The sequence below is a fragment of the Pseudoclavibacter sp. 8L genome, from assembly GCF_902506465.1.
Lineage (GTDB): Bacteria > Actinomycetota > Actinomycetes > Actinomycetales > Microbacteriaceae > Pseudoclavibacter.
Map to the genome: position 1 here is coordinate 1 of NZ_LR733185.1, position 57671 is coordinate 57671.

The 57671-nt window shown below is 67.6% G+C and carries 53 protein-coding genes and 1 pseudogene (1 of these 54 running past the window's edge); 13 read left to right on the forward strand and 41 right to left on the reverse strand.

Translation table 11 applies throughout. The features are described 5' to 3' along the window. The 9 genes and pseudogenes from GV007_RS00005 to argC form a co-directional block, all read right to left on the reverse strand. Positions 1–503, reverse strand: a pseudogene (locus GV007_RS00005) (F0F1 ATP synthase subunit beta); the annotation flags it as partial. A 340-nt stretch (positions 504–843) separates the two neighbouring features. Then, positions 844–2148 carry a tyrosine--tRNA ligase gene (tyrS, locus tag GV007_RS00010; protein WP_160070473.1) on the reverse strand — a complete coding sequence of 435 codons (1305 nt, stop codon included), beginning with the start codon at positions 2146–2148 and terminating at the stop codon, positions 844–846. A 28-nt stretch (positions 2149–2176) separates the two neighbouring features. Beyond that, positions 2177–2818, reverse strand: a complete 642-nt coding sequence (locus tag GV007_RS00015; protein WP_160070474.1) for a DNA-3-methyladenine glycosylase — start codon at positions 2816–2818, stop codon at positions 2177–2179. 8 nt (positions 2819–2826) lie between these two features. Next, the gene (gene argH / locus GV007_RS00020; RefSeq protein WP_160070475.1) at positions 2827–4260 is read right to left on the reverse strand and encodes an argininosuccinate lyase; all 1434 of its coding nucleotides are present in this window, start codon (positions 4258–4260) and stop codon (positions 2827–2829) included. A gap of 2 nt (positions 4261–4262) precedes the next feature. Next, the gene (locus tag GV007_RS00025; protein WP_160070476.1) at positions 4263–5462 is read right to left on the reverse strand and encodes an argininosuccinate synthase; all 1200 of its coding nucleotides are present in this window, start codon (positions 5460–5462) and stop codon (positions 4263–4265) included. A gap of 55 nt (positions 5463–5517) precedes the next feature. Then, complete coding sequence (argF, locus tag GV007_RS00030; protein ID WP_160070477.1) at positions 5518–6447, reverse strand: ornithine carbamoyltransferase; 930 nt, start codon at positions 6445–6447, stop codon at positions 5518–5520. 70 nt (positions 6448–6517) lie between these two features. Beyond that, positions 6518–7408: an acetylglutamate kinase gene (argB, locus tag GV007_RS00035; protein ID WP_160070478.1), complete on the reverse strand. Its 891-nt coding sequence runs from the start codon at positions 7406–7408 to the stop codon at positions 6518–6520. Positions 7409–7495: 87 nt separating this feature from the next. Beyond that, positions 7496–8659 carry a bifunctional glutamate N-acetyltransferase/amino-acid acetyltransferase ArgJ gene (gene argJ, locus GV007_RS00040; protein ID WP_160070479.1) on the reverse strand — a complete coding sequence of 388 codons (1164 nt, stop codon included), beginning with the start codon at positions 8657–8659 and terminating at the stop codon, positions 7496–7498. Then, positions 8656–9705, reverse strand: coding sequence for an N-acetyl-gamma-glutamyl-phosphate reductase (gene argC, locus GV007_RS00045; RefSeq protein ID WP_160070480.1), 1050 nt, complete (start codon positions 9703–9705; stop codon positions 8656–8658). The genes argJ and argC overlap by 4 nt, the downstream gene beginning before the upstream one ends. Positions 9706–9950: 245 nt before the next feature. Here argC and GV007_RS00050 point away from each other — a divergent pair, with 245 nt between their 5' ends. Next, positions 9951–11222, forward strand: a complete 1272-nt coding sequence (locus GV007_RS00050) for a SufS family cysteine desulfurase (RefSeq protein ID WP_160071506.1) — start codon at positions 9951–9953, stop codon at positions 11220–11222. Then, a complete protein-coding gene (gene sufU / locus GV007_RS00055) occupies positions 11219–11674 on the forward strand; it encodes a Fe-S cluster assembly sulfur transfer protein SufU (RefSeq protein ID WP_104306374.1) in 456 nt (151 codons plus the stop codon). The genes GV007_RS00050 and sufU overlap by 4 nt, the downstream gene beginning before the upstream one ends. 99 nt (positions 11675–11773) lie before the next feature. On the opposite strand, the gene pheT is transcribed toward sufU, so the two are convergent. Together pheT and pheS are read right to left on the reverse strand one after the other, a co-directional pair. Continuing rightward, complete coding sequence (pheT, locus tag GV007_RS00060) at positions 11774–14341, reverse strand: phenylalanine--tRNA ligase subunit beta (RefSeq protein WP_160070481.1); 2568 nt, start codon at positions 14339–14341, stop codon at positions 11774–11776. A gap of 43 nt (positions 14342–14384) precedes the next feature. Next, positions 14385–15431, reverse strand: a complete 1047-nt coding sequence (gene pheS / locus GV007_RS00065) for a phenylalanine--tRNA ligase subunit alpha (RefSeq protein WP_236558217.1) — start codon at positions 15429–15431, stop codon at positions 14385–14387. A gap of 274 nt (positions 15432–15705) precedes the next feature. On the opposite strand from pheS, the gene GV007_RS00070 reads away from it, so the two are divergent. The 6 genes from GV007_RS00070 (at position 15706) to GV007_RS00095 (ending at position 22958) form a co-directional block, all read left to right on the forward strand. Continuing rightward, complete coding sequence (locus GV007_RS00070) at positions 15706–16455, forward strand: amino acid ABC transporter ATP-binding protein (protein ID WP_104240898.1); 750 nt, start codon at positions 15706–15708, stop codon at positions 16453–16455. Between the two features lie 67 nt (positions 16456–16522). Continuing rightward, complete coding sequence (locus GV007_RS00075; RefSeq protein ID WP_104240897.1) at positions 16523–17431, forward strand: glutamate ABC transporter substrate-binding protein; 909 nt, start codon at positions 16523–16525, stop codon at positions 17429–17431. Between the two features lie 91 nt (positions 17432–17522). Next, the gene (locus GV007_RS00080) at positions 17523–18176 is read left to right on the forward strand and encodes an amino acid ABC transporter permease (RefSeq protein ID WP_104240896.1); all 654 of its coding nucleotides are present in this window, start codon (positions 17523–17525) and stop codon (positions 18174–18176) included. Then, positions 18173–19174, forward strand: coding sequence for an amino acid ABC transporter permease (locus GV007_RS00085; RefSeq protein WP_160070483.1), 1002 nt, complete (start codon positions 18173–18175; stop codon positions 19172–19174). Before GV007_RS00080 ends, GV007_RS00085 begins: the two co-directional genes overlap by 4 nt. A gap of 164 nt (positions 19175–19338) precedes the next feature. After that, positions 19339–21099: an ABC transporter ATP-binding protein gene (locus GV007_RS00090; protein WP_160070484.1), complete on the forward strand. Its 1761-nt coding sequence runs from the start codon at positions 19339–19341 to the stop codon at positions 21097–21099. Continuing rightward, entirely contained in the window at positions 21096–22958 is a 1863-nt protein-coding gene (locus GV007_RS00095) for an ABC transporter ATP-binding protein (protein ID WP_160070485.1), read from the forward strand. Before GV007_RS00090 ends, GV007_RS00095 begins: the two co-directional genes overlap by 4 nt. Positions 22959–23133: 175 nt before the next feature. Here GV007_RS00095 and GV007_RS00100 read toward each other — a convergent pair whose 3' ends face one another. The 4 genes from GV007_RS00100 to infC all read right to left on the reverse strand — a co-directional run bounded on the left by GV007_RS00100 (position 23134) and on the right by infC (position 25402). Continuing rightward, positions 23134–23934 carry a TrmH family RNA methyltransferase gene (locus GV007_RS00100; RefSeq protein ID WP_160070486.1) on the reverse strand — a complete coding sequence of 267 codons (801 nt, stop codon included), beginning with the start codon at positions 23932–23934 and terminating at the stop codon, positions 23134–23136. 176 nt (positions 23935–24110) lie between these two features. Next, positions 24111–24497, reverse strand: coding sequence for a 50S ribosomal protein L20 (rplT, locus tag GV007_RS00105; RefSeq protein ID WP_068481110.1), 387 nt, complete (start codon positions 24495–24497; stop codon positions 24111–24113). 39 nt (positions 24498–24536) lie between these two features. Then, a complete protein-coding gene (gene rpmI, locus GV007_RS00110) occupies positions 24537–24731 on the reverse strand; it encodes a 50S ribosomal protein L35 (RefSeq protein ID WP_104240892.1) in 195 nt (64 codons plus the stop codon). Continuing rightward, positions 24731–25402 carry a translation initiation factor IF-3 gene (infC, locus tag GV007_RS00115; RefSeq protein ID WP_104240891.1) on the reverse strand — a complete coding sequence of 224 codons (672 nt, stop codon included), beginning with the start codon at positions 25400–25402 and terminating at the stop codon, positions 24731–24733. Before infC ends, rpmI begins: the two co-directional genes overlap by 1 nt. Positions 25403–25693: 291 nt before the next feature. Here infC and GV007_RS00120 point away from each other — a divergent pair, with 291 nt between their 5' ends. Further along, complete coding sequence (locus GV007_RS00120) at positions 25694–26068, forward strand: DUF1844 domain-containing protein (RefSeq protein ID WP_160070487.1); 375 nt, start codon at positions 25694–25696, stop codon at positions 26066–26068. A gap of 79 nt (positions 26069–26147) precedes the next feature. Here GV007_RS00120 and GV007_RS00125 read toward each other — a convergent pair whose 3' ends face one another. From GV007_RS00125 to GV007_RS00180, 12 genes are all read right to left on the reverse strand, one after another. Then, the gene (locus GV007_RS00125) at positions 26148–27674 is read right to left on the reverse strand and encodes a phytoene desaturase family protein (RefSeq protein ID WP_160070488.1); all 1527 of its coding nucleotides are present in this window, start codon (positions 27672–27674) and stop codon (positions 26148–26150) included. After that, a complete protein-coding gene (locus GV007_RS00130; protein ID WP_160070489.1) occupies positions 27671–28510 on the reverse strand; it encodes a carotenoid biosynthesis protein in 840 nt (279 codons plus the stop codon). The genes GV007_RS00125 and GV007_RS00130 overlap by 4 nt, the downstream gene beginning before the upstream one ends. An 85-nt stretch (positions 28511–28595) precedes the next feature. Further along, a complete protein-coding gene (locus GV007_RS00135) occupies positions 28596–29288 on the reverse strand; it encodes a monooxygenase (protein WP_160070490.1) in 693 nt (230 codons plus the stop codon). Further along, the gene (gene crtI, locus GV007_RS00140) at positions 29285–30853 is read right to left on the reverse strand and encodes a phytoene desaturase family protein (protein ID WP_160070491.1); all 1569 of its coding nucleotides are present in this window, start codon (positions 30851–30853) and stop codon (positions 29285–29287) included. Before crtI ends, GV007_RS00135 begins: the two co-directional genes overlap by 4 nt. Beyond that, positions 30850–31716, reverse strand: coding sequence for a phytoene/squalene synthase family protein (locus tag GV007_RS00145; RefSeq protein WP_160071507.1), 867 nt, complete (start codon positions 31714–31716; stop codon positions 30850–30852). The genes crtI and GV007_RS00145 overlap by 4 nt, the downstream gene beginning before the upstream one ends. Continuing rightward, the gene (locus GV007_RS00150) at positions 31716–32837 is read right to left on the reverse strand and encodes a polyprenyl synthetase family protein (protein ID WP_160070492.1); all 1122 of its coding nucleotides are present in this window, start codon (positions 32835–32837) and stop codon (positions 31716–31718) included. Before GV007_RS00150 ends, GV007_RS00145 begins: the two co-directional genes overlap by 1 nt. 108 nt (positions 32838–32945) lie before the next feature. After that, the gene (locus GV007_RS00155) at positions 32946–33791 is read right to left on the reverse strand and encodes an SseB family protein (RefSeq protein ID WP_160070493.1); all 846 of its coding nucleotides are present in this window, start codon (positions 33789–33791) and stop codon (positions 32946–32948) included. 17 nt (positions 33792–33808) lie between these two features. Next, complete coding sequence (gene priA / locus GV007_RS00160) at positions 33809–34552, reverse strand: bifunctional 1-(5-phosphoribosyl)-5-((5-phosphoribosylamino)methylideneamino)imidazole-4-carboxamide isomerase/phosphoribosylanthranilate isomerase PriA (protein ID WP_104298968.1); 744 nt, start codon at positions 34550–34552, stop codon at positions 33809–33811. A gap of 121 nt (positions 34553–34673) precedes the next feature. Then, complete coding sequence (gene hisH, locus GV007_RS00165) at positions 34674–35327, reverse strand: imidazole glycerol phosphate synthase subunit HisH (RefSeq protein ID WP_160070494.1); 654 nt, start codon at positions 35325–35327, stop codon at positions 34674–34676. Further along, the gene (gene hisB, locus GV007_RS00170) at positions 35324–35932 is read right to left on the reverse strand and encodes an imidazoleglycerol-phosphate dehydratase HisB (protein ID WP_160070495.1); all 609 of its coding nucleotides are present in this window, start codon (positions 35930–35932) and stop codon (positions 35324–35326) included. The genes hisH and hisB overlap by 4 nt, the downstream gene beginning before the upstream one ends. 9 nt (positions 35933–35941) lie before the next feature. Then, positions 35942–37030, reverse strand: a complete 1089-nt coding sequence (locus tag GV007_RS00175) for a histidinol-phosphate transaminase (RefSeq protein ID WP_160070496.1) — start codon at positions 37028–37030, stop codon at positions 35942–35944. A gap of 45 nt (positions 37031–37075) precedes the next feature. Next, positions 37076–37393: a LysM peptidoglycan-binding domain-containing protein gene (locus tag GV007_RS00180; protein WP_160070497.1), complete on the reverse strand. Its 318-nt coding sequence runs from the start codon at positions 37391–37393 to the stop codon at positions 37076–37078. Between the two features lie 225 nt (positions 37394–37618). Here GV007_RS00180 and lexA point away from each other — a divergent pair, with 225 nt between their 5' ends. Further along, positions 37619–38272 carry a transcriptional repressor LexA gene (gene lexA, locus GV007_RS00185; RefSeq protein WP_160070498.1) on the forward strand — a complete coding sequence of 218 codons (654 nt, stop codon included), beginning with the start codon at positions 37619–37621 and terminating at the stop codon, positions 38270–38272. 116 nt (positions 38273–38388) lie between these two features. Here the strand turns inward: lexA and hflX are convergent, their stop codons facing one another. After that, positions 38389–39915, reverse strand: coding sequence for a GTPase HflX (gene hflX / locus GV007_RS00190; protein ID WP_160070499.1), 1527 nt, complete (start codon positions 39913–39915; stop codon positions 38389–38391). 36 nt (positions 39916–39951) lie between these two features. On the opposite strand from hflX, the gene GV007_RS00195 reads away from it, so the two are divergent. Beyond that, positions 39952–40563, forward strand: a complete 612-nt coding sequence (locus GV007_RS00195) for a class I SAM-dependent methyltransferase (protein WP_160070500.1) — start codon at positions 39952–39954, stop codon at positions 40561–40563. Here the strand turns inward: GV007_RS00195 and dapF are convergent. The 3 genes from dapF to miaB are packed head-to-tail and all read right to left on the reverse strand — an operon-like array spanning position 40532 to position 43931. Then, positions 40532–41443 carry a diaminopimelate epimerase gene (gene dapF, locus GV007_RS00200; RefSeq protein WP_160070501.1) on the reverse strand — a complete coding sequence of 304 codons (912 nt, stop codon included), beginning with the start codon at positions 41441–41443 and terminating at the stop codon, positions 40532–40534. The two genes, GV007_RS00195 and dapF, sit on opposite strands and share 32 nt — an antisense overlap. A 50-nt stretch (positions 41444–41493) precedes the next feature. Then, positions 41494–42405 (reverse strand): tRNA (adenosine(37)-N6)-dimethylallyltransferase MiaA, encoded by a 912-nt coding sequence (gene miaA / locus GV007_RS00205; RefSeq protein WP_323741459.1) that lies wholly within the window; start codon positions 42403–42405, stop codon positions 41494–41496. 2 nt (positions 42406–42407) lie between these two features. Then, positions 42408–43931: a tRNA (N6-isopentenyl adenosine(37)-C2)-methylthiotransferase MiaB gene (gene miaB / locus GV007_RS00210; protein WP_160070502.1), complete on the reverse strand. Its 1524-nt coding sequence runs from the start codon at positions 43929–43931 to the stop codon at positions 42408–42410. A gap of 67 nt (positions 43932–43998) precedes the next feature. Here miaB and GV007_RS00215 point away from each other — a divergent pair, with 67 nt between their 5' ends. After that, a complete protein-coding gene (locus tag GV007_RS00215) occupies positions 43999–44940 on the forward strand; it encodes a hypothetical protein (RefSeq protein ID WP_160070503.1) in 942 nt (313 codons plus the stop codon). Here GV007_RS00215 and GV007_RS00220 read toward each other — a convergent pair. The 10 genes from GV007_RS00220 to lepA all read right to left on the reverse strand — a co-directional run bounded on the left by GV007_RS00220 (position 44902) and on the right by lepA (position 56583). Beyond that, entirely contained in the window at positions 44902–45534 is a 633-nt protein-coding gene (locus GV007_RS00220) for a regulatory protein RecX (RefSeq protein WP_160070504.1), read from the reverse strand. The genes GV007_RS00215 and GV007_RS00220 overlap by 39 nt on opposite strands. A 206-nt stretch (positions 45535–45740) precedes the next feature. Continuing rightward, complete coding sequence (gene recA, locus GV007_RS00225; protein WP_160070505.1) at positions 45741–46820, reverse strand: recombinase RecA; 1080 nt, start codon at positions 46818–46820, stop codon at positions 45741–45743. Between the two features lie 258 nt (positions 46821–47078). Beyond that, a complete protein-coding gene (locus GV007_RS00230) occupies positions 47079–47309 on the reverse strand; it encodes a DUF3046 domain-containing protein (protein ID WP_104240868.1) in 231 nt (76 codons plus the stop codon). 72 nt (positions 47310–47381) lie between these two features. Next, positions 47382–47693: a helix-turn-helix domain-containing protein gene (locus tag GV007_RS00235; RefSeq protein ID WP_104240867.1), complete on the reverse strand. Its 312-nt coding sequence runs from the start codon at positions 47691–47693 to the stop codon at positions 47382–47384. Between the two features lie 169 nt (positions 47694–47862). After that, positions 47863–48402 carry a CinA family protein gene (locus GV007_RS00240; protein ID WP_160070506.1) on the reverse strand — a complete coding sequence of 180 codons (540 nt, stop codon included), beginning with the start codon at positions 48400–48402 and terminating at the stop codon, positions 47863–47865. Further along, complete coding sequence (gene pgsA / locus GV007_RS00245) at positions 48399–49031, reverse strand: CDP-diacylglycerol--glycerol-3-phosphate 3-phosphatidyltransferase (RefSeq protein ID WP_104240865.1); 633 nt, start codon at positions 49029–49031, stop codon at positions 48399–48401. The genes GV007_RS00240 and pgsA overlap by 4 nt, the downstream gene beginning before the upstream one ends. Before the next feature lie 14 nt (positions 49032–49045). After that, a complete protein-coding gene (locus GV007_RS00250) occupies positions 49046–51901 on the reverse strand; it encodes an FtsK/SpoIIIE family DNA translocase (protein WP_160070507.1) in 2856 nt (951 codons plus the stop codon). Positions 51902–51986: 85 nt separating this feature from the next. Then, positions 51987–53660: a ribonuclease J gene (locus tag GV007_RS00255; protein ID WP_160070508.1), complete on the reverse strand. Its 1674-nt coding sequence runs from the start codon at positions 53658–53660 to the stop codon at positions 51987–51989. Between the two features lie 48 nt (positions 53661–53708). Then, complete coding sequence (dapA, locus tag GV007_RS00260) at positions 53709–54683, reverse strand: 4-hydroxy-tetrahydrodipicolinate synthase (protein WP_104240862.1); 975 nt, start codon at positions 54681–54683, stop codon at positions 53709–53711. A gap of 55 nt (positions 54684–54738) precedes the next feature. Further along, positions 54739–56583, reverse strand: a complete 1845-nt coding sequence (gene lepA, locus GV007_RS00265) for a translation elongation factor 4 (RefSeq protein ID WP_160070509.1) — start codon at positions 56581–56583, stop codon at positions 54739–54741. A gap of 109 nt (positions 56584–56692) precedes the next feature. On the opposite strand from lepA, the gene GV007_RS00270 reads away from it, so the two are divergent. Further along, positions 56693–57671 carry the 5' portion of an ABC-F family ATP-binding cassette domain-containing protein gene (locus GV007_RS00270; protein ID WP_160070510.1) on the forward strand. The gene runs 635 nt beyond the window's last position, so only the first 979 of its 1614 coding nucleotides appear in the window; the start codon lies at positions 56693–56695; the stop codon falls past the right edge of the window.

A 57671-nucleotide genomic window follows, 5' to 3' on the forward strand; every position in this document is an offset into this window, starting at 1 on the left:
GCCATCGTCAGGGCCGACAGGGCGACGCGAAGACGCGCTCCCGGCGGCTCGTCCATCTGGCCGAAGACGAGGGCGGTCTGTCCGAGGACGCCGGCCTCCTCCATCTCGGCGATGAGGTCGTTGCCCTCACGCGTGCGCTCGCCGACGCCGGCGAACACCGACACACCACCGTGGTCGCGAGCGACTCGGGCGATCATCTCCTGGATCAGCACGGTCTTGCCGACACCGGCACCACCGAACAGGCCAATCTTGCCGCCCAGCACGTAGGGCGTCAGGAGGTCGATGACCTTGATGCCGGTCTGGAACATCTCGGGCTTGGACTCGAGCTGGTCGAAGGCAGGAGCCTTGGCGTGGATGCCACGGCGCTCCTTGACCTCCCACTTCTCGCCCTCCTTGAGGTTCATGACGTCGCCGGTGGTGTTGAACACCTTGCCGAGCGTCTGGTCACCGACGGGGACCGAGATGGGCCCACCGGTGTTGGTGACGAGCGCTTCCCTCTTCAAGCCTCACGGCCATCTCTAAGGAGCAATCGCTTGCACTGCAAACCCCGGACAAGAAACACGGACCGTGAGCATGAAGCTCATCCTCCGCACAACCAACTGGAAGAACCAGTGGCCGACGATCTTGCTACCCGGTGAGGCAGGAGTTCCGAGTGTAGATCATGTTGCTCCAACTTGCAAGAACAAGTGGCAGATGCTGATCTTTCTTTCGGACCGTCCGGCCCGTGCGACCCGCTCTCGCGTTTCGCTCCGTTGGCCTGACGAGTGATTACTTTACGCAGGGCGGGGTCGGCGCACAACTCAGGGCGCATCCCGGGCGTGTCGATGCACGCCCGATCCCCCGTCAGGCCCGGAAAACCAGGCCAGCGAGGGTCTTCTTGCCCCGACGCAGGACCGCGACGCCGCCGGCCAGCGCAGCTGATGCGCTCACGACCGCCCCCTCGTCGGCAACACGCTCGTTGTTAAGCGAGACGCCGCCCTGGGCGATCCCGCGACGAGCGTCGCCGAGACTCTTTGCGAGCCCGGTGTCCACGAGTGCCTGAGCGACCGGTGTTCCGTCAGCAACCTCCGCGTTCGGGAGCTCGAGGATCGCCGAGCGAAGCGTGTCTCCATCGAGTGCGGTGAGCTCCCCCTGCCCGAAGAGCGCGGCCGAAGCAGCGATCACCGCGTCAGTCGCTTCCTGTCCATGCACCAGAGACGTCACCTTCGAGGCCAGCGTCTTCTGAGCGACACGCTTGAACGGCTCGTCTGCCACGAGCTTCTCGAGGTCTGCGATCTCAGCGCGGGTCAGGAACGTGAAGATCTTGATCCGGGCGATGACATCTGCATCGTCCGTGTTGAGCCAGAACTGGTAGAAGGCGTACGGGCTCGTGAGGTCGGCATCGATCCAGATCGCATTGCCCTCGCTCTTGCCGAACTTCGTCCCATCCGAGTTCGTGATGAGCGGTGTTCCGAGCGCATGGACACTCGCACCCTCGGTACGCCGAATGAGATCGACGCCGGAAGTCAGGTTCCCCCACTGATCGCTCCCACCCGTCTGCAGCACACAGCCGTAGTTCCGGTGCAGCTCCAGGAAGTCGATCGCCTGCAGAATCTGGTAGCTGAACTCCGTGTACGAGATGCCAGCCTCGGAGTTGAGGCGCGCAGAGACGGCATCCTTCTTGAGCATGGAGCCGACGCGGAAGTGCTTGCCGATCTCACGAAGGAAGTCGATCGCAGAGAGCGGCGCCGTCCAGTCGAGGTTGTTCACCATGCGCGCCGCGTTGTCACCCTCGAACGACAGGTAGCCGTCGATCTGTCCGCGCAGCCCCTCGACCCATTCCGCGACGGTCTCTCGCGAGTTGAGCGTCCGCTCGGCCGTGGGACGGGGGTCGCCGATGAGGCCCGTCGACCCGCCGACGAGGCCGAGCGGCTTGTGGCCCGCGAGCTGCAGTCGACGGAGGAGGATCAGCTGCACGAGGTGCCCGAGGTGGAGACTCGGGGCGGTCGGATCGAAACCGCAGTAATACGTGATCGGCCCCTCGTCCATCCTCGCCTTCAGCTCGGCAAGATCGGTCGAGACGTGGATGAACCCGCGCCACTCGAGTTCGTCGATGACATGCTCGAAGGTGGTGTCGTTCTGCTGGGTCGTCAGATCACGCGTAGTCACCGGGCAACCGTATCAAGCGCCTGCCGCGTCAACGCCGCCCCGCGCGGAGCGACTTGTGCGCGATATAGCGTGAAACGGACGGCTCGCCGTCGATCCAGAAGCGCCAGTCGAACGGCAGAGCACCACCGGGAGCGCCCACCCCGACGCGGAGCCCGCGCACCACCGCCCCTCTGCTGGAGCGTTCTGCCGGAACGATCGCGAACGGCGTCCCATCGAGCCGGGCACCGTCATCGCCGAAGGTCGCACCGAGGGCCGTGACCAGGTTCCCGGGGCCGCGAGCGAGCTCGTGGTCGCGCACGGGAACCCCGGAACGGCGCCCCGCACCGCGTCGGGCTCTCGCCAACTCGACGCCGTCGACCACTTCGCCGGCTCTCAGGAGCACGGCGGATGAGGTGCCGGACTCCCCGGCCACGACATTGATGCACGTATGGAGCCCGTAGATGCGATACGCGTAGAGGTGACCTGCTGGCCCGAACATCGTGGCGTTCCTCGCCGTCCGCCCCCGGAAGCCATGCGACCCGGGATCCCCTGAACCGGCATACGCCTCCACCTCGGTGAGGCGCACCGAGACCGTGCCGTCCGGCGTCGAACGCGAAAGGACCGCCCCCAGCAGCGCATCTGCTGCCGAGAGCGGTCCCTCGAGAAGGGCCGCGCGGAGATCGTCATCCACGCGAACGCCTACGGTGTGAGCTTTGCCAGCCGCTCGCGGAGCTCGACGATCTGCTCAGCGACGCGGACAGGTGCCGTGCCGCCGCGGCCATCGCGAGTCGCCACGGACCCGTCGACCGAGAGCACCTCGCGCACCTCCGGCGACAAGTGCTCAGACACGGCCGAGATCTCCTCGTCGGTCAAGCCATCCAGGTCGACGCCCTTGGACTCCGCTGCCTGCACCATCGAACCGGACACCTCGTGCGCGATGCGGAAGGGGACCTGCCGCTTCACCAGCCACTCGGCAACATCCGTCGCAAGCGAGAAGCCCTGTGGTGCGAGTTCGCGCATCCGCTCACCGTGGAAGGTGAGCGTCGCAACCATGCCAGTGAAGGCGGGGAGCACCAGCTCGAGAGTCTCGACGGAGTCGAAGATCGGCTCCTTGTCTTCCTGCAGGTCCCGGTTGTACGCAAGCGGGAGGGCCTTGAGCGTCGCGAGGAGGCCAGCCAGGTTGCCGATGAGGCGACCCGCCTTGCCGCGCGCAAGCTCCGCGATGTCGGGATTCTTCTTCTGCGGCATGATGCTTGACCCGGTCGAGTACGCGTCGTGCAGCGTGACGAAGCCGAACTCCTTCGTGTTCCAGAGGATGATCTCCTCCGAGAAGCGCGACAGGTCGATGCCGATCTGCGCCGCGATGAACGCGAACTCCGCGACCAGGTCACGACTCGCCGTGGCGTCGATCGAGTTCGGGGATGAGGATGCGAAGCCCAGCTCACGGGCGACGCGAACCGCATCCAGACCGAGGGTGGAACCCGCGAGGGCCCCTCCGCCATAGGGCGACTCGTCCAGGCGACGGTCGAAGTCGCGCAGGCGGTCCAGGTCTCGCAGAAGCGGCCACGCGTGAGCGAGCAGGTGATGCGAGAGCAGCACCGGCTGTGCGTGCTGCAGGTGCGTGCGCCCCGGCATGATGACCTGGATGTTCTGCTCCGCCTGCTGGGCGAGCACCTCGACGAGCGTCTCGACCTGCTCCGCGATGATCGCGCTGTGATCGCGAAGGTACATTCGCACGAACGTCGCGATCTGGTCGTTGCGGCTGCGACCAGCTCGCAGCTTGCCGCCCAATTCCGGACCAGCGATCTCGATCAGGCCGCGCTCCAAGGCGCCGTGCACGTCCTCGTCGTCGTCGGCCGCCACGAACTCGGCGGACACGACGCGACGTTCGAGCTCTGTCAGCGCGTCCAGCATGCCCTGGAGCTCGGCATCATCGAGGTACCCCGCTGCCGCGAGCGCACCAGCGTGCGCTCGCGAGCCAGCGATGTCGTACTTCGCGAGCTGCCAGTCGAAATGCGTCGACTTGGACAGCCGCGCGAGCTCCGGGGACGGCCCGTCGCTGAAGCGACCGCCCCAGAGAGCGCCCGGCGTGGTCACTCCCCCGGACTTCGAGGCGCCCTCGGATGCAGCCATGCTCAGAGTTCCGGCTTGTCGCGGCGAGCCGAGATCTTCGACGGAAGGCTCCACAGCTCGATGAATCCCTTGGCGTGCGACTGGTCGAACGTGTCGCCGGTGTCGTAGGTCGCGAGGCTGTAGTCGTAGAGCGACTCCTCCGAACGACGGCCAGTGACGACCGCGCGACCGCCGTGCAGCGTCATGCGCACCTCGCCGGAGACGTGCTCCTGCGTGTGGTTGATGAACGCATCCAGCGACCGCTTGAGACCGGAGAACCAGAGTCCGTCGTAGACCAGGTTCGACCACTCGGCCTCGATCCCGCGCTTGAAGCGAGCGACGTCGCGCTCGATCGTCAGGTCCTCGAGGTGCTCGTGCGCCTCGATGAGGGCCAGACCGGCCGGGGACTCGTAGATCTCACGGCTCTTGATGCCGACGAGGCGGTCCTCGACGACGTCGATGCGGCCGACACCCTGGTCGCCTGCGAGCTTGTTCATGAGCTCGACGACCTGGATGGGCGTCAGCGACTCCCCGTTGATCTTCACCGGAACGCCCTGCTCGAACGTCACCGTGACCTCGGTGGGCTCACGCGTCAGGTCAGGATCCTGCGTGTACGTGTAGAGATCCTCGATCGGCGGGTTCCACGGGTCCTCGAGGAACCCGGTCTCGACGGCGCGACCCCAGACGTTCTGGTCGATCGAGTACGGGCTCTTCTTCGACTGCTCGATGGGCAGGTTGTGCTCCTGCGCATACACGATGGCCTTGTCGCGAGTGAGCGCGAGGTCGCGCACGGGTGCGATCGAGGTGAGCTCAGGTGCCACGGCCGCGACCGCAGCCTCGAAGCGGACCTGGTCGTTGCCCTTGCCGGTGCAGCCGTGCGCGATCGAGTCCGCGCCGAGCTCGCGAGCGGTCTTCGCGAGGTGCTTCGCGATCAGCGGGCGGGAAAGCGCGGAGACGAGCGGGTAGCGCTTCTGGTAGAGGGCGTTCGCCTTGAGCGCCGGGACGATGTAGTCGCTCGCGAATTCCTCGCGCGCGTCGACGACAACCGATTCGACAGCGCCGCAGTCGAGCGCTCGCTGTCGCACCTGCTCCATGTCCTCACCGGCCTGGCCGACGTCGATCGCGAGAGCGACCACGTCCTTGCCGGTGGCATCCTTCAGCCATCCGATGCCGACGGAGGTATCGAGACCTCCGGAGTATGCGAGAACGACGCGTTCCGTCATCAATGCTCCTAGCGTTTGAGTCGTGTGTTCAGTCTATGCGGGGTGGATGCGCGGGTCAGGCCGCGGCCTTGGCGAGAAGCCAGACGAGCAGCGCCTTCTGGGCGTGGAGGCGGTTCTCCGCCTCATCCCAGATGACCGACTGCGGGCCGTCGATGACGGCTCCGTCGACCTCGTACCCGCGGTCTGCCGGCAGGCAGTGCAGGAAGATCGCACCGGAGGCGGCATTCGCCATCGTGGCCTCGGTGACTCGGTAGGCGCTGAGCGCGTCGATGCGGGACTGCTTCTCGTCCTCGCGGCCCATCGAGACCCAGGTGTCGGTCACGACGACGTCCGCCCCCGCGACCAGCGTGTCGATGTCGTCGCCGACCACGACGGAGCCACCCGTCTCGGCGGCGATGCGCTCGGCATCGGCGACGACGTCGGGGCGCGGCTGGAAGCCGACGGGGGCCGCGATGCGAACGTGCATGCCCGCCGTGGCGCAGGCGAGCAGGTAGGAATGCCCCATGTTGCTCTCACCGTCGCCGAGGAACACCAGGGTGCGGCCGGCAGGGTCGCCGAGGTGCTCGTTGACGGTGAGCAGGTCGGCGAGCAGCTGGCACGGGTGGAAGTCATCGCTCAGGGCGTTCACGACCGGCACGAGCGCTCCGTTGGCCATCTCCTCCAGGCCGCTCTGCGCGTACGTCCGCCAGACGATGGCTGCGACCTGGCGCTCGAGGACTCGGGCGGTGTCGGACGCCGTCTCCTTGCCGCCGAGCTGGCTGGAGGCGGTCGAGATGATGAGCGGCGAGCCACCGAGCTCGGAGATGCCGACGTGGAACGAGACACGCGTGCGCGTCGAGGTCTTGTCGAAGATCACTGCCACACTGCGAGGGCCCTCGAGCGGACGTGCTGAGAAGCGGTCGCGCTTGAGCACTGCAGCGAGCTCGAGCACCTCGCGCTGCTCGGCGGGAGTCAGGTCGTCGTCGCGGAGGAAGTGGCGAATCACGGTTTGGCCTTTCGGTGGGTGGAGCGGCGAAGTCGAATCATCGGGCGCTGAGCTTGCAGGTGCGCGTGCCTCACGCGGAGACCTTGGTGCCGAAGCCCTCGGTGGTGAAGATCTCCAGCAGCATCGAATGCGGGACACGGCCATCGATGATGGCCGCCTGGTCGACGCCACCCTCCACCGCCTCGATGCAGGCCTGCACCTTCGGGATCATGCCAGCAGAGAGCGTCGGCAGCAGGGCGCGCAGCTCGTCGAGCTTGATCTCCGAGATGAGCGAGTCGAGGTCGGGCCAGTCGCCGTAGAGTCCCGCGACGTCGGTCAGCATGATGAGCTTCGCCGCGCCGAGCGCCTGCGCGAGGGCGGAGGCAGCCCGGTCTGCGTTGATGTTGAGCGCCTTGCGGGGCGAGTCGATGTCGCTCGCGATCGAGGAGATGACGGGGATGCGACCGGCCGCGATGTCCGCTTTCACGACCGTTGGGTCGACGGTCTCGATCTCGCCGACGAAGCCGAGGTCGACGGTCTCGCCGTCGATGAGGAGCTTCTTTCGCCTCGCCTGGAACAGGCCAGCGTCTTCGCCGCTCGTCGCGACGGCGATCGGGGCCCGCTCATTGATCGCGGCCACGAGCTCCCTGGCGACCTGCCCGCCGAGCACCATGCGCACGACATCCATGGCCTCCTCGCTCGTCACGCGGTAGCCGTCCCTGAACTCGCTCTCGATGCGCAGCTTGCCGAGCATCCGCGAGATGTGAGGTCCACCGCCGTGCACGATGACCGGCTTGATGCCGGCGTAGCGGAGGAAGGCGATGTCCGACGCGAATGCCTCGAAGAGCTCGGCGTCGACCATGGCGTTGCCACCGAACTTGATGACGAGAACCCGCCCGGCGAACTCCTGCATCCAGGGAAGGGCCTCGATGAGGGTCTCGACCTTGGAGGTCGCCTTCTCGTACAGGTCAGAAGTGGTCATGCTGCCCCTTTCGGGCCGGTCAGAAGCCGTCGGGCTGGTCGGGCAGACGCTCGGCGGCTGCCCCGCCTCGCGGGAGTCGCTCGCTCGTCAGGACGAGTAGGCGCTGTTCTCATGCACGTAGTCGTGCGTCAGATCGTTGGTCAGGATGGTCGCTTCGCTCACGCCGGCGTGCAGGTCGATGAGCACGCTCGTGTCGCGAGGCGTCAGGTCGACCAGGTCCGCAGACTCGTGGGGTGTCCCCGCCCGGCAGACCATGACCCCGTTGATGGTGACGTCGAGCGCCTGGGGGTCGAACTCGGCGTCGGTCGTGCCGACGGCGGCGAGGACCCGGCCCCAGTTCGGGTCGTTGCCGAAGATGGCGGCCTTGAAGAGATTCGAGCGAGCGACCGCCCGGGACGCGTCGAGCGCGTCCTGCTCCGTCGCGGCCCCGATCGTCGTGATCGTCACGTCGTGGCTGGCGCCTTCCGCATCCTGCTGCAGCTGACGGGCGAGGTCGGCGCAGACCTCGGTGAGCACTGCCGTGAAGGCGGCCTCGTCAGGGGTGACGCCGCTGGCCCCAGAGGCCATGAGGGTCACCTGGTCGTTGGTGGACATGCAGCCGTCGGAGTCGACGCGATCGAAGGTGACCCGGGTCGCAGCGCGGAGTGCCCGATCCAGCGCCCCGGACTCGAGGTCGGCGTCGGTCGTGATGACGACGAGCATCGTCGCGAGTCCCGGAGCGAGCATGCCCGCTCCCTTGGCCATCGCGCCGATGACGTACCCGTCGCCGTCGCGGACCGAGCGCTTCGGCTTCGAGTCGGTCGTCATGATCGCCAGCGAGGCTTCATCCCCCGCCTCGACCGTCGCTGCCAGCGAATCGGCCGTGAGCTCGACCCCGCGCAGCACGCCGTCGCGGAAGCTCTGGTCGCCCACCCCGATGAGGCCGGTCGAGCAGACGAGCACGTCTCCCGCGCCGATGCCGAGCTTCGCGGCGACGGCCTCGGCCGTCTGGTGCGTGGTCTGGAACCCGAAGGACCCCGTGTAGCAGTTGGCGCCGCCCGAGTTCAGGACGATGGCCGAGATCGAGCCGCCCCTGATGGCCTCCTGGGACCAGAGGATCGGGTTCGCCTTGCACCGGTTGCTCGTGAAGACCGCCGCGCAGGCCGCGCTCGGCCCGTCGTTGACGACGAGCGCGACATCTCGACGCCCTTCGGACTTGATGCCTGCCGCGGCGCCTGCCGCGCGGAAACCTGCTGCTGCGGTCACACTCACGGTGCCACTCCGTCCAAAGGAAGACCGAGGGCCTCGTCGAGACCCAGGGCGATGTTCGCTGACTGCACCGCGGCGCCCGCGGTGCCCTTGCCGAGGTTGTCGATCGCCGCGACCGCAACGAAGCGGCCTGCGCGCTCGTCGATTCCGATGCCGATGGAGGCCCGGTTGGAGCCGGTCACGTCGCCCGTGCGCGGCCATTCGCCGTCGGGCAGGAGCTGCACGAACCGCTCGGCCCCATAGGACTCCTCGTAGGCGGCGCGGAGCTGCGCCGCGTCGACGCCAGCTTCGAGGCGCGCCGTCGTGGTCGCCAGGATGCCGCGCGCCATCGGCACCAGCACGGGCGTGAACGCGAGGCTGACCTCGGCGCCGGCCGCGCGGCGGAGATTCTGTCGCACCTCGGGGTTGTGCCGATGGCCGCCGGTCACTGCGTAGGGGTTCGCCGAGCCGATGAGCTCGGAGCCGAGCAGCGAGACGGCCGCCTTCTTGCCGGCACCAGAAGGGCCGACAGCGAGAACCGCCGTGAGGTCGAGGGGATGCACGAGCCCGCGGTGCATGGCGGGTGCGAGTGCGAGCGTGATCGCCGTGACATTGCAGCCGGGAACGGCGACCCGCGAGGCGCCGCCGAGGTGCGACCGCTGCTTGTCGGACGCGCCGGCGAGCTCGAGCTCCGGGAGCCCGTACGCCCACGTGCCGAAGAAGTCGCCGCCGTAGTACTCGGCCCAGTCTTCCTCACGCTCCAGACGGTGGTCGGCACCGCAGTCGATGACCAGCGTGTCGTCGCCGAGCTCGGCGGAGATCGCACCGGACGCACCGTGCGGCAGTGCCAGGAACACGACGTCGTGGCCCGACAGCACGTCGGCGGTCGTGGGCTCGAGGACCAGGTCCGCGTAGCTCGCCAGGTGAGGATGCACGCGAAGCAGCCGCTCACCCGCATTCGCGTGCGCGGTGACGGTGCGGACCTCGAGTTCGGGGTGCGAGGCGAGAATGCGCAGGAGTTCCCCACCCGCGTACCCGCTCGCCCCAGCTACTGCAACGGAGAAAGCCATGCCGTTCATCCTAGGCCGTGCCACCCCCGCGCGAGTCCGGCCGGCACGGGCAGACCAGCCCTCGAGCGACGCAGACGGGAATGCGGCGGGCAGCGAGCTCGTTGCACTCGTAGGCTTGACAGGCTGAGACCGTCGACACTCGAGCGTCTGCGGTGCGAGGCCAACGAGAGGACGACGTGACACTGAACACCGAAGACGCAGCTTCATCACCCCAGAGCAGCGCGGCGCCAGAGGGCGTCCACGCCCTGAGCGACGCCAGGGTGCTCGAGCTCCGACAGGATTTCCCCATCCTGGATCAAGAGGTGAACGGCACCCCCCTCGTCTACCTCGATTCCGGCGCGACCTCGCAGCGGCCGGCTCAGGTCCTCGACGCTGAGCGACGCTTCCTCGAGACCGAGAACGCCGCCGTGCACCGAGGAGCGCACACGCTAGCCGCGCTCTCGACCGTCGCGTTCGAGGACGCGCGTGAGACCGTCGCGGGCTTCGTCGGCGCAGCACCCGAGCAGATCTCCTGGACACTCAACGCAACCGACGCGATCAACCTGGTTACTGGCGGCATCCGGATCGCCAGCGCGGGCCGAGGCGGCCCCCGAGCGGAGCGGCTCGCCATCGGCGAGGGCGACGAGATCCTCATCACGGAGGCAGAGCACCACGCCAACCTCGTGCCCTGGCAGCAGCTCGCCCTGGACACGGGAGCGACGCTCGTCTACGTCCCGGTGAACGACCGGGGCACGTGGAGCGTCGAAGATGCCGCAGCTCTGCTCTCGAAGCGAACCAAGGTCTTCGCCTTCGCGCACGTCTCCAACGTGACCGGGCTCATCGCCGACGCGAAGCGCCTCACCGAGCTCGCACACGAGGCCGGCGCCATCGTGGTCCTCGATGCCTGCCAGTCGGTGCCGCACCTGCCGGTCAGCTTCCCGGCGCTCGGCGTCGACTTCGCGGCGTTCTCGGGCCACAAGATGCTCGGACCCAACGGCGTCGGAGTGCTGTACGGCCGCGCCGAGATGCTGGATGCCCTGCCACCTGCGCGCACGGGCGGATCGATGATCACCACCGTCACGATGGAAGCCAGCGACTTCATGGCTCCACCGACGCGCTTCGAAGCCGGCACGCAACCCGTCTCGCAGGTCGTCGCGCTCGCCGAAGCCGTCCGCTACCTCGAAGGGGTGGGCATGGAGTCGGTGGCCGCCCATGAGGCCGAGATGGGGCAGCTCCTCCTCGCTGGCCTCGCAGGCATCCCAGGCATCCGCACCATCGGAGACGAGGTGGGCACCCCACGCGCCGGGCTCGTGAGCTTCGAGGTGGAGGGGGTCCATTCTCACGACGTGACCCAGTTCCTCGACTCGAAGGGCATCGCGGTCCGCGGCGGGCACCACTGCGCGCAGCCGCTGCACCGCCGACTCGGGCTCACCGCATCGACCCGCGCGAGCAGCTACCTGTACACGACGCGAGAGGACGTCGACCGCCTGCTCTTCGCTGTCGGCCAGGTCCGTGCCTGGTTCGGGGTCGACGCATGAGCGCGCTCGACGGCCTCTACCAGCAGCTCATCCTCGAGCATTCGAAGAAGCGAACGGGCGATGGCCCACTGCCAGACGCCGACGCCGAGCACTTCGAGCGCAACCCGAGCTGCGGCGACGAGATCACGGTCCGGGTCAAGCTGGATGCTGACGGAACAGGCCTCTCCGAGCTCGCGTGGCAGGGCGACGGCTGCAGCATCTCGATGGCCTCCGCGTCCGTGCTCAGCGAGCTCGCCGTCGGCAAGTCGACGGCGCAGATCGAAGAACTCGTCGCCGCCTTCCGTTTGATGCTCCGGACTCGCGACGGCTCCGAGCCAGACGAGGATCTGCTCGAAGACGCCGTCGCCTTCCAGGGCGTCTCCAAGTTCGTGATGCGGGTCAAGTGCGCCATGCTCGCCTGGGTCGCCCTCGAGGCGAGCCTCAAGGAGGCTTCGGTCGCCCGCCAGAGCTGACCCCGGTCCGGGATCGGGTCGCCGTCGCCGCGCAGCCGACCCGCAGGACGCAGAATCGCCCGACCCCAATGGGGTCGGGCGATTCGCGTCAGGGTGAGCTCAGGCGCGCATCGTCGCGCCGAAGCGCTCGGAGGCCAACGCCGCGCCGGCTTCCTTCGCTTCGCTCGCCTCGGAGGCCGTCAGCGTCCGGTCCGTTGCTCGGAACCGGAGCGCGAACGTCAGGCTCTTCTGCCCGTCCTCGAGCCCGGTCCCCCGGTAGTCGTCGACGATCGTCAGCTTCTCGAGCAGCGCGCCGGAACCCTCGGTGACGGCGGCGGAGACCTCAGCGGCCGGGACCCCCTCAGCCACGACGAGGCTCAGGTCCTGTGTAGCCGCGGGGAACGTCGAGATCGGCGCTGGCAGCACCTCTCTCCGCGCGAGCTCGATGACCGCGTCGAGGTCGACCTCGAACGCAGCGACCACTCGAGGCAGGTCGGCAGCCTCAGCGATGTCCGGGTGCACCTCGCCGGCGTAGCCGACAACCACCTCGGCAGCCCCGTGGCTCAGGAAAAGTTCAGCGCAACGGCCAGGGTGGAAAGCCCTGTGGGTGCCCTGTCGCACCTGGATCTCGGCGCCGGTCGCCAGGCCGAGCTGGGCGACGAGCTCGAGTGCGTCCTCCCACGACGCCGCGGTCGGCGCGTGCCCCGGGCGCTTCGGCTCGCGGTGACCGAGCACGATGCCGGCGGCGTGCCTTGGCTGCGGCGGCAGCCCAGCCTCCAGCTCCGCGATGCGCTCAGCTGTCGGCCGCACTGCGACCGCGGGAACCTCGTCCACGCCGTAGACGACGCCGGACTCTGGCTTGAAGACGGTGCCCGTCTCGAAGATCGCGAGGTCGGTGAGACCACGTGAGACGTTGCGGTGCGCGATCGTCAGCAGACCGGGCAGCAGGCTCGTGCGGAGCCACGCGGCGCGCGGGTCGAGTGGGTTGGCGAGCTTCACGGCCGCCACCTCGCCCGCATCCGCCCGACCGAACGTGACCGTATCCGTCTCGGCGACGAACGGGTAGCTCTGCACCTCGACAGCCCCGGACGCGGCCAGCACGTCGGCAGCCGCGCGGCGAAGGCGCTGCTCACGGGTGAGCCCTCGACCCGGAGGCGCGACGGGAAGCCGCGACGGGATGCGCTCGAAGTCGCACAGGCGCCCGATCTCCTCAACAAGGGTGACCGGCTCGGTGAGATCCCCGCGCCAGCTCGGCACCGTCACACCGAGGAGCCCCTCGGCCTCTTCCCAGACCTCGCAGCCGACGGCACGGAGCGCGCCGATCGTCTCGTCGAGCGTGTAGTCAACGCCCATGATCTTCGAAGCGGCATCGACGGGCAGCGTCAGTGACTCCGGGGCCGGAATCTGCTCGTGCACGCTGCCGGCGCGCACCACCCGGCCGCCTGCATGCTCGATGAGCAGCTCCGCGACACGAGCAGCTGCCGGCTGAGCGACGCGGGGGTCGACACGGCGCTCGAAGCGACGCGAAGCCTCGCTCGGCAGCTTGTGCCGACGCGCGGTGCGCGCAATCGAGATCGGCGAGAACGACGCCGCCTCGATGTAGACGTTCTTCGTCTCGCCGCTGAGCTCGGTCTCCGCTCCACCCATGACGCCAGCGAGCCCGATCGGGCCGCGGTCGTCGGTGATGAGGATGTCCTCGGCGCTGAGCGTGCGCTCCTTGCCGTCGAGGGTCGTGAGCTGCTCGCCCTCGCGCGCACGGCGCACGTGGATAGGGCCGCGAAGCTTGTCGAGGTCGTAGCCGTGGATCGGCTGCCCGAGCTCGAGCATGACGTAGTTCGTGATGTCGATCGCGATGCCGAGCGGGCGGATCCCCGCGAGCCGGAGCCGCTGAGACATCCAGGTCGGGGTCGCCGCCGTCGCGTCGATGCCCTCGACCACGAGGCCGATGAAGACCGGGGCCATCGGCTGGTCGCGCACGGACGCGTCGTCGTCGATCGTGACCTCGACGCGCACGTCCTGAGCATCCGCGGCGATGCCCTCGGCGAGGAGAGCCTCGAGCTGAGGCCGAAGAGCGGGGTCGGTGAAGGCCACGCCGGTCGCGTTCGAGTACTCGCGGACGAGCCCGCGGATGGACATCGCGTACCCGCGATCGGGGGTGACATTGACCTCGACTGCCTGCTCGGTGAGGCCGAGCAGCTCGATGGCGTCGGTGCCGGGGGCCGCGCTCACGCCGAGCCGCGAGAGCACGATGATGCCGTCGTGGTCGTCGCCCATCCCGAGTTCCGACTGGGAGGCGATCATGCCGTCGGAGACGTGCCCGTAGGTCTTTCGCGCCGCGATCGCGAAGTCTCCGGGAAGGACTGCTCCGGGAAGCGTGACGACAACCGAATCGCCGACACCGAAGTTGTGTGCGCCGCAGACGATGCCACGCACGTCCGCGCCGCCGTCTGCGGCGAGCTGCCCTTCGGGCGCGACGCGCACCTGGCACCAGTTGATGGTCTTGCCGTTCGACTGCGGCTCCGGCTCGGCCGAGAGCACCTCGCCGACCACGATCGGGCCCTGCAGCTGCGTGCCGTGCACGGCTTCGTCTTCGAGCCCGACGCGCACGAAGGCGTCGAGCACCGACGCGGGAGAGGCCGAGGCCGGGATCTCCGCGTACTCACGGAGCCAGGAGAGTGGAGCGCGCATCAGATGTGACTTTCGTTGAGAGGAGCGGAGGGAGCACGCATGGCTAGATCACCATTCCGAACTGGGTGCTGAAGCGGACATCGCCTTCGACCATGTCTCGCATGTCGGTCAGCGCGTTGCGGAACATGAGGGTGCGCTCGACGCCCATGCCGAAGGCGAAGCCCTGATACTCCTCCGGGTCGACGCCGGCTGCGAGCAGCACGTTGGGGTGCACCATGCCGCAGCCGCCCCACTCGATCCAGCGCGGGCCGCCCTTCGCACCGGGATGCCAGATGTCCATCTCGGCGCTCGGCTCCGTGAAGGGGAAGTAGTTGTTGCGCAGCCGGATGCGAGCCTCTTCGCCGAACATCGAAGTCGCGAAGTGCTCCAGCGTCCCGCGGAGGTGCGCCATCGTGAGTCCCTTGTCGATCGCGATGCCCTCGAACTGGGTGAAGACGGGCGTGTGCGTCGCGTCCAGCTCGTCGGTGCGGTACGTGCGGCCGGGGGCCAGCACGTAGAGGGGGACGTCCCGCTCGACGAGCGAACGCATCTGCACGGGAGACGTGTGCGTGCGCAGCACGAGGTGGCGGTCTGCCGGCTCGACGAAGAACGTGTCCTGCATGGCTCGGGCGGGGTGGTCCGCGTCGAAGTTGAGCGAGTCGAAGTTGAACCACTCGCTCTCGAGCTCCGGGCCTTCCGCGATCTCCCAGCCCATGCCGACGAAGATGTCGCTCACGCGGTCCTGCAGCACGGTGAGCGGATGCCTCGCTCCGGTCGCGCGTGCTGGCCGTGCGACCGTGACGTCGACGGCTTCGGCAGCGAGACGCTCGGAGGCCTCTGCTGCTGCCAGTTCGCTCTCGCGCTCGGCGAAGGCGCCGTTGACGCGGGTGCGAGCCTGCCCGATGAGCTGGCCCGCTTCCTTCTTGCTCTCCTTCGGAACGGCCCGCATCGCGGCGTTCAGCGATGCGATCGCCGAACCCTCCGCCAGATGCTCGGCGCGCACGCGCTTGAGTGCTGTCAGGTCGGGCGCCGCGTCGATGGCGGCGAGCGCCGCTTCGACCGCGGAGCCGACGGCTTCCTGCGTGATGGGGTTCGATGAGGCGTCAGACACAAGTGTCGAGTTTAGCGAACCGCGTGCGCAACGGCTCCAGCATGTGGAAACGCGCTTTCTCACGCTGTGAGAGAGGCCGCCTCGACGACTCAGCGAGAATCTGCGTTCATCTCGCGCGATGCCAGAGATCCGCGCGAATCCGGCGATCTTCCAGGCTCTCGGTGTATCCATGAGCACCGAAATCCCACCAGAGAAGCACCGATCAGGTAACCATCTCGTTTCGAAAGCGAGAAATAGGCGACGACGGAGTCTGACGCTGTGGTGGAATCGCACCATGCAAAATCAGAGCGAGCACCTCGTCGTCGTAGACCACGTCGAGAAGCACTACGGTGAATTCCACGCCCTGAAGGACATCAACCTCAGCGTCGAGCGCGGTCAGGTCGTCGTCGTCATCGGACCATCCGGTTCTGGCAAGTCGACCCTCTGCCGCACCATCAATCGACTCGAGACGATCACCTCGGGAGAGATCCGCATCGACGGGAAGGTGCTTCCCAAGGAAGGGAAGGCACTCGCCGCGCTGCGGGCCGACGTCGGGATGGTCTTCCAGTCCTTCAACCTCTTCGCCCACAAGACCATCCTCGAGAACGTCGCTCTCGGTCCCATCAAGGTCCGCAAGCTCTCGAGGGCTGACGCCGAGAAAGAGGCAAAGGCGCTTCTCGATCGAGTCGGCATCGGTCACCAGGCCGCGAAGTTCCCAGCGCAGCTGTCCGGTGGGCAGCAGCAGCGTGTCGCCATCGCGCGCGCCCTCGCGATGAAGCCGAAGGTCATGCTCTTCGACGAGCCCACGAGCGCGCTCGACCCCGAGATGATCAACGAGGTCCTGGACGTCATGGTCGATCTCGCCAAGGAGGGCATGACGATGATCGTCGTGACCCACGAGATGGGCTTCGCCCGCAAGGCGGCCGACCGCGTCGTCTTCATGGCCGACGGCCAGATCCTGGAAGACCAGTCGCCGGAGGACTTCTTCACGCATCCGAAGACCGACCGCGCCAAGGACTTCCTCTCCAAGCTCATCACCCACTGATCGTCGGCGCAGACCCCGCATCGACGCTCACGCAAGACGCAACAGACTTCCAACAGAAGGAGAAGAAATGCGAAAGACCAAGCTCAGCGCCATTCTCGGCGCAGGCATTCTGGCCTCGCTCGTACTGACCGGCTGCGCCGAGGGCGCTCCGCCCGCTGCAGGCGGCGGCGAGGGCACCACGACCGGTGAAGCACCCGTCTTCGAGGTCGCGACGGACGTCACGATCGAGGGATCGCCCACGTTCGACGCCATCAAGGCACGCGGCGACAAGGTCGTCGTCGGTGTCAAGGAAGACCAGCCGAACCTCGGCTACCTCGACGCCGTCACCGGTGAGCGCACCGGCTTCGACGTCGACGTCGCACGCTGGATCGCCGCATCGCTCGGTGTCACCGAAGAGAACATCGAGTTCAAGCCGATCGCCTCCGCCAACCGCGAGCAGGCGATCTCCAACGGCGACATCGACTACTACGTCGGCACGTACTCGATCACCGACAAGCGCAAGGACCAGATCGACTTCGCCGGTCCGTACTTCGAGACCGGCCAGGGCCTGCTCGTCGGCGCAGACTCCGACATCACCGGAGTCGACTCGCTCGTCGCCGGTGTCACGGTCTGCTCTGCGACGGGTTCGACTCCGATCCAGAACATCAAGGACAACTACCCGGAGGTCACGACCACCGAGTTCGACACGTACTCGCAGTGCGTCGACCAGCTGATCAACGGCCAGGTCGATGCGGTCACCACTGACGAGGCCATCCTGATCGGCTACGCCGCCCAGGACCCCGACAACCTCAAGGTCGTCGGCGAGCCCTTCAGCGAGGAGCTCTACGGCATCGGACTCGCCAAGGGCGATGACGCCCTCCGCGACCACATCAACACCACCCTCGAAGAGGGCGGCGACGTGTGGCAGGCGATCTTCGACTACAACCTCGGATCGTCCGGAACCACGGTCACGCAGCCAGCGGTCGACCGCTACTAATCCCACAGGCGAGCGGCGGCGAGACTCACTCTCGCCGCCGCTCGTTCGCACCTAGGGCGCCTTGCGCCCTGTCTCAGAAAGGAAGGCGAGCGTGTTCGATATCTTCACGAACCACCTCGACCTGTGGAGTGAGGCCCTTCTCGGGACGCTCATCCTCTTCTTCGGGGGCGCGCTCCTCGCGCTCGTCCTCGGCTTCATCGTGGGTGCCATGCGAGTCTCGCCGGTCCCGATCGCGCGGGCGGTCGGCGCCGCCTACGTCAACCTCGTGCGCAACACCCCGCTCACCCTCGTGTTCTTCATCTTCGTCTTCGCGGTGCCCGTCCTCTTCCCCATGGGCCGCACCGACTATCTGCTGCTCGGCGTTCTCGCGCTGGGCGTCTACACCGCCACGTATGTCGCCGAGGTGCTCCGAAGCGGCATCAACACCGTCCCTGTCGGCCAGGCAGAGGCTGCGCGAGCCATCGGCCTCCCCTTCGGGCAGGTCATGACCCTCATCGTGCTCCCCCAGGCAGCACGTGCCGTCGTCCCGCCCATGATGAGCGTCCTCATCGCACTGCTGAAGAACACCACCGTCGCTGCTGGGTTCTCCGCCGTCAACCTGGGCATCATCCGCGCCAACATGAGCGAGCGAGGTGAGAACGCGATGGAGGTGCTCATCTGGGTCGCCATCGTCTTCATCGTCCTCGTCCTGCTGCTCTCGTGGGTGCAGAACGCGCTCGAACGCCACTGGAAGGTTGCCCGATGAGCCAGACCTCTGTTCTCTACGATGTCCCAGGCCCCCGCGCGCTCGCTCGCAACAAGCTGCTCGGGATCGCGACGGTCGTCGTCATCGTCGCCCTCGTCGCCTTCCTCGTCTACCGCCTCAGCGCGACGGGCAACCTGAGCGCCGACAAGTGGCAGATCTTCGGCTACGCGGCTATCTGGGCGCAGATCGCGGAGGCGCTCTGGGCCACGCTCAGCGCGTTCCTGGTCGCAGCCGTGGGTGCGTTGGCGCTCGGATTCGTCCTCGCCATCGGCCGCCTGTCGGACCACGCGTGGGTCCGCATCCCGTTCACGGTCGTGGTCGAGGGTCTCCGTGCGATCCCCGTCCTCATCCTCATGATGCTCATGTACTACGGCCTGCCCGCCATCGGCATCAAGATGGAGCCGTTCTGGGCCGTCGTCATCGCGCTGATCGCCTACAACGGCTCAGTGCTCTCCGAGGTCATCCGAAGCGGCGTGCAGTCGCTCCCGAGCGGTCAGGCTGAAGCCGGATACGCCATCGGCCTCCGCAAGAGCGGCGTCATGCAGATCATCCTGCTCCCGCAGGCGATCCGCGCGATGCTGCCCGTCATCATCGCGCAGCTGGTCGTGACCCTGAAGGACACGGCCCTCGGCTCGATCATCACGTACAACGAGCTGCTCTACATGGCGAAGCTCATCGGCGGCCAGGCGGATTACGGTCGCCCATACATTCCGGTCACGATCGTCATCGGCGCGGTCTACATCGCCACCTGCGTGCTGCTGTCCTGGCTCGCGACCGTGGTGCAGAAGCGCATCTCGCAGAACCCGAAGGTCATCGCGGGCGCCGCCCCAGAGCCCGTCACCAATGCGGGCAATGTGACCGACACGGAGCTGATCCTCGTGCAGCAGTCCGACGTGCTCGAGCTCGAAGAGGAAGCTCGCCAGAAGACGAAGCACGATCAGGCGGAGGCGCAGCGCCAGATCGATCTGCGCAAGCAGGGCGACGGAGACCGCGTCTAGGCGCGCTCCACGCAGGAAGGCTCCCCGCGGGCCGGCACCGAGAGTCTCTCGGCACCGGCCCGCGGGGAGTTCTCCGTTTCTCGGGAGGTTCTCCGTCTCCCAGGAAGTCAGCGGCCCCTCCCCGACGCGCCGCTGCACCGACAGAGGCGACTAGCCTGTATCGGATGCGCGCTGAGCCCGGACTTCGAGAACTGCTGCGACTCTGGGAGTTCGTGCGGCCGGTCAGATGGAGCCTCTTCGCCGGCTTCGCCTCCGCCCTGACCGCAGCCGGGCTGAGCCTCGTCGGACCGCAGATCATCCGCCTCATCGTCGATGGCCCCGTCTCCTCCGGCGAGCGGGCGGCCGTCATCTGGGGCTCGCTCGCGCTCCTCGCCGTCGGCTGCTTCGAAGCGCTCCTCTGGTACCTGCGACGAATCTTCGTGCTCACGCCCATGGTCGGCGTCGAACGACGCGTGCGGGATCAGCTCTTCGCCCGGCTGCAGGACCTGCCTGCTGCCTTCCACGACGAGTGGGAGGCAGGCCAGCTGCTGTCCAGATCATCCGTCGACCTCAACCGGATACGCCGGTGGCTCGCGTTCGGCCTCATCATGCTGAGCGTCAACCTGCTCACGGTCGTCGCCGGCATCGGCGTGCTCCTCTGGCTCGATCCGGTGCTCGGCTCCCTCTACGCGGTGTTCAGCATCCCGACGGCCCTCATCACCCTTCGCTTCCAGCGCGTCTACGGACGCCTCTCCCGCCGCAGCCAGGACCAGGCTGGGGCGCTCGCGACGACGGTCGGCGAGGCGGCGAAGGGAATCCGCGTCATCAAGGCCTTCGGTCGTGGCGGAGAGTTCCTCGAGTCGTTCCGCGAGGAGGCGCAGGCGCTGCGTGGGACCGAGCTCGAGAAGGCCCGCCGCCAAGCCGACATGCGCTCATGGCTCATCCTGCTCCCCCAGCTCGCCGTCGCCACTTCGCTCGCCCTCGGTGTGATCGCCGTCGCCGACGGCAGGCTCACGATCGGAGCGCTTTCCGCGTTCCTCTTCACGGCGCTCATGCTCGCCTGGCCGGTACGCTCCCTCGGTTTCCTCTTCGCCGACACCCTCGACGCGGCGGCCTCGACGACCCGTGTCTTCGAGGTCCTCGATACTGCGACTGCAGTCTCAGACCCCGAGCGCCCGCTCCCCGTTCCTGACGGGCCTGGGGTCCTCGAGTTCCGGGATGTGCGGTTCGCCTTCCCGGATGCGCAGGACGGCGACGAGGTGCTGCGAGGCATCGACCTCACCCTCGTGCCCGGCGAGACACTTGCGCTCGTCGGCGCGACCGGGAGTGGGAAGAGCCTGCTCAGCGAGCTCGCTGTGCGCCTCCACGATCCGACCGCTGGCGAGGTGCGGCTCGACGGCACCGACATCCGCCATCTCCGCCGAGACGACCTCAGGAGCCACGTGGCCATCGCCTTCGAGCAGCCTCTGCTCTTCTCGGCCAGCGTCAGAGACAACGTCGCGCTCGGGCGACCGGACGCGAGCGACGATGAGGTGCGGGACGCCCTGGCGGTCGCGCAGGCTCGCTTCGCGCTCGAGCTCCCCGAAGGCCTCGAGACCCTCATCGGGGAGGAGGGGCACAGTCTCTCGGGAGGCCAACGGCAGCGTCTCGCGCTCGCCCGCGCCATCCTCGCGCGCCCCCGTGTCCTCGTCCTGGACGACCCGCTCTCGGCGGTCGACGTGCGCACCGAGACCCTCGCGACTGAGGCCCTCCGGTCGGCTCTCTCCGGCGTGACGACCCTTGTCGTCGCGCACCGATCATCCACCGTGGCCCTCGCCGACCGTGTCGCCGTCCTCGTCGACGGTCGCATCACGGCCTTGGGCGAGCACCGCGAGCTGCTCGCCGCCGACCCCGTGTACCGGGGCCTGCTCTGGCAGGGCGACCACGTCGACGAGGTGGTCGCATGACCAAGCCCAGCGCTGCTGGACCCCTCGGGGTGCGGGTCGAGCACCTCACGAGCGTCGACCGCGACACCGCCAGAGTCCTCCGACGACGCTCACTTCGACTCATGAGCCGGCTCCTCGCCCCGCACAAGGCGCGCCTCGTGTGGCTGGGGGTGCTTGTCCTCATCAGCCAGGCGGCCTCGGCCGCCGGTCCACTGCTGCTCTCACAGGCCATCGACACGGGGCTTCCAACGCTGCTCGACGGCGATGCGGCTCCGTTCCTGGTCATCGTCGTCGCTCTCGTCCTCGCGACGGTCACCGACGCCGGACTCTCCAATCTCTTCACCCGGAATGCCGCAGCGCTCAGCCAACGCGTGCTCCTGCGAGTCCGGACCCTGCTCTTCGAGCACACGGGGCGTCTCGGCCTCGACTTCCATCAGCGCTACACGTCCGGGCGAGTCATCAGTCGCCAGACGAACGACGTCGATGCGGTCGCCGAACTCCTCGAGTCCGGATTCGGCGACCTGGTGAACGCCGTCGCGCGGATGGCGTTCATCGCAGCGGCCCTCCTCATCCTCGATCCGCTGTCCGCCCTCGTGGCCTTCGCGGTCTTCGTGCCCGTCGTGCTGGTCACCCGACGGTTCCAGGTCGTCTCCTCACGCCTCTACCGCGAGTCGAGCGAACGCTCAGCGCGACTCATCGTCCGCTTCGTCGAGACGATCACGGGCATCCGCGCTATGCAGGCCTTCCGCGCCGAAGGGCGAAACGCGGACGTGTACGGCGGACTCAACGGCGCCTACACCGACACCGGTCGACGCACCGCGATGGCGTTCGGCAATCTCTTCACCGGCATCGAGCTCATCAGCAGCATCGGCCTCGCGGTACTGGTGCTCATCAACGGCCTCCGCACGCTCGAGGGCAGCATCGGCGTCGGCGTCCTCGTCGCAGCCGCGCTGTACCTCGTGCAGCTCTTCCAGCCGATGGAGGCCGTCGGCATGTTCGCGAACACCTTCCAGTCCGCAGTCGCGGCCCTGGAGAAGATCTCGGGCGTGCTCGAGGAAGAGCCCAGCGTCGCGGCTCCCGCCCAAGATGCCAAGCACGATCCGGCACGGCGGACGGAGGACCACCGCGATGTCGCGGGGCCCGGTGACATCGCCCTCCGCGGCACTGCGTTCTCCTACGGAGACGGCCCGCTTGTGCTGCAGCGTGTCGACCTGCACATTCCCGCCGGCCAGACCGTTGCGGTCGTGGGGCCGACCGGGGCGGGGAAGACCACCCTGGCGAGCATCATCGCCCGCTTCGCGGATCCGACACAGGGGCAAGCGCTCCTCGATGGCGTCGACCTCCGCGACATCCCGGACAGCGAGCTGCGACGAAGGGTCATCACGGTCACGCAGGATCCCTTCCTGTTCCAGGGCACCGTCGCCTCCAACATCGAGCTCGGACGGCCGGGCGCGAGCCGCAAGGAGATCGAGCAGGCCGCGAAGCTCATCGGCGCCGACCCGTTCATCCGGCGCATGCCGAACGGGTACAACACAGATCTGAGCCACCGTGGAGTGAAGCTCTCGGCCGGACAGCGCCAGCTCATCTCCTTCGCCCGCGCCTTCGTCGCCGACCCCGAGGTGCTCATCCTCGACGAGGCCACGAGCTCCCTCGATATCCCGGGCGAGCGAGCCGTCCAGAAGGCGCTCGGCACCCTCCTGCACGACCGAACGGCCGTCATCATCGCCCACCGCCTGTCGACCGTCAACGACGCCGACCGTGTACTGGTCCTCGATGGCGGAGCGATCGTGGAGGACGGCTCCCCTGCGGAGCTCGTGGCGCGTGGCGGTCGCTACGCCGAACTGCACAGCGCCTGGCTGTCATCGCTCGACAGCGACTGACGCGAATGCCCCGCCGGTCCCGCGACGCGCGCGAACTCGGCTGACGTCCGCTGAAGACAAGGTGAGGTTCACTGGCGCGCAGACAGCCAGGCGCGCAGGGACGCAGGAACGCAGCAACGCCCGGGCGCTCGACGCGAGTATCGCGGAGAGGCCCGGGCGTCCCGGTGAGCTTCGGTCAGGCGCGCTGAGCGAACGCGCTCTCGTACAGGCAGACAGAGGCCGCGGTCGCGAGGTTCATCGACTCCGCTCGCCCGTAGATCGGCACGCTCATGGTCGCGTCGGCGTACGCGAGCTGCTCGGCGTCGAGGCCGCGAGCCTCGTTCCCGAAGAGCCAGGCGGTCGGCTGTGCCAGCTCGCCAGCGTCACGAGCCGACAGCAGGTCCGAGCCGTCGATGTCGGCGGCGACGACACGGAGGCCAGCGTCTCGAGCGCGCGAGGTGGCGACGTCCAGGGTCACCTCGACGGCGATCGGCAGGTGGAAGATGGAGCCGGTGCTCGAACGCACGACCTTCGAGTTGTAGAGGTCGACGGTCCGGCCCGTGAGGATCACCGCGTCGGCGCCCGCAGCGTCGGCGGCACGGATGATCGTGCCCAGGTTGCCCGGGTCGCGCACCTCCTCGAGGATCGCGACGAGCTTCGGCGAACCGCTCAGCGCATCCCGAATCGAAGCGGGGAACTGCCGGCACACGGCGATGACGCCCTGTGGAGTGCGCGTGTCCGCCATCGCGTCGATGGCCTCTTCGCTCGCGAAGTCGACCTCGAGCTGCGCTTCCTCGGCAAGGCCACGCAGCTCGGAATGACGCTCGAGCGCCGTCGGCGTGACGAACAGCTCCTCGATGAGCTCTGGGCGCGAGATCAGCGCTTCGCGGACCGCCTGGGGCCCCTCGATGACGAAGAGGCCAGTCTCCTGACGCTCCGACTTCTGCGCGAGCTTCCTGACGTCCTTGACGCGCGCGTTGCGCGGGCTCTCGATCATGGTGTCGACTTCTTCCTGCGCGCGAGGCGCTGCGTTGCTTGAGTGGATGCTCATCGAGCCAGGTGCGGATGGAGAGTGCAGGCCCTAGGAAAAGAACATGCGGCCGAGAGCTGGACTCTCGACCGCATGTTCACACGGCCGGCACACTCAGAGAGCGAATCGGGCCGCGGTGGTGACTAGGCCGCTGCGCGCGGAGCCGACGTGTCGGCCGGGAGCGCCTGCTTGGCTGCCTCGACGAGACCGGCGAACGTCGCGGGCTCGTTCACGGCGAGCTCAGCGAGGATACGGCGGTCGACCTCGATGCCAGCAAGGCCGAGGCCCTGGATGAAGCGGTTGTACGTGAGGCCGTTCGCGCGGGATCCGGCGTTGATGCGCTGGATCCAGAGGCGACGGAACTCGCCCTTCTTGGCGCGACGGTCACGGTAGGAGTAGACCATCGAGTGGATGACCTGCTCCTTGGCCTTGCGGTACAGGCGCGAGCGCTGTCCACGGTAGCCGGATGCGCGCTCAAGGATGACGCGACGCTTCTTATGGGCGTTTACTGCCCGCTTTACACGTGCCATGTGTGTTGATTCTCCTCAGTAAGTGTGGGTGCGGGCGGCTTAGTGGCCGAGCAGCTTCTTGGCGACCTTGGCGTCTGCCTTGGAAAGCAGCTGGTCCTGGTTCAGTCGAGCCTTGCGACCCGGCGACTTGACCTCGAGGTTGTGGCGGAGGCCGGCCTGCTGCTTCATGAGCTTGCCGCTTCCCGTGACCTTGAAGCGCTTCTTGGCGCCCGAGTGGGTCTTCTGCTTCGGCATTAGTTCTCCTCTGTGGTTGCAGACTCTGGTACAGACTCTGTTGCAGCTTCATCTGCAGATTCATTCGCAGCTTCGCCAGTTGACGGCTGCCCGTGCTTGGCCGCTCGAGACGCCTCGCGGGCCGCATTCCGCTTCGCGGAAGCGTCAGCCTTGACGTCGGACTTGTTTCGGAACGGGCCGATGATCATGACCATGTTGCGGCCATCGATCATGGGGTTTGACTCGACAGTGCCGTACTCCGAGACTTCCTCGGCGAAACGCTGGAGGAGGCGCACACCCATCTCCGGGCGCGACTGCTCGCGGCCGCGGAACTGGATCATGGCCTTCACCTTGTCGCCGTCTTCGAGGAAGCCGATGGCGCGCTTGCGCTTGGTCTCGTAGTCGTGGGCGTCGATCTTCAGACGGAAACGAACCTCTTTGAGGACGGTGTTCGCCTGGTTGCGACGTGCTTCCTTGGCCTTCTGGGCGGCCTCGTACTTGAACTTCCCGTAATCCATGATCTTGGCGACGGGGGGCTTCGAGTTGGGGGCGACCTCGACGAGGTCGAGCTCAGACTCCTGCGCGAGGCGCAGCGCCATCTCGAGCTTGACTACTCCGACCTGCTCACCGCCCGGGCCGACAAGGCGGACTTCACTGGCACGGATGCGGTCATTGGTACGTGGTTCGCTGATGGAAGGCTCCTGACTTCACTGAATGTGGAAAGGAGGCGTCACACCAACCACGCTGCGCTCGCAGCGTGTTTCCACCCATCGCCACCGAGCCTGCGCATCCTGCAGCAAGTGCAGTTCGTGCGAACTCTGTGACCTCTTCCTGCACAGCCGCGAGGCCGGGCAAGGAAGGGAGTGGAGCAACCCGGTAACCTACGTAGAGCGGTTTGCGCGGGTGGGACGAATCCTCTTTCGTGGCCTCTGCACAGCAGAAACCGCTCGCCACATTACCAGAACTCCGGACAAAGGACCAGCGTGACCGACGCCTCACTCGAAAACCCCTCCGCAGCCGAGCCAGAGTACGGTGATCTGCGTCGCGACATCGGCGAAGTTCCAGCCGTCGAGCTCATCACGACAACCGCCGTCCACCTCATGAGCGCCGCCGCCGTCGCGTGCGGCCTGGACGAGGACAGCGGGGACGACGAGCTCGACCTCGACGAGGCCCGCAAGCTCATCTCGGCGCTCGCAGGTCTGCTCACCGCGAGCCTCCCCTACCTGGGCGACCACCACGCGCGCCCCCTGCGCGACGGCCTGCGCTCGCTGCAGCTTGCGTTCCGTGAGGCGTCCGACCACCCGGACCCCGTCGGCAAGGGACCAGGCGAAGACCTCACCGGCCCCGTCTACGGCTGAGCTCGGACCACGGGCCCGTTTGCCGAGCCTTCGGGCCGGCGAGCGGGCTTCCTCGAGTCGCGCGGCGGTCTCGGAGCGTTCAGCTGCCTTCGGCGGGCCCGACCAGCTCCGCGACGATAGCCGCCGAGAGAGTCACGAGCGGGAGCCCCCCGCCCGGGTGCGAAGAGCCGCCTACGAGGTAGAGCCCGTCGACGGGCTGCCGATTGCCCGGCCGGAGGAATGACGCCCTCGCGCCATTCGACGCCGTCCCGTAGATCGAGCCTCCGGGAGAGAGCGTGTCGCGCTCGATGTCCGCGGGCGTGCGGATGCGCATCCATCTCACGTGCGGCCGCACGTCGAGGCCGCGTTCGGCCATGAGCTCCAGCAGTGACTCCGCGTAGCGCTCGGCGAGCCCCGGCTCGTCCCAGTCGACACCGTGCTCCGGCTCGTGCCTGGGCGCGTTGACGAGGACGAACCAGGCGCCATTGCTCGGCCCCGGAACGGTCGCCGGATCCTGCGGCGCCGAGACGTAGATCGTGGGCCGCTCGACCGGCCTCGGCCCGGACCCCGCGTGCGTCCCGACACCGAAGACCGCATCGAACTCGGCGTCGTAGTCCTCGGCGAAGAGCACCCTGTGGTGCGTCGCCTCATCGTGCGCGAAGCTCGCACTCTCGAGATCGTCGAGGGCGAGGAGCATGACGAAGCCCGAGAGCGAGGGGTCGAGCTTCTCGTGGCTCCTGGCGGCGCGCCGGGCCCCTTCGCTGTGCAGCAGCTCCCCATAGACGGACTGAGCGTCAGCGTTCGCGACGACGACATCTGCGGCGAGACGCTCCCCCTCACTCGTCTCGACCCCGGAGACCCTGGCGCCCTCCTGGAGGATGCGGGCGACCCTGACCCCGGTGCGAATGCGTGCCCCGCGCTCCACGGCGCGTTCGGCGATAGCCTCCCCCAGCCGCCAGAGGCCACCGGGCACGTACCAGGAGCCGTAGGCCTGCTCGGCGTACGGCACCGTCGCGAGTGCAGACGGCGCCCGCCTCGGGTCAGACCCTGTGTACGTCGCGTAGCGATCCAGGAGCGCCCGCAGGCGAGGGTCCAAGAGATCACGCTCGCCGAACCCGCGCAGACTCCGCCATGGGGCCACTCGTGCGAGCGACAGCGGATTCACGGCGAGCGACGCGATCCCAGCCGCATCGATGGGCGATTCCAGGAAAGGACCCCTGGCGATGTCCCAGACGCGCTCCGAGCGTTCGAGGAAGCGCGCCCACTGATGCCCAGTCCCCGCACCGAGCGCCGCGTCGAGCGCAGCGGGGATCTCCTCGATCCTTCCGGGCATGTCGAGCTCGCTGCCGTCGGCGAACCGGTAACGGCAGGCGACATCGAGTCGGCGAAGCTCGACAACCGACTCGATGGGTGCTCCTGTCTCCGCGAACAGCTCGGCGAAGACGTATGGCATGGTCACAAGCGACGGACCCGTGTCGAAGAGGAAGCCGTCATGCTCGAGGGTGCCGAGCTTGCCCCCGACCTTCTCGGCCTGCTCGAGCACCGTGACGTCGTGGCCCAGCGCGGACAGGCGGGCTGCCACGGCGAGCCCGCCGACCCCCGCCCCGATCACCACGACCGTGCTCATCGCGGGGAGTCACCCGCCTGCGCCCCGGAAGCCACGAGGGAGCCCGCGGCTCTCCGCGCCCGCCAGTCGCGCAGCAGCACGACGACAAGCGGGATCGCGACAGCGCCCATGATGAGGCCGCCGACGAGCGCCACGCTCGGGCGCTCGAAGAACGTGAGGTTGCCGACGACGCACGTCGCGTACGTCCACAGGTAGACCGTGAAGGGAGCTGCGTCGCTCGGGGCGCCGTCGACCTTCTGCGAGCGAGCGGCGACGGCGTCGATGAGCCCGCAGATGATGAGCGAGACCAGGTACCAGCCGAGGAAGTTCGTGAGCGGGATGCCGTCGACCCCGGGGATCCCCGGGTCAGGGTGCTTCCAGCCCCAATGCCCCGAATCGACCATCTGGGGGTCGAGGAAGACGTCCCAGGCGGTGAGCGCCCATGCGGCCACGGCGACGCGCACGATACGTCGCGCCGCGCCAGGCGCCGTGCCGACGAGTCGGCGAGCGATGATCACCGCGGGGTAGGCGATCGTCACCCAGGCGAGCGGCACGATGAGCGGTACCTCGAAGAGCGAGAAGCCGAGCGACGGCGTGTAGATGTACTGTCCGAACGGGAAGCTCGTGGCGACTCCGACGACTTCCGCGAAGAAGCCGATCGCGGCGGCGGCGAGCAGCACGGAGGCGAACCGCGGCCCGCGGGTCGCCCAGGCGTGGAGCACCCCCGTGGCGGCGAGCAGGGCGACGCTCGCGATGGTCAGCGGCACAGTGCCGCCGCCGGTGAATGCGAACAGGCTCTGGACGAACATGCCTGCTGCGAGTGTCACCCACATGAGTCGTCGTGTGATGGCGGTCATCTTGAGTCCGTTCCTCTCGGTCGTGGCTCTGGATCTGCGTCGTCTGACGTTCTGGCGGATGGTGGTGTGCTCTTCGCGAGGCAGGTCATGCAGTCCTGGCCGACCAGCCCTCGACGGCATCGACCGCGAAGCGCGCGAACAGCTCCTCGGCGAACCATCCGCCCGCTCGACTGTCGGCCATGGCGGCCCTGTGCGATGGTGCGCCGCTGATGAAGGCGCGAAGCGCCGGCTCGGACTCCCAGAGGGTGAAGGTGCCGAGGAGGCCGGCTGGCAGCTCGCCCATCCCGAACGCGAGACCGAGACCCCGCGACCTCGCGCGGAGGAGTTCGGCAGCGATGGGTGGCACGGTTCCCGTGAAGCGCGGCACCGCCGAGGCCCGGATTCGCGCCCGCGTGATGACGGCCACTCGCTGCCCCTCCTCGGCCTCGGCGACGGCGGGCCCGAACGGCTCGCGACCTCCCCAGAGGCCGACCGAGCGGATAGCGCGCATCCGCACTCTGAGCCGCTCCCGCGAGCGTGCGTCCCACGCGCCGACGAGGGCCCCTCGATCGAACGCGTCCGCAGCCTCGAGCGACTCCCAGGCGGCGACGAGCGCCCAATGCCCGAGGTCGGCGTCGCGAGAGGAGAAGCTCGTCGCCCGCGCCGTGCCCATGACCCGCGCGAATCGCAGACCCTCCGGACGTCGCCGGCCCAGGAGCTGCAGCGTGGTCTTCGCGGTCAGAGAGAGGCCGGCGCTCGCGCTGCCGGTTCCCCAGAGGTGGACGGTGGTGACCGTCACCGGCGGTCGACCTCGAGGGGGCCAGCGCTCCGGTCGCCCCGCACATGCTTGAGCACCAGCTCGGCACTGATCAGGCACATCGGCACGCCGACGCCGGGGTTGACGGTCGCACCCGCGTAGTAGAGCCCCTTGACCTTCGGGGACGCGTTGCCAGCGCGCAGCATGGCCGACTGGGCGAGCTCATGCGACGGGCCGAGAATGCCGCCCCGCCAAGAGTTGTAGTCGTGCACGAAATCGGCCGGGCCGAGTGTCTGACGAACCACGATGCGGCGCCCCAGGTCGGAGACTCCCGTCCACTCGGCGAGCTGGGAGATCGCGAGATCGGCGATCCGCTCGACCTCTGCATCGCCCGCCCCGTCCGCTCCTCCCCCACCGATGCTCGGGTCGCCCTTGACCGGGATGAGCAGGAACAAGTTCTCGTGCCCTTCCGGCGCGACTGCCGGATCCGTGGCGCTCGGCTTGCAGACGTAGACGGAGACCGGGTCAGGCAGGGCGACGCCCTCGCCGAAGATGGCGTCGAAGTTCTCTCCCCACTCCTTCGTGAGCAGCAGCGAGTGGTGCGGCAAGGCGGGCAACTCGCCCTCGACGCCGAGCATCACCAGCACGGCACCAGGACCCGACGAGGTGCGCTTCCACACGCGCTCCGGGTAGCTGCGGTATCGCTCTGGCAGCAGCCGCGTCTCCGTGTGATGCAGGTCAGCGGCGGAGACGACCACCTCGACGTCCTCGAAGTGCCGCTGCCCGTCAGCGTCGCGCCAGTGCACGCCACGGCTCCAACCGTGCGACACGGCGATGTCCGTGACCTCGGCCTCGAGCCGGAACTCGACGCCGGCGTCGACGGCGAGCCGATGCAGCGCATCCACCACGGCGGTGAAGCCGCCCATGGGGTACTGCACGCCCTCGACGAGATCCATGCGACTCATGAGGTGGTAGATCGCCGGAGCGCGGCGCGGGTCGGTTCCGAGGAACACCGCCTGGTAGGCGAGGATCTGCCTGAGCAGCGGATGCGTGAACGACTCCTCCACGAATTTCTCGAGCGGGACCGTGAGCCACGTGAGGAGCTCGGGGAGTTCGCGGCGAACGGGGGCGCCGAGCAGGGTCGCCGGGTTCTTGAACGTGTTGTAGAGGAATGATTCCTCCGCCATGTCCATGGCGCGTCTCGCGGTCTCGAGGTAGTCGTCGAAAGCGGCAAGCGCCTCGGGCTCGAGCTCAGCGACGAGCTCGCGCACGGCATCCTGTCCGTACGGGATGGAGAGGGGCTCGCTTGCGCCCCCCGCCTGCTCCGGCTCCGGGAAGACGCGGTAGCCGGGGTCGAGCATGCGCAGATCCAGCTGCTCCTCGGTACTCGTGCCCGCAAGCGCGAAGTAGTGGTCGAAGACGCTCGGCATCAGGTACCAGCTCGGGCCGGTATCGAAGCGGAAGCCGTCGACCTCGAGGAGGCCCGCACGGCCGCCGACCCGGTCGTTCTTCTCGAGCACCGTCACGGCGAAGCCGTCCCGTGCGAGCAGGATCGCTGTGGCGAGGCCGGCCATTCCGGCGCCGATGACTACTGCTCGGGTGCTCATGATCGTGTCTCCAGAAGGACTCGTGCTGCGATGCGCGCCTTCTCGGCGCCGGGAACTCTCACGCGTGTGGTGCGCAGCTGATCGGCCGGCGTCGCCGCGATGCGGTCGGCGAGCGCAGCGAAGAGAGCACTCGCGAGGGCCACGCCTCTGCGGCAATCCCTCGGCAGCAGCGGGATGCCCGCATCCGCTGTCGCGAGATCGGCGCGGATGCGGTCCAGCCAGATGAGCTTGCGCCGCTCGTCGAGCGGCGCCGACTCCAGACCCTCCACCGGCAGGTAGTCCCTGCCGAGCCGGTCGGCGTCATCGCCCACGTCGCGGAGGAAGTTCACATTCTGGAACGCGGCGCCGAGCGCGCAGGCCGCCGCGTCGATGCGCTCCCGCTGCTCTGGGGTGCGAGAGACACCGGTGAGGAACACCCGCACGCACATCAGCCCCACGACCTCAGCTGAACCGTAGACGTAGCGCCGTTGCTCCTCCACGTCGAGCGAGCGAGGCTCGAGATCCATGCGCATCGAAGCGAAGAAGGGCACGACAAGCTCGGCCCCGAACCCGCAGCGTCGCGCCGTCACCGCGAACGCGTGGACAACCAGATTCGTGCTGAAGCCCGACTCGATGGCCTCGAGCGCCTGCGCCTCGAGCCCGTCGAGCGCCGCGTGCTGCTGCTCGAGGGAGAGGCCGGCAAGCGCGCCGACACCATCCACGATCTCATCGGCCACGCGGACCAGCGCGTAGATGCTGCGCACCGGTTTGACCGTCCGGCGCCCGAGGAAGCGCGATGCCGCACCGAAGGAACTCGAGTAGGCGAAGATGACCTCGGCCGCGGACTTCTCCGCGGTGCGCGTGTACTGCTCGAGTGGCGACATCACGACGTGCGCCTCTCCAGCAGCATCAGCAGACGCTCCAGCATCTCGGCAAGGTTCCGCTCCCCCTCGCGTCCAGAAGCACCCACGGCCCTCGCGGCGGCTCGTGCCCTCGAGAACTGGGCCGCGAGCTCCTGCTCGACAGCGGCGCGCGAGCCAGACGCGTCGATGAGGTCGCGCGCCCTCGCGCCATCCGCCTCGCTGAGCATCGGATCGCCGAGCAGCGACTCGAGCTCACCCCAGACCGGGGTTCCGCAGGCCAGGGCGATGAGCGCCGTGAACTTGCCCTCCCGGATATCCGAGTACGGCGCCTTCCCGAGCTTGTGCTGGTCTCCGAAGACACCGAACAGGTCGTCCTGCAGCTGGAAGGCGAGCCCGGCGGCGTCCGAGAACTGGGCGATGAGACGCGCATCCACCGCACCCTCGGCACCCGCTGCGATCAGACCGAGCTCGAGCGGCAGCAGCACGGTGTACGCGGAGGTCTTGTTCGAGCTCATCGACAGGACCTCGGCCAATGCCGGATGGTCGCTTCGAACCGACAGGCTCACGTCGCTGAACTCACCGGCAACCGAGACCGCGAGGGCACGCTCGATGGCATCGAGCACGCGCAGACGAACGGCGTGGGGCTGGTCGATGCGCGCAACCCTCAGGTGCGCTTCGGAGAGCAGGAGGTCGCCGACCAGGATCGCGGCGGCCTGCCCCAGGCGGTTGCCGCGCTCGTCGTCGAACTCCGGTCCTCCCACGATCTCCTCGACGCTGCCGAGGAGATTCAGCTCACCCCTGCGCATGGTGTCGTTGTCGATCACGTCGTCGTGGGTCAGGAACGCGAGGTGGAGCAGCTCGGTCGCGGTCGCAAGTTCCATGACCGCCTCAGGCACCTCTGCTGCGCCCGTGTAGGACAGGTAGGCCTGCATGACCAGCGCAGGGCGGAAGAGCTTTCCGCCTTCGGCGCTGCGAGCCGTGATGCGCCACAGCGTCGCGAGGCCCTCGTCGATCGCGGCCGCAGCCGCGACTCGTCCGGCCAGGAACTCCTCGATTCGCCTTCTCACCTCGAGCAGCTGCTGCGCTGCGAGGTCGAAGTCCGAACCCTGGCCACGGGGGCTCGCCAGAGGCTCACGGATCACTCGGCACCACTCCCTTTAGCTCGGTTGGCTAGCAATAAGAGTATCTAATTACTTCTACTCGAGCGTACAGGCAAGCCTTCCCCGAGTTGCCGTGCCTGGTCAATCCCCTCAGCGCCTCCACCACGAGCGCTTAGAATCTCGTCGCCGGTTCTCCGCGTCGCTCGAGGCAACAGCGCTGGCCCGCGCGAACGAGATGCCGAGCGAGTCGACTTCGGTGCGGAACGCCTCGCTCCCCTGCAGCAGCTCGCTCGCTCGGCGAGACAGATCCGCGAGCTCCTCGCGGCCAGCGTCACCACCGACGTGGAGCACCACACGCAGCTCGGGGCCAGCCAGGCGTGCCTCCGGATCTCCAGGCACGAGGTCGATGCCGAGCACCTCCTCGAGCTCTGCCATCACCCTCGACAGCTCACCCGTGACAACCGGGCTCACCCACGGGGCCACCCAGCTCTGCTCCTGCGCGATCGCCCAAACTGCCGGGCGGCGGACGACGAACTCCGTCTCGCTCGTCGGATCCACCACGATGAGGTCGCTGCCCTCGGCAGCAGCCGAGATGGCCGCCCGCTGCATGAGCGCAGGCACCGGCCGAGCCTTGGGATTCCAGGCCCTCATGGCCTCCGCCGAGGTGAACACAGGGAGGACCGTGCGACCGTCTGGGCCGGCGACCGTCACGATGGAGAGATCAGCGCTCTTGTCGACGGTGACACCCTGCGCGTTGACATCGGCTTCGCCCAGCTTCGCCACGAGGGGGATCAGCACGCGAGCCTGCCGCAATGCGTCGACCACCGCGTCGGGACCCACCTCCCGCGCACGGAAGCGCCGCATCGCCGCGACGAACTGCGCCGGCGCCGTCCCGTCGTCATCGCGGAACGGATTGTCGCCGAAGCTCCGCCCAGACCAGCTCTGGCCAGCAGAGTCGGCCTTGCTGGGCTGGAAGTGCTCTGGCAGCGACGGCATGGGTCAGACCTCTCGAGTCAGGATGCGACGTCGAGGGCCTCGACAAGCGTGAAGGCCCCCGAGTAGAGCGCCTTGCCGATGATCGCGCCCTCGAGCCCCTGCGGCACGAGGCCGCGCAGCGCCGCGATGTCGTCGAGACTCGAAACGCCACCCGAGGCGACGACGGGACGGTCGGTCCGGTCGAGGATGTCACTGAGGAGCTGCAGGTTCGGGCCCTGGAGGGTGCCGTCCTTCGTCACGTCGGTCACGACGTAGCGTGCACAGCCGGCTTCCTCGAGCCGTTCGAGCACCGACCAGAGGTCACCAGCATCGCGCGTCCAGCCGCGAGCCGCGAGCGTGGTGCCACGCACGTCGAGGCCAACGGCGATGAGCTCGCCGTAGCGAGCGATGACGTTCGCCGCCCACTCCGGATTCTCGAGCGCGGCGGTGCCGAGGTTGATGCGGCGCGCACCGGCGTCGACCGCACGCTCGAGGGACTCGTCGTCGCGGATCCCGCCGGACAGCTCGACATTGACGTGCTTGGCCGCCCGGATGACGCGCTTGATGACGCTGCGGTTCTCCCCGCGCCCGAAGGCCGCGTCGAGGTCCACGAGGTGGATCCACTCCGCGCCCTGCTCGATCCAGTCCTCCGCCGCATCCACCGGATCGCCGTAGTTCGTGGCGGAGTCGGCCTCGCCCTGAACCAGACGCACCGCCTTGCCGCCGGCGAGGTCGATTGCGGGGAAGAGCACGAGCTCCGGTGACGTGTTGAATTCGCTCACGCGCGTAGGTTCCTTGTTCTCGTTCTGAGGCGCCGGGGCATCGACGCCGGAAGGGGATGCCCTGGCAGTCCGGGCAATAGCGTATCGGCAGGCGGCGGTGCAGCGCGCCGACGCAGCAGCACTAGCCGCGCTTCGGCAGCGTCTCGATCCAGTTCCGAAGCAGGCGCACGCCAGCCTCGCCGGACTTCTCCGGGTGGAACTGCGTCGCCGACAAGGGGCCGTTCTCGACTGCGGCGATGAAGCGCTCGCCGTGTTCGGCATGGGTCACGAGCACCGGGCGGGCCTTCGGATGCGGGTCGAGCGGGAGCTCATGCGCCGCGTACGAGTGCACGAAGTAGAAGCGCTCGCGAGCGATGCCGGCGAACAGCTTCGAGTCGACCGGTGGGTCGACGAGGTTCCATCCCATGTGCGGAAGGACCTCGGCCCGCAGCTCGGTCACCTCGCCCGGCCATTCGCCCAGGCCTTCGGCTCTCTTGCCACCCTCGATACCGCCGTCGAAGAAGATCTGCATGCCGACGCAGATGCCGAGCACGGGGCGCCCGCCTGCGAGGCGCCGACCGACGATCTCCCCGATGCGCTGACGATTGATGGCCTCCATGACGTGAGCGAAGCTCCCGACACCTGGCACGACATAGCCGTCCGCATCGTAGGCGGCAGCGCGGTCGGCCGTCAGCTCGACCTCGGCACCAGCCGCTTCGAGCGCCTTCACGGCGGAGTGCACGTTGCCCGAGCCGTAGTCAGCGACGACCACCCGTGGGCGTTCGACTGGAGTCACAGCGCGCCCTTGGTCGAAGGAATGCCCACGACCTCCGGGTCGAAACGCTTGGCCGCGCGGAACGCACGGGCGAACGCCTTGAACTCCGCTTCGGCGATGTGGTGCGGGTCGCGCCCGCGGATGACCTCGACGTGCACCGTCAGGCCGGCGTGGAACGTGATCGCCTCGAAGACGTGACGCACCATCGCGCCCGTGAAGTGTCCGCCGATGAGGTGGTAGACGAAGGCCTCCGGCTCGCCGGTGTGCACGAGGAACGGACGCCCCGAGATGTCGACGACGGCTTGGGCGAGCGACTCATCGAGCGGCACCCTCGCATCGCCGTAGCGCGCGATGCCCGACTTGTCGCCGAGGGCCTGGCGGATCGCCTGGCCGAGCACGATCGCCGTGTCCTCGACCGTGTGGTGCACGTCGATCTCGGTGTCACCCGTCGCACGGATCGTGAGATCGGTCAGCGAGTGCTTCGCGAAAGCGTTCAGCATGTGGTCGTAGAACGGAACCGACGTCTGGATGTCGGCGATGCCGGTCCCGTCGAGGTTCAGGCTCAGCTCGATCGAGGACTCGCTCGTCGCGCGTGAGACGGTCGCGGTGCGTGGCGTCGTGGTCATCGCTCCAGCCTAGGCCTTCCCTGCGTCGGTGATCTCGGCGAGCGCGGCCAGCAACGCGCTCGTCTCCGCGCGGGTCCCGGCGGTCACCCGAAGCGTGTTCGGGATGCCGACGTCCCTCACCAGGATGTCGCGGTCGAGGAGCTGCTGGAACGTGCCCGCGGGATCCGCGACGTCGCCGAACAGCACGAAGTTCGCGCCAGACTCCCACGGCGTGTAGCCAAGGCGGGGCAGCTCCACCAGCAGGCGGTCGCGCTGCTCGCGGATGGCGTCGACCTGCTGGAGCATGATCTCCGAGCACTCGAGCGCTGCAGTAGCGGCTGCTTGGGTGATCGCGGAGAGGTGGTACGGCAGTCGGACGAGTCGCACGGCGTCGACGACGGCCTCGTGAGCCGCGAAGTACCCGACGCGGGCGCCAGCGAAGGCGAACGCCTTGCTCATGGTCCTCGAGACCACGAGCCGCTCGCGACCAGGGAGGAGGGAGAGCGCGGTCTCCTGACCATCAGGGAGGAACTCGGCGTAGGCCTCATCGACGATCAGGATGCCATCGGTCGCGTCGTAGGCAGCTGCGATCACGTCGAGATCGGTGACGGTGCCAGTGGGGTTGTTCGGCGTGCAGATGATGGTGATGTCGGGCCGCTCTCGCCGAAGCGCCTCGGTGACAAGGTCAGCCGTCAGCGCGAAGCCGTCGGCACGTGGCACCGGGATCCATTTGGAGCCCACGCCCCTGGCGAGAAGCGGGTACATGGAATAGCTCGGCGTGAAGCTGAGCACGCTGCGCCCGGGGCCACCGAAGACCTGCAGCAGCTGCTGCATGATCTCGTTCGAGCCATTGGCTGCCCACACCTGCTCGGGACCGATACCCCGGCCCAGATAGACGCTCAGCTGCTCGCGCAGCGCCGTGAACTCGCGGTCCGGGTAGCGATTGAGCCCCGGAAGCTCCCGGGCGATCGCCTCGATGATTCGCCTGGCCACAACCTCGGGCACCGGATGTGGATTCTCGTTGACGTTGATGGCAACGCGCACTGGCTGCTGCGGTGCTCCGTAAGGGGTGAGTCCGCGGAGGTCATCACGGATGGGCAGGTCTTCGAACGAGGTCACCGCACAAGCCTACGACGCGGTCTGCGGCTCGGATGGGTTGTGGCCTCAGTCGAGTGGAAGCGCGAGGCGCTGCCCGGCCTGAACCGTGCCGTTCTCGAGGGCGTTGAGCTTGGAGATCTCAACGATGACATCGCGGATATCGGAATCGCCCGCGACTTCCTCGGCGATGCCCCAAAGCGTGTCGCCAGCACCGACGGTGACGTACTCGAATTCGACGTCTGCGGCGTCGCTCGAGGCCGCCGCGGAGTTCATGTGCGTGGCCCCAAGGGCGATGGCTGCGGCGACGGGCAGCGCGGCGATGGCGAGCAGGACACGACGGCCTCGGACGGTGAGGCGGAGTGGTGCAACGGCAGTGGTGTTCATGATTCCTCCTGATTCGTCCACATCTTCGAGTGGTCGAATGTATGTACTGAATATAGCTACGAACAAAGTGCCAAGTCAAGGCTTACAGTTCGAATCTCTCGAACTTTCATCCACAACACTCGAAGAAATGTTTCGTACCTGCGTGCACTCTCGGTAGGGTTGGCGCTATCAGGCAGTGCATCACCTGCCACCGACATTCCGTGTCGGAGAGCGGACGGAGACGACATGGCCAAGAAGCCAGCGAGCGACATCTACAGAAAACTGACCGAGAAGCAGGAGCGCATCCTGACCTGCATCATGGAGTCGGTGCGCACGCGCGGGTACCCGCCGAGCATGCGAGAGATCGGCGACGAAGTCGGCCTCGTCTCCCTGTCGAGCGTCACCCACCAGCTCGGCCAGCTTGAGAAGTTCGGCTACATCAAGCGCAATCCGGGCATGCCCCGCGCCCTCGAGGTGCTGGTGCACTTCGACCACACCGACGATGGCGATTCCAACGAGACGCCGGAGGCCGCGTTCGTCCCGGTGGTCGGCAGGATCGCAGCCGGCATCCCGATCACGGCGGAGCAGCAGGTCGAAGACGTCTTCGCGCTCCCCCGTCAGATCGTCGGCAAGGGAGAGCTCTTCCTTCTCCGTGTCGTTGGCGAGTCGATGATCGACGCCGCCATCTGCGACGGCGACTGGGTCGTCGTGCGGTCGCAGCGCACTGCCGAGAACGGCGACATCGTCGCCGCGATGCTCGACGGAGAAGCCACGGTCAAGACCTTCCGCAAGCGCGACGGCCACATCTGGCTGCTCCCCCGCAACAGCGACTTCGAGCCGATCCTCGGCGACGAGTCCGAGATCCTCGGCAAGGTCGTCGCTGTCCTTCGCTCCATCTGAGGACGGCGGGCAGCCCCGACGCAGGTACACACGTCAGCAGATACAGAAGAGCGGCGAGCCCTATGGGCTCGCCGCTCTTCTGTATCTGTGTCCCTCAGGAGGCTGAAGGGTGTGTGTCAGCCAGCGACCGCGAACGCCTCGAACAGTCCGAGCTGGTCGGGGTGGACCCGGGCCTTGAGCCGCGTGCCGCTCTCCACATGCTCGAGCTCGAGCACGGCGCCTCGTTCGTGCAGGTACGAGACGAGATCGCCGCGCTCGAAGGGAACGAGAACGTCGATGGTCACCTCGGGAGTGGGCAGGAGCTCGGCGATGCGCCCGAGCAGCAGGTCGATGCCCTCACCCGTGTGCGCGGAGACGAAGATGCCGTCGGAGGCGAGCCCCTGGAGCTCGAGGCGTCGATCGCTGTCGACCAGGTCGGCCTTCGTGAAGACCACGATCTCGGGAACATCGTGGGCTTCGACTTCGCCGATGACGTCTCGCACCGTGGCAAGCTGCGCGGCGGGATCCGGGTGCGAGGCGTCGACGGCATGCACGATGACATCGGCTGCCTGCAGCTCCTCGAGCGTCGAGCGGAAGGCTTCGACCAGCTGGTGGGGCAGGTTGCGCACGAAGCCCACCGTGTCGGCGATCGTGTAGGGACGGCCGTCCTCGGTCGCTGCCTTGCGCACCGTCGCGTCGAGGGTGGCGAAGAGGACGTTCTCGACCAGGACGCCCGCATGCGTGATGCGATTGAGGAGGCTCGACTTGCCCGCGTTCGTGTACCCCACGATCGCGACCGCCGGAACCTGGTTGCGCTGTCGGGTCGCGCGCTTGACGTCACGCGAATCCTTCATGTCGGCGATCTGGTGGCGAAGCTTGGCCATCTTCGTGCGGATGCGCCGACGGTCGAGCTCGATCTTGGTCTCTCCAGGGCCTCTTGACCCCATGCCGGCGCCGCCAGAGCCGACCTGACCACCGGCCTGCCGAGACATCGACTCACCCCAGCCGCGGAGACGCGGGAGCATGTACTCCATCTGCGCCAGCTCAACCTGCGCCTTGCCCTCGCGGCTCTTGGCGTGCTGGGAGAAGATGTCGAGGATCACCGCGGTGCGGTCGATGACCTTCACCTTGATCTCGTCTTCGAGCGCGCGACGCTGGCTGGGCGCGAGCTCGGTGTCGGCGACCACCGTGTCGGCTTCGAGCGCCGCGACGATCTCCTTGAGCTCAGCGACCTTGCCTCGGCCGAGGTACGTGGCGGGGTCGGGGTTCGGTCGACGCTGCAGCACGCCGTCGAGGACGACGGCTCCCGCGGTCTCTGCGAGTGCGGCCAGCTCCTGCATCGAGTTCTCGGCCTCCTCGAGGGAGTTCCTGCGGTAGACGCCCACGAGCACGACACGCTCGAGGCGCACCTTGCGGTACTCGACCTCGGTGACGTCCTCGAGTTCCGTTCGCAGGCTCTCGACTCGTCGCAGCGACTGCCTGGCTTCGCGTTCGAGCTGGTCGCCGTCGGCCTCGCCGTCGTAGCTCGTGCTGGCGCCGTCCTGCAGCGCCTGCGCTCTACCGGAGGAGAACAGGGTCATCGTGGCGCCCGGTTCCTTCGCGGCTCGGAGGATTCGGTCGATCGCGTCGTTGCTTTCGCCTGGAGGAGTCTCAGAATCTCGCATATTCGTACTATTCTACGCCGGTGCTAGCGTCTAGGGGTGACCGCTCAGCATTACTTCTCAGCAACCCCTGACGGGCCTCTGGAACGGCGACGCGTCGTCGCCAACCTCCGGGGCCGAACGGTGACTGTCATCACGGCAGGCGGCACCTTCAGCCCTGAGCACGTGGACCGCGGCACCCAGGCCCTCCTGCACGCAGCGCCCCCGCCTCCCTCGACCGGAACGGCCCTGGACCTCGGGTGCGGCTGGGGACCGATCGCCCTCGCCCTCGCACTCGAGTCGCCCGAATTGGACGTGCGGGCCGTCGACGTCAACGAACGGGCGCTACTGCTCACCGGTGAGAATGCGCAGGCGCTCGGACTCGAGAACATCACGCCGACGCGCCCCGAGGATGTCCCCGAGGACACGACCTTCGACCTCATCTGGTCGAACCCGCCCATCCGAATCGGCAAGGACGCCCTGCACGAGCTGCTCTCCGTGTGGCTGCCGCGCCTCAGCGCCGAAGGAGAGGCGTGGCTCGTCGTCGCCAAAAAGCTCGGCGGCGACTCGCTGCAGTCCTGGATCGCGGCGCAGTTCGGGCCCGAGCTGTTCGTCGAGCGGCACTCGACGGACGCGGGTTTCAGAGTGCTGCGGGTGAGGCGAGTTCGCTAGCGAGCTCGTCCTCGACGCTGCCCGTGAAGGCGATCTCGGCCGGCCCCGACAGGAAGACGTGCTCGACGCCCTCGAGCGTTGCGACCGTCACCTGCAGCACGCCACCCGGCACACCGACCGACCAGGCATCCGGCGCGCCAGCGCCAGCCCAGTAGCGAACCGCCAGTGCTGATGCGACGGCCCCGGTGCCGCAGGAGAGGGTCTCGCCGACGCCCCGCTCGTGCACGCGCATCCGGATGTGCCCGACGCCGTCCTGCACCAGCTGGTCGTGGGGCACGACGAACTCGACGTTGGCTCCCAGCTCAGGGGCTGGATCGATGAGCGGTGCGTGGAAGAGCTCGAGCCGGTCGAGTTCCTCCTCGCTCGAGAGCGCGACGACGACGTGCGGGTTGCCGACGTCGATCCCGAGACCCGGGCGTGAGACGCCGATGTGCGGGACGGTGACGAGCGGCTCGCCACCTTCGAGGCGCCATGGCCCCATGTCGACCTTGAAGCCCGTGCCGTCTCGCTCGACGACCCGCAGACCGGCACGCGTGCCGATCTCCAGGCGCTCACCCGCCTCAAGGGTCACCAGCCCGGCTTCCGTGAGGAAGCGCGCGAACGCGCGCACCCCGTTGCCGCACATCTCTGCGATCGATCCGTCGCCGTTGCGGTAGTCCATGAACCACTCGGCCAGAGGGTGGGCTGCCTGCAGTTCGCGGCCTTCCGCGAGATTCCGCGAGCGGACCGCCCGGATGAGGCCGTCTGCGCCGACACCGAAATTGCGATCGCACAGCCGCGCCACGCGCTGAGGCCCGAGGTCCAGCTCGCCGTCCGGGTCGGAGACGAGGACGAAGTCGTTGCCGGTGGCCTGCGCCTTGGTGAACGCGAGTTGTGTCATGGGTCCAATGCTACGGAACTCTCGATCCCCGCGTGCGCCGTGACGCCCGATCAGAGTCCGGCAGCCTGGAGGATGCGCTGCGCTGCAAACCCCTCACCGCTCTGGGCGCGGACCGCGCTCTCGTAGCGTCGGAACCAGGAGACCTGGCGCCTGGCGTACTTCCGCGTCAGGAGCTGCGCCTCCGCGATCGCGTCGGCACGGCTCATCTCACCCCGGAGCTCCGCGAGTGCCTGCTGGTACCCGATCGCGCGTTTGGCGGTGCCGCCATGTTCCAGCCCGGCCTCGGCAAGTGCTTGCGTCTCCTCCAGCAGCCCCGACTCCCACATGCGCTCGACGCGGGCGTCGAGCCTGGGGGTGAGCACCTCCCGGTGCTCTTCGACGACGGCGAACGTCACGTCCCGCCACCTGGCTTCCTGGTCCGGCAGCTGAGCACTGAACGGCTCCCCCGTGACCTCGATCACCTCGAGCGCCCGCACCAGGCGCCGTCCGTTGCGCGCGTCGATGGTGGCCGCGGCCTGGGGGTCGAGCGCACGGAGCCGCGCGAAGAGCGGACCGGGACCTTCGAGCTGCAGCTCCGCCTCGAGTTCGGCTCGCACGGCAGGGTCGGTCCCTGGAAAGCGGAGGTCGAAGCACACGGCCGCGACGTAGAGCCCAGAGCCCCCGACGAGGATGGGCACATCTCCCTCGGCCTCGATCTCCTCGATCAGCCCTCGAGCCCGCTCTTGATACCAGGCGACACTCGCGTCTTCCGTGACATCGAGCACGTCGAGCAGGTGATGCGGCACCCCCTCACGGTCTTCTGGGGCGAGCTTGGCGGTTCCGACGTCCATGCCCCGATAGAGCTGCATGGCGTCGGCGTTGATGACCTGAGCTCCGCGCCCTGACGCGCGCAGGCGAGCGGCGATGTCCAGCGACAGCTGCGATTTCCCCGTGCCGGTCGCTCCCCCGATGGCGATGAACACGCTCAGGCGCGCCGGATCGTCGGGAGTCCGAGCGAGACGCGAGGGGCTGCCCCAGCCGGCGCGGGGACTGCGCAGCTCTCGGCAAGCGAGCGGTCCCAGGCGTCCCCCGCCCTCGTGCGACGGACGTCGAGGCGGCTCGACGTGGCATCTGCGACGAGGTGGAACGACGCCGCTCCCGTGATCTCGGTGGTGACGACATCACCGGGTCGTGGACGTTCTGAGCCGTCCGGGAGGGAGAAGTGCACGAGACGGTTGTCCTCCGAGCGTCCCGACATGCGGTGCGTCTCGTCGTCCTTCTTGCCTTCTGCTGCGCTGACCAGGATGCGCTGGACGCTGCCGATCAGCTTCTCGTTCTCTTCCCGGCTGATGCGGTCCTGCAGCTTCATGAGTCGCTCGTAGCGCTCCTGCACGACGGCCTTCGGCACCTGCTCGGGCATCGTCGCGGCCGGTGTTCCTGGCCGGATCGAGTACTGGAAGGTGAAGGCGCTCGCGAACCTGGACGCCTCGACGACTCGCATCGTCTCGGCGAAGTCCTCCTCGGTCTCGCCGGGGAAGCCGACGATGATGTCCGTCGTTATCGCTGCGTGAGGCATCTGCTCGCGGACGCTGTCGAGGATGCCGAGGAACTTGGCGCTCCGATAGGAGCGCCTCATGGCCTTCAAGATGCGGTCGGAGCCCGATTGCAACGGCATGTGCAGCTGGGGCATCACGTTGGGCGTCTCGGCCATGGCGTCGATGACGTCCTGCGTGAATGCCGCCGGGTGCGGGCTGGTGAAGCGCACACGCTCGAGCCCATCGATGTTGCCAGCGGCGCGGAGGAGCTTGCTGAACGCCTGCCGGTCGCCGAATTCGACTCCGTACGAGTTGACGTTCTGCCCGAGGAGGGTGACTTCGACGGCGCCGTCGTCGACGAGCGCCTGGATCTCGTTCAGGACGTCGCCTGGCCTGCGGTCCTTCTCCTTGCCCCGGAGAGATGGGACGATGCAGAACGTGCAGGTGTTGTTGCAGCCGACGGAGATCGAGACCCACCCTGAGTAGGTCGAGTCACGCTTCGTGGGAAGTGTGGAGGGGAACACGTCGAGGGATTCGAGGATCTCGAGCTGTGCTTCCTCGTTGTGCCGGGCTCGCTCGAGGAGGCTCGGGAGCGCACCCATGTTGTGCGTGCCGAACACGACGTCGACCCATGGGGCCTTCTCGAGGATCGTCCCGCGGTCCTTCTGCGCGAGACATCCGCCGACGGCGATCTGCATGCCCTCGTGCTCGCGCTTGATCGCGGCGAGCTGGCCGAGGTTGCCGTAGAGGCGGTTGTCGGCGTTCTCTCGAACTGCACAGGTGTTGATCACGACGATGTCCGGGTCGGCGCCGTCGGCTTCGACGTAGCCTGCCGCACGGAGGGATCCGGACATGCGCTCGGAGTCGTGAACGTTCATCTGGCAGCCCAGTGTGCGCACCTCGTAGCTCCTCGGAGTACCGTCTGGCTTGAGTGCTGCCGGGGATGACGCGATGGATGTGGCTGTCTCGCTCATGATCCGTCAATTCTACGTTCGCTTCACGCCTGGCCATTCCCACCGCTACGCTGGCGGGATGCGAGCCATGACCTCAGATGACGGCGTCACGCCGGCGACTTCTCTTGCTCTTCAGCGAGGTCTGCTGCAGACCGATGCCGGCCCCGTGGAGGCTCATGGTGCGCGGGTCGCTGCGATCTCGGCCCCGAGCGGGGCTCTGTACGTAGGTCCCGCTGGCGGCGAGAACGGTGTCGATGGCCTGGTCCTCCGGACGAGCGGAGGCCCGCTGGCTGCGACGACGACGGTGGTGTCGGATGCGTCTGGGGCCTCCCGAGTGGAGGCACTCACGATCTCGACGAACGACGAGCCCGAGCGCTGGCGCGATGCTCCTCGCGAGGAGGCGTACTGGCATTCGCTGCCTGGAGAGCTACAGGGCGAGGTTCCGGTGGTCGAGCCCCGTCACGGTCTGCTGATCGTGTGCGACGCGGGGCTGCGCGACCAGTACCGGCAGAGCGACTTCGCGTGGGATCGCTGGGTCGACGAGGTTGTGGCCCCAGCCGCGGCCGCGAGCTCGGAAGCGGCGGTTGCTGTGGCGTTCGCTGGTCGGAGTGAGGTGCTCCTGGCGCTGTCGTCCGTCTCGTTTCCGTCGGGTGCCGCGGTTTTCGCCGGGTTCGATGCTGGCCTGCAGATCGCTGCAGTGCATCTTGCGCCGGTTGCCGAGCACGAGCAGGAGGCGGCGATCGTTCTGGTGCGGCGAGCGCGCGCCTCGTTGCGTGACGGAGACCCGGCAGGGGCGACGGCTCAAGCTATGGCGGCGATCTCTGCGCTCGAGGCGGAACGTGATCTGCGTGCCGCTGGCCGAGTCGGGTTTGTGCTCGCGGAAGCGCATGACCGTGCCGGCGCCCCGGCTGCCGCCCGCCGAGCCCTCGAGGAGGCGCTTGTCCGCCTCGAGGTGACGCGCGACGCCGAGGGCCAGCGAGTGGCGCTGGCGCTACTCGACGGGCGCGGCGCCGAAGAACACGCCGGCTGAACCGCTCGAAGACCTGCCTGCCCTCGGTCCGCCCTGCACGACGTCGCGTGCCGCGTTGAAGGCGACACCAGCGGAATAGCCACGTCGAGACAGGAAACCGGCGATGCGCCGGATCGCGACGTCGGGCTCCAGGCCCTTGACACGTCGAAGCCGGTCGGCGGCGAGGTCGCGAGCCCGTTCGAGCTCGTCGTCACGGTCGACCTCGGCGAGCGCGTCCGCCATGGCCTCGGCCGAGATGAAGCGCTCTCGGAGCGCACGCTCGACTCCCTGGATGCCGGAGTGCTTCTTGTCTCGCGCCTTGTGGACAAGCAGCTCGGCCAGCCGCAGGTCGTCGAGGTAGCCGAGTTCCGTGCACCGTTCGATGACCTGCTCGATCTCGTCGTCGTCGAGGCGAAGGGACTCTTCGAACTCGGCCGCTTCTTCGGTGCCGTCCTCCGGAGCATGCGCGCCCTTGGGATCTTCACCACGCCAAGCCCGGAGGAGGCGTCGCGCCTCCTCCGTGGACCTGTCGCTGCGGGCAAGGGCCCGCACGAGCGTCTCCTGCGCCTCCGCGGTGAGCCGCTCTCGAGCTTCCGAGTCCATCCCAGCGGGCACGACGGCCGTGAAAGCCTGTGTATCGCCTTGCCCGCCAGGGATGGAAACGAGTCTTGGAGCGCTCTCCGCTGCGGCGTGCACGCCCGACGCCGGGAGCTCCGGCGCCGAAGATCGTGCTTCAGCCGGAGCTTCAGCGGCATCGGGAGCATGTTTGCGCCCCTCCGGTGACGCCCCGAAGAGAGGCGTCACCGGGGCGAGGTCGTCAGTCATGCGCCGCGCCGCTGAGCGACCTTCGCGTCGGCAACGGGCGCGAGTGGTGCCTCGACTGCCTCAGCAGGAGCGTCGGCGGGCTGCCCGACGCCGAGCTTCGCCAGGATCTTGCGCTCGATCTCTTCGGCGATCTCCGGGTGCTGGATGAGGAAGTTGCGAGCGTTCTCCTTGCCCTGGCCGAGCTGGTCACCCTCGTAGGTGTACCAAGCACCGGACTTGCGCACCAGGCCGTGCTCGACACCGAAGTCGATGAGTGAGCCCTCGCGAGAGATTCCGACGCCGTAGAGGATGTCGAACTCTGCCTGCTTGAAGGGCGGCGCCATCTTGTTCTTGACGACCTTGACTCGCGTGCGGTTTCCGACGGCTTCCGTGCCGTCCTTGAGGGTCTCGATACGACGGATGTCGAGGCGGACCGAGGCGTAGAACTTCAGCGCCTTGCCACCGGCCGTCGTCTCGGGGCTGCCGAAGAAGACACCGATCTTCTCACGCAGCTGGTTGATGAAGATGGCTGTGGTCTTGGTCTGGCTGAGGCCACCCGTCAGCTTGCGGAGTGCCTGGGACATGAGGCGTGCCTGCAGGCCGACGTGGCTGTCGCCCATCTCGCCCTCGATCTCGGCCTTCGGCACGAGTGCCGCGACGGAGTCGATGACAACCAGGTCGACCGAGCCCGAGCGGATCAGCATGTCGGTGATCTCGAGCGCCTGCTCTCCGGTGTCCGGCTGAGCGACGAGGAGGGCGTCGATGTCGACGCCGAGCTTCTTCGCGTACTCGGGGTCGAGGGCGTGCTCGGCGTCGATGAATGCCGCGATGCCGCCTGCTCGCTGCGCGTTCGCGATGGCGTGCAGCGTGAGGGTCGTCTTACCCGAGGACTCGGGACCGTAGATCTCGACGATGCGTCCGCGAGGGAGTCCCCCGATGCCGAGGGCGACGTCGAGCGCGACGGAACCGGTCGGAATGGTCTCGACGGGTGCGCGCTCGTCGCTTCCGAGGCGCATGACCGACCCCTTGCCGAACTGGCGGTCGATCTGAGCGAGTGCGGCGTCAAGCGCCTTTTCGCGGTCTGCTGGGTTTGGCATGGTGGTGATCCTCTCGGGATGTGGCGGTCGCCTCTCGGCTGTCGCGCGCTGATGGAGAGCGCTGACGACAAGGCGGATCGGGTTCCTTGGCTACTCGAATTTCACGGTAGAGGCGACCACCGACATTCGGTGATCGAGACCCTGCAACTGTGGACAAGTCTCCGAGGAGTCCGACAGGAACACCCTACGCGCTTAGAACACGACTTCGAACATTCCGCAGGCGTGTCGGATCCGAGAAGGAGCTGCCTGGGCCGAAGATCAACCTCGACGGTCAGGATCAATCGTGCCGACTCCGTGCCGCCTGCCCTCGGGAACACCGGTGTCGATGCAGAGCGCAAGCCAGATCGCACGCGGCTCGACGCCATCATCGAGGGCCTGCTTCGCAGTGCGATCGCCGAGAGCCCCCAACACGAGGTCTCGCATCAGCGAACGCCCGTAGGCTTCGCCGAACTCATCGACCACGGCCCTGTCGAACTCGCTCTTGCGCATCCCCTCAGCCTACGCCGACGGCGTCGCAGCAGATGCTGCGACGCCGTCGGACGTACCTTCGAAGCCGTCTCGCTAACGAGTGACGAGCGGCTTGCGCATTCCGAGCAGCAGGTCGTCCGGAACCGTGTCCGGGATGCTCGTCTCGAAGCGCTCATGGACGGCCAGACGGTCGCCCACCTCGCGGTAGATGGTTGAGAGGGGGGTCTCGAGGGCTTCCGCCACTGAAGCGAGGATCTCGCTCGAGGCTTCCTTCTGCCCGCGCTCGACCTCACTCAGGTACCCGAGTGCAACCGAGGCGCGACCCGCGACCTGCCGGAGCGTGTGCCCCTTGCGCAGGCGCACATCGCGCAGGACTTCACCGATCTCTTGACGCGCTAGGACCATAGCGGGGTCCTCCTTACTGCCGTGTGCCAAGAACTGTAACTTACGAGACTTCGTGGAGACTTCGTCACGCTGAGAACAACCAAGCAAACCTCGATGGTATTCCTGAAAGAAAGCCGAATGTTGAGGCGATGCGACTCAACCTTCGCGTGGCTTCGATCACGATACCTCGTCAGTGTTCCACGAGCATTTCGAGCACGTTGTGAACAGCAGCCTCGACCGTCGCCCCACGCACGCGCTGCCGACTACCCTCGGGGTCGTCGAGTCGAACGAGCGAGGAGAAATCGAGGTCGATCACCCGATCGCCGAAGAGCGAGGAGATGCCCACGAAGACGATGCCGGGCGCCCGCCCGGCCTGCGACTGCGGACCAGCGACCCCCGTCGTCGACAGCCCGATGTCGAGGCGATCGGCGCGACCCGCTGCGAGCGCTGTTCGAGCGCCGAGCGCCATAGCCGCAGCGACGTCAGGATCAACCGGGCCCCGCTCCGCGAGCAGGTCCTCGTCGACGCCGAGCAGCGAATGCTTGAGCTCGGTGCGATACGCGACGATTCCGCCCGCCAGCGACGCCGAGATCCCAGGGATCTTCACGAGCTCGGCGACGAGCGCCCCGCCGGTGAGGGACTCGGCGACGCCGATGCTGAGGCCGGCCTCGAGGAGGACACGCCCCAGCTCAACCGTCTGCGGGAGTGCTGGTGTGATTCCGCCGGTCATCGCAGGGTGCTCCCGTCATCGGCCCGCAACTCGGGCGCCTTCTTCTTCTGGGGCCGGTAGGCCTCCCACAGGTAGTCGAGACCAGACCACACGGTGAGGATGAACGCCGCGGACATGAGGATCCCGTTGACCCAGTGCACCCAGTCCCCGAACACGACCCAGAGCGGGAGCAGGGCGAGCGAGATGGCGATGGCCTGGACCAGGGTCTTGAGCTTCCCTCCGCGTCCCGCCGGGAGGACGCGCTTCTTGGCGACGGCGAGACGCCAGAAGGTGATGCCGAGCTCGCGCACGAGGATGATGATCGTCACCCACCACGGGAGCTCTCCGAGCACCGACAGCATGACAAGTGCCGTGCCGGTGAGCGCCTTGTCTGCGATGGGGTCGAGCAGCTTGCCAAGATCCGTGATGAGGTTCCTGCTGCGCGCGATGTGACCGTCGAGGCTGTCGGTGGCGATCGCGACGATGAAGAGCACCGCGGCCGCCCAACGCCAGGGGCCATCGCTCGATTCGTCGAGGAGGAGGAACCAGACGAAGACCGGCACGAGCAGGATGCGCGCGATGGTGATGAGGTTCGGCACGCACCAGTTGCTCACCGGTCCATCGCCCCCGCGGAGTATTCGGCCGGTCATCGTTGTGCCTCTCGCTAGTCGCGCCCTGTCAGACTCCAGGCGTCGTCGTCGCCGCTCTCGGCGTCGACTTCTTCCAGCCCATCGTATTGGGCCGCGACGGCGTCGAACGACGCAGCCATGCCATCCTGCTCGGCCATCGACGCCGAACTCGCTGCCGGAGCGCCTGCCGCCGGGTCCTGCCCGCGGATGCGCGCGAGCACACCGGGGAGCTCCTCGGCGGTGACGAGAACATCTCGAGCCTTTGAACCCTCGGAAGGACCGACGATCTCGCGCGATTCCATGAGGTCCATGAGCCTGCCGGCCTTCGCGAATCCAACGCGCAGCTTGCGCTGCAGCATCGAGGTCGAGCCGAACTGCGAGTTCACGACCAGTTCGGCTGCCGCGAGCAGGAGCTCGAGATCGTCGCCGATGTCGGCATCGATCTCCTTCTTCTCCACGACCTGCGCGACGTCGGCTCGATACTCGGGCTGCGCCTGGCGCTTGACGTGCGCCACGATCTCCATGATCTCTTTGTCGTTGACCCAGGCACCCTGCACGCGGGCGGCCTTGTTGGCTCCCGACGGAAGGAACAGGGCGTCGCCCTGGCCGATGAGCGACTCCGCGCCGACCTGGTCGAGGATGACGCGCGAGTCGGTGGAGCTGGTCACCGCGAACGCGAGACGGCTCGGCACGTTCGCCTTGATGAGACCCGTGACGACATCGACGCTGGGGCGCTGCGTCGCGAGTACGAGGTGGATTCCGGCGGCACGCGCGAGCTGGGTGATGCGGACGATCGAGTCCTCGACGTCGCGCGGGGCGACCATCATCAGCTCGGCGAGCTCGTCGACCACCACGAGCAGGTAGGGGTACGGCTTGAGCTTCCGCTTCGAGCCCTCGGGGAGCACGATGCCGCCCGAGCGGATAGCCGCGTTGAAGTCGTCGACGTGGCGGTAGCCGAAGCTCTCGAGGTCGTCGTAGCGCATCTCCATCTCCTTCACGACCCACTGCAGCGCTTCCGCCGCCTTCTTGGGGTTCGTGATGATGGGGGTGATGAGGTGCGGGACGCCGCTATACGGCGTGAGCTCGACGCGCTTCGGGTCGACGAGGACCATTCGCACTTCTGCCGGCGTCGCGCGCATCAGCAGCGACACGATCATGGAGTTGACGAAGCTCGACTTTCCAGCCCCGGTGGCACCCGCCACGAGGAGGTGCGGCATCTTGGCGAGGTTCGCGAGCACGAAGCCGCCCTCGACGTCCTTGCCGACGCCGATCGTCATGGGGTGGCGCGCTGCGATCGACTCCGGGGACTGCAGGACGTCTCCGAGCGAGACCACCTCGCGGTCGGAGTTCGGGATCTCCACTCCGATGGCGCTCTTTCCGGGAATCGGCGACAGGATGCGCACCTGATTGCTCTTGACCGCGTAGGCGATGTTGTTGGAGAGCTGCGTGACGCGCTCGACCTTGACGCCGGGGGCCACCTCGACCTCGTAGCGCGTGACGGTCGGACCGCGCGAGAAGCCGGTGACCTTCGCATCGACCTTGAACTGCGCGAACGTCGAGTTGAGCGCCTCGACGATGAGGTCGTTGGCCTCGGTGCGCGCGAGTGCCGGCGCACCGCGCGAGAGCATCGACTGCACCGGGAGGCTGTACGCCTGGCCCGGGGCACCCGCGTCGCGGGAATCCCACTGCTCGGCGCCATCCTCAGCCGAGGCCGAAGGCTCTGGCGTCGCGGCTGCCGGCGCCGCCGTGGCGGGCGACGCAGGCGCGGGCGGCCCGAAGAGGTCGGCAAACTCGTCCGGGTCGGTCGGCGTCGAGTCGTCCTGGATACCCGTGGCCGAGAAGAGCGTGGGCTCGGCGACGTCGATGACATCGGTGGCGTCATCCATCCGCACTCCGGAGAGGACCGCAGTCGGCTGCGGTCCGGTGACCGCGTTGTCCGGGTCTTCGGAGGTGAGACCACGCAGGACGGTCGTCGTCGCCTCCGGGTCGATGCGGTGGTGCTCGTGCTTCTTCGTGTCGGCGACGGCGGTGTCGTACGGCTGCTCCTCGTAGTCGACGTCCTCTTCGCGGCCGGAGTCGTTGCGTCGCCACCACGGGAGGCGGTCCGACTCGGCCGAGCGAGCGCGGTCCTCCCCGCCGAGCAGGCTCTCGTCATCGCCGGACGCCGCCTTGCCGGCCTTCGCCGAGCGGGCGTGGGCTGCGGACTCCTCGTCGATGCCGAACATCCAGGCCCACAGCTCGCGAAGCCTGACGACGACCTTGTGTGGCGGTGTCTTCGTGATGATGAAGACGGAGAGCAGGACGAGGAGACCTGCGACGATGGCCGCGCCGATCGGCGTGATGACAACACCGAGGGTGCCGCCGAGGAGCCAGCCGAAGACTCCGCCGCCCAGTGCGAGCGCCGGCATGCCGTTGACGGGGTCAGGGCTGTCCGCGAGCACGTGGCAGATCGCGGAGCTCGAGACGAGCCCGAGGAAGAGGCCGACGCCGATGCGCCCGTTGTCGCTCACGGAGGACGGATGCCGGAAGAGCCAGAGCGCGAAGAACGCGAGCACGACGGGCAGCGCGTAGGAGACGCGGCCGAAGAGCCCGCCGAAGGTGAAGTCGTTCAGGGCCGTGGCGACGCCGTTCCCGGGGAAGAACCAGACGACCACACCGCCGATGACCGCGAGCAGGAAGAGCAGGAACGGGAATCCGTCGCGCCGCTGGTCCTTCTCGAGCGTCTCGGGCCCGAGCGCCCGAGCGGTCTGGCCGGCGACGTTCGCGGCGGCCATCCAGGCGCGGGTCGCGATGCCCGGCTTCTCGGTCTCCGCCGGCGCCTTCGCGGCTGCCGCGCTCGCCCGCTTCTTGGGCGCGGGGGTTCGCTTGGTGTTGGACGGAGTTGTGGCCATGGTGCCCAAGGTACCTTCGGCCACCGACAGGATCGAGGATGACGCCCCGAGAGCCGCCGAGATCGGCGACTCTCGGGGCGTGAGGTCAGGCCTCGATGACCACCGGGATGATCATCGGGTGACGGCGGTGCTTCGTGTTGACCCAGCGGCCGATCGTGCGTCGCACGACCTGCGAGAGCTGGTAGGAGTTCGAGTTGCCCGCCTCGACGGCCTCCTTGAGCGCCTTCTGGATGCCCGGGATGATGTCGTCGAAGACAGCCTCATCCGGTGCGAACCCGCGTGCATGGATCTCCGGACCGACGAGGATGTTGCCGGTGGCCGCCTCGACGACGGTGAAGATGGAGATGAACCCCTCTTCAGCGAGGATGCGGCGGTCCTTGAGATCCGCGTCGGTGATCGTGCCGACCGTGGATCCGTCGACGTAGATGAAGCCGATGTCGAGCTGCGCGACCTGGCGTGCGACACCGTCCCGCATGTCGATGACGGCGCCGTTCTCGACGACGAGCACGTTCTCATCCGCGATGCCGGACTTCTTCGCGATCTCGGCGTTTGCGACGAGGTGTCGGATCTCGCCGTGCACGGGCAGGACCTGACGCGGCTGCAGGATGTTGTAGCAGTAGAGCAGCTCGCCTGCCGCGGCGTGACCGGACACGTGCACGTTCGCGTTCGCCTTGTGCACCACGTTCGCGCCGAGCTTGATGAGCGCGTTGATGACGCGGAACACCGAGTTCTCATTGCCGGGGATGAGGCTCGAGGCGAGGATGACGGTGTCGTCCTCCCCCACCTCGATGGCGTGCGTCTTGGACGCGATGCGGCTGAGGACGGCCATGGGCTCGCCCTGCGACCCCGTCGACATGAAGACGATCTGGTCGTCGGGCAGCTTGAGCGCCTTCTTGTGGTCGATGAGCACGCCCTGCGGCACGTTGAGGTAGCCGAGCTCGGATGCGATGCCCATGTTGCGCACCATGGAGCGGCCCATGAGCGCGACGCGGCGACCGTTGGCCGCCGCGGCGTCGATGACCTGCTGCACGCGGTGGACGTGGCTCGAGAAGCTCGCGACGACGACCTTGCCCTTGGTCCGCGAGATGACGTCCTCGATGACCGGGCCGATGTTGCGCTCAGTCGGCGTGAAGCCCGGGACCTCGGCGTTGGTGGAGTCGGCCATGAAGAGGTCGATACCCTCCTCGCCGAGGCGAGCGAAGGCGCGAAGATCCGTGAGGCGACCGTCGAGCGGCAGCTGGTCCATCTTGAAGTCGCCCGTGTGGAGCACCGTACCGGCGTCCGTCGTGATGTGCACGGCGAGCGCATCCGGGATGGAGTGGTTGACGGCCACGAACTCGAGCGTGAACGGCCCCATCTCCTCGATCTGCCCTTCGGCGACCGTGAGCGTGTATGGCTTGATGCGGTGCTCCTTGAGCTTCGCTTCGACGAGGGCGAGCGTCAGCGTGGAGCCGATGAGCGGGATGTCCGGCTTGAGTCGGAGGATGTACGGCACCGCTCCGATGTGGTCCTCGTGGCCGTGGGTCAGCACGATGCCGACGACGTCGTCCAGTCGAGCGCGGATCGAGTCGAAGTCGGGCAGGATCAGGTCGACGCCTGGCTGGGTCTCTTCTGGGAAGAGCACGCCGCAGTCGACGATGAGGATCTTGCCGTCGATCTCGAACGTCGCCATGTTGCGGCCGACTTCGCCCAGACCGCCGAGCGGGATGATCCGCATCGAGCCTGGTGCGAGCTTGGGAAGGTGTTCGGTCTTTGTCATATGAGCCTTTGGGAAGTCAGCGTTGCCGCTGGTGAGGTGAGGGTCGAATCAGCGGGTTGTGCCTGGGATGCGCGGGAGCGCACCACCCGCGGCCGCGTTGCGGTCAGGCCGGAAGTTCGTGAAGCTCGCGCCTTCGACGTCGCGAACCAGGTCCAGCTCGTCCTCGATGAGGGCGGCTTCCCACTCCTCCGGGCCGACGAGCGGCAACCGGACGCGGGGGGACTGGATGCGGCCGAGGCCGTGCAGGATGTACTTGGTCGCCACGGTGCCCGGAACGTGGGTCATGGTGGCCCGCACGAGCGGCTCGAGGCGCTGGTGCGCATCTGTCGCCGTGCGGAGGTCGCCCGCGTTGACCGCGTCGACCATCATGCGGTAGGGCTGCGACGCGATGTTCGCGGTCACGCCGATGAGGCCCGTCGCGCCGATCGAGAGCAGCGGGAGCGTGTTGGCGTCGTCTCCCGAGAAGTAGAGCAGCTCGGTCTGGTTGAGAACGCGGGACACCTGCGCGAGGTCGCCCTTCGCGTCCTTGACCGCGATGATGTTCGGGTGCTTGGCGAGGCGCAGGATCGTCTCGTAGGTGATCGGGATGCCCGTGCGGCCCGGGATGTCATAGAGGATGAGCGGCAGGTCGGTCGCGTCCGCGATCATGCGGAAGTGCGTGAGCACGCCAGCCTGCGTCGGCTTGTTGTAGTACGGGGTGACGGCCATGACGCCGTCGGCGCCGGCATCCGCTGACTGCTTCGCGAGCTGGATGGCGTGCGCCGTCTCGTTTGACGGTCCACCTGTGATGATCTTCGCGCGCCCGGCCGAGACCTCTTTGCCCACGACGACGAGCTTGAGCTTCTCGGCGTCGGTGAGCGTCGACGTCTCACCGGTCGTGCCGGTGACGACGATGCCGTCAGCGCCGGCCGAGATGACGTCGTCGATGTGCTTCTCGACGCCCGCCCAATCGACTTCGCCGTCGTGCGTCATCGGAGTCACGAGTGCAACGAGCACCTGGCCGAAAGGGTTGTCCTGTTCCATCACGTCTCTCAGGCTACTTCCACTAGGTAAAGACTGGGTCTTGTTGTCGAGCTTGCTATTTCTTCTTCTCCACGTCGCCGCTCAGCGCCGCGATGAAGGCTTCCTGCGGCACTTCCACGCGTCCGACCATCTTCATGCGCTTCTTGCCGGCCTTCTGCTTCTCCAGCAGCTTGCGCTTGCGGGAGATATCGCCGCCGTAGCACTTCGCGAGCACGTCCTTGCGGATGGCGCGGATCGTCTCGCGGGCGATGATGCGGGCGCCGATGGCGGCCTGGATGGGCACCTCGAACTGCTGGCGCGGGATGAGCTTCCGAAGGCGCTCGGTCATCAGCAGCCCGTAGGCGTAGGCCTTGTCCTTGTGGATGACGGCGCTGAACGCGTCGACGCGCTCGCCCTGCAGCAGGATGTCGACCTTCACGAGGTCGGCGACCTGGTCTCCCATGGGCTCGTAGTCGAGGGACGCGTACCCCTGCGTCCGGCTCTTCAGCTGGTCGAAGAAATCGAACACGATCTCGCCGAGCGGCATCGAGTAGCGCAGCTCGACGCGCTCCTCGCTCAGGTAGTCCATGCTGATGAGCGCTCCGCGCTTGCCTTCGCACAGCTCCATGATCTTGCCGACGTAGTCCTTCGGGGCGAGGATCGCGGCGCGCATCATCGGCTCGCGAACCTCGAGGATCTTGCCCTCGGGGTACTCGCTGGGGTTCGTGACGGTGTGGAGCTGCTTGTCCTCCGTCTTGACCTCGTAGACGACCGATGGCGCGGTCGTGATGAGGTCGAGATCGAACTCGCGCATGAGGCGCTCGGTGACGATCTCCAGGTGGAGCAGGCCGAGGAAGCCGACGCGGAACCCGAAGCCGAGCGCCACCGACGTCTCAGGCTCGTAGTTGAGCGCAGCATCCGAGAGCTTGAGCTTGTCCAGCGCCTCGCGGAGCTCGGGGTAGTCGCCAGCGTCGATCGGGTACAGGCCGGAGAAGACCATGGGCTTCGGCTCCGTGTAGCCCGGGAGCGGGTCGTCGGATGGACGCGTGCTGCCCGTCACGGTGTCGCCCACCTTCGAGAGACGCACGTCCTTCACACCTGTGATGAGGTAGCCGACCTCACCGACGCCGAGCCCCTTGGCCACGGTGGGCTCCGGCGACGAGACGCCGATCTCGAGCATCTCGTGCGTGGAACCGGTCGACATCATCTTGATCTTGTCGCGAGCCTTGAGCTCGCCGTCGACGACGCGGACATACGTGACAACGCCGCGGTAGGCGTCGTAGACCGAGTCGAAGATCATCGCGCGAGCGGGGGCATCCGCAACACCGACCGGTGCCGGGATGCGCTCGACGACACGGTCGAGCAGCTCCCCGACCCCCATGCCGGTCTTGCCGCTCACACGCAGCACGTCGTCGGGGTCGCCGCCGATGAGGTTCGCGATCTCCGCCGCGAAGCGATCGGGGTCGGCGGCAGGCAGGTCGATCTTGTTCAGGACCGGGATGATCTCGAGGTCGTTCTCCATCGCCAGGTACAGGTTCGCGAGCGTCTGGGCCTCGATGCCCTGCGCCGCATCCACCAGCAGGATGGCTCCCTCGCACGCCGCGAGCGAGCGAGAGACCTCGTAGGAGAAGTCGACGTGGCCGGGCGTGTCGATCATGTTGAGCGCGAACGTGTCACCCTCGACGGCCCACGGCATGCGGACCGCCTGGCTCTTGATCGTGATGCCACGCTCCCGCTCGATGTCCATCCGGTCGAGGTACTGTGCACGCATGGCGCGGTCGTCGACAGAGCCCGTGAGCTGCAGCATCCTGTCGGCCAGGGTGGACTTGCCGTGGTCGATGTGAGCGATGATGCAGAAATTGCGGATCCGGGCGGGGTCGGTCTGAGCCGGCTCGAGCGGAGTGGAGGCGCGTGGTGACATGGTGTCGCCTATTCTCCCATGAGCCGCGCACCCAGCGCTCATCGCCCGGCGCTTCAGCGCGCAACCAGCGTGCGCACCGCCAGAGAACGGCCCAGGAAGGCACCACCGCATGAGTCTCATCCGCCTCAACGACGTCGAGGTCGGCTTCGGCCCCTCCCCCGTGCTCAAGGAGATCTTCCTCACCCTCGACCGAGGGGATCGAGTCGGGCTCATCGGCCAGAACGGCTCAGGGAAGTCGACGCTGCTGAAGCTCATCCTCGAGCAGGTCTCCCCCGACACGGGCACCGTCTCGATCGATGACGGCGTGCGCATCGGCTACTTCTCGCAGTTCTCCGAGCTGGACGGCTCGTCGACGATCCTCGAGACGCTGGAGACCCTGTTCTCGCATGTCCACGACATGGAGGCGGAGCTCGCCGAGATCGATGCCGCCATCGCCGCCGAGCCAGCCGCCGACACGCTCGACCGGCTCATCCTGCGCCAATCCGAGCTCTTCGAGGAGATGGACCGCGCGGACGGCTGGGACTACAAGCGCCACATCGACACCGCCCTCACGAAGCTCGGCTTCAACGAGGCCCACCGCACGAGCCCCATCGAGAAGCTCTCCGGCGGCTGGCGCAACCGCGCGGCGCTTGCCAAGCTCCTGCTCGAACAGCCCGACGTGCTGCTCCTCGACGAGCCCACCAACTTCCTCGACGTCGCCGGCGTCGAGTGGCTCGAGACCTGGTTCCGCTCGTTCCGCGGCGCCGCGATCATCGTGTCGCACGACCGCACGTTCCTGGATGCGGTGGTCACGCGCATCCTCGAGGTCGAGAACCTGCACCTGCACGAGTACCCGGGCGACTTCGGCGAGTACGTGATCCAGAAGCAGTTCCGGCTCAAGACCCTGCAGGCGCAGTTCGTCCACGAGGCCGAGCTGCTCGCCTTCGAGGCGGAGGGCATCTCCGATCGCCGCGAGGCGGCGAAGGCCGGCAGCAAGGGGCTCGGGAAGCGCCTCTCGAGCATCAAGAAGAAGCGAGCACCCCGGCCCGTCGACGAGATCGTGACCGAGATCTACGGCTCCCTGCACGTCAAGGACGTGCTCGCCCGCG

Bases quoted from the DNA above. Each gene is read 5' to 3' on its own strand.
- argH (WP_160070475.1), bottom strand. From the start codon at position 4,260: ATGGCTGCATCCGAGGGCGCCTCGAAGTCCGGGGGAGTGACCACGCCG.
- GV007_RS00025 (WP_160070476.1), bottom strand. From the start codon at position 5,462: ATGACGGAACGCGTCGTTCTCGCATACTCCGGAGGTCTCGATACCTCC.
- argB (WP_160070478.1), bottom strand. From the start codon at position 7,408: ATGACCACTTCTGACCTGTACGAGAAGGCGACCTCCAAGGTCGAGACC.
- argC (WP_160070480.1), bottom strand. From the start codon at position 9,705: ATGGCTTTCTCCGTTGCAGTAGCTGGGGCGAGCGGGTACGCGGGTGGG.
- sufU (WP_104306374.1), top strand. From the start codon at position 11,219: ATGAGCGCGCTCGACGGCCTCTACCAGCAGCTCATCCTCGAGCATTCG.
- pheT (WP_160070481.1), bottom strand. From the start codon at position 14,341: ATGCGCGCTCCACTCTCCTGGCTCCGTGAGTACGCGGAGATCCCGGCC.
- GV007_RS00070 (WP_104240898.1), top strand. From the start codon at position 15,706: ATGCAAAATCAGAGCGAGCACCTCGTCGTCGTAGACCACGTCGAGAAG.
- GV007_RS00075 (WP_104240897.1), top strand. From the start codon at position 16,523: ATGCGAAAGACCAAGCTCAGCGCCATTCTCGGCGCAGGCATTCTGGCC.
- GV007_RS00085 (WP_160070483.1), top strand. From the start codon at position 18,173: ATGAGCCAGACCTCTGTTCTCTACGATGTCCCAGGCCCCCGCGCGCTC.
- GV007_RS00090 (WP_160070484.1), top strand. From the start codon at position 19,339: ATGCGCGCTGAGCCCGGACTTCGAGAACTGCTGCGACTCTGGGAGTTC.
- GV007_RS00095 (WP_160070485.1), top strand. From the start codon at position 21,096: ATGACCAAGCCCAGCGCTGCTGGACCCCTCGGGGTGCGGGTCGAGCAC.
- GV007_RS00100 (WP_160070486.1), bottom strand. From the start codon at position 23,934: ATGATCGAGAGCCCGCGCAACGCGCGCGTCAAGGACGTCAGGAAGCTC.
- rplT (WP_068481110.1), bottom strand. From the start codon at position 24,497: ATGGCACGTGTAAAGCGGGCAGTAAACGCCCATAAGAAGCGTCGCGTC.
- rpmI (WP_104240892.1), bottom strand. From the start codon at position 24,731: ATGCCGAAGCAGAAGACCCACTCGGGCGCCAAGAAGCGCTTCAAGGTC.
- GV007_RS00125 (WP_160070488.1), bottom strand. From the start codon at position 27,674: ATGAGCACGGTCGTGGTGATCGGGGCGGGGGTCGGCGGGCTCGCCGTG.
- GV007_RS00130 (WP_160070489.1), bottom strand. From the start codon at position 28,510: ATGACCGCCATCACACGACGACTCATGTGGGTGACACTCGCAGCAGGC.
- crtI (WP_160070491.1), bottom strand. From the start codon at position 30,853: ATGAGCACCCGAGCAGTAGTCATCGGCGCCGGAATGGCCGGCCTCGCC.
- GV007_RS00145 (WP_160071507.1), bottom strand. From the start codon at position 31,716: ATGTCGCCACTCGAGCAGTACACGCGCACCGCGGAGAAGTCCGCGGCC.
- GV007_RS00155 (WP_160070493.1), bottom strand. From the start codon at position 33,791: ATGCCGTCGCTGCCAGAGCACTTCCAGCCCAGCAAGGCCGACTCTGCT.
- hisB (WP_160070495.1), bottom strand. From the start codon at position 35,932: ATGACCACGACGCCACGCACCGCGACCGTCTCACGCGCGACGAGCGAG.
- GV007_RS00180 (WP_160070497.1), bottom strand. From the start codon at position 37,393: ATGAACACCACTGCCGTTGCACCACTCCGCCTCACCGTCCGAGGCCGT.
- lexA (WP_160070498.1), top strand. From the start codon at position 37,619: ATGGCCAAGAAGCCAGCGAGCGACATCTACAGAAAACTGACCGAGAAG.
- hflX (WP_160070499.1), bottom strand. From the start codon at position 39,915: ATGCGAGATTCTGAGACTCCTCCAGGCGAAAGCAACGACGCGATCGAC.
- dapF (WP_160070501.1), bottom strand. From the start codon at position 41,443: ATGACACAACTCGCGTTCACCAAGGCGCAGGCCACCGGCAACGACTTC.
- miaB (WP_160070502.1), bottom strand. From the start codon at position 43,931: ATGAGCGAGACAGCCACATCCATCGCGTCATCCCCGGCAGCACTCAAG.
- GV007_RS00215 (WP_160070503.1), top strand. From the start codon at position 43,999: ATGACCTCAGATGACGGCGTCACGCCGGCGACTTCTCTTGCTCTTCAG.
- recA (WP_160070505.1), bottom strand. From the start codon at position 46,820: ATGCCAAACCCAGCAGACCGCGAAAAGGCGCTTGACGCCGCACTCGCT.
- GV007_RS00230 (WP_104240868.1), bottom strand. From the start codon at position 47,309: ATGCGCAAGAGCGAGTTCGACAGGGCCGTGGTCGATGAGTTCGGCGAA.
- GV007_RS00235 (WP_104240867.1), bottom strand. From the start codon at position 47,693: ATGGTCCTAGCGCGTCAAGAGATCGGTGAAGTCCTGCGCGATGTGCGC.
- GV007_RS00240 (WP_160070506.1), bottom strand. From the start codon at position 48,402: ATGACCGGCGGAATCACACCAGCACTCCCGCAGACGGTTGAGCTGGGG.
- pgsA (WP_104240865.1), bottom strand. From the start codon at position 49,031: ATGACCGGCCGAATACTCCGCGGGGGCGATGGACCGGTGAGCAACTGG.
- GV007_RS00250 (WP_160070507.1), bottom strand. From the start codon at position 51,901: ATGGCCACAACTCCGTCCAACACCAAGCGAACCCCCGCGCCCAAGAAG.
- GV007_RS00255 (WP_160070508.1), bottom strand. From the start codon at position 53,660: ATGACAAAGACCGAACACCTTCCCAAGCTCGCACCAGGCTCGATGCGG.
- dapA (WP_104240862.1), bottom strand. From the start codon at position 54,683: ATGGAACAGGACAACCCTTTCGGCCAGGTGCTCGTTGCACTCGTGACT.
- lepA (WP_160070509.1), bottom strand. From the start codon at position 56,583: ATGTCACCACGCGCCTCCACTCCGCTCGAGCCGGCTCAGACCGACCCC.